General features: G+C 29.5%; 51 protein-coding genes (2 of these 51 only partly in view). 21 read left to right on the top strand and 30 right to left on the bottom strand.

The window, feature by feature from the left end; all coding sequences use genetic code 11:
- A protein-coding gene (gene pyk / locus SHK09_RS01450) for a pyruvate kinase (protein WP_319808989.1) crosses the window boundary here: on the top strand, positions 1-327 show its final stretch. 1,101 nt of this gene lie to the left of the window's left edge; 327 of the gene's 1,428 nt are visible here — the last part of the coding sequence; its start codon lies beyond the left edge, outside the window; its stop codon occupies positions 325-327.
- A gap of 218 nt (positions 328-545) precedes the next feature.
- On the opposite strand, the gene SHK09_RS01445 is transcribed toward pyk, so the two are convergent.
- On the bottom strand, positions 546-2,846 hold the full coding sequence (locus SHK09_RS01445) for a M28 family peptidase (RefSeq protein WP_319808988.1): 2,301 nt from the start codon (positions 2,844-2,846) through the stop codon (positions 546-548).
- Between the two features lie 106 nt (positions 2,847-2,952).
- Here SHK09_RS01445 and SHK09_RS01440 point away from each other — a divergent pair, with 106 nt between their 5' ends.
- Positions 2,953-3,420 carry a CBS domain-containing protein gene (locus tag SHK09_RS01440; RefSeq protein WP_319808987.1) on the top strand — a complete coding sequence of 156 codons (468 nt, stop codon included), beginning with the start codon at positions 2,953-2,955 and terminating at the stop codon, positions 3,418-3,420.
- Here the strand turns inward: SHK09_RS01440 and SHK09_RS01435 are convergent, their stop codons facing one another.
- Positions 3,421-3,774, bottom strand: coding sequence for a hypothetical protein (locus SHK09_RS01435; protein WP_319809335.1), 354 nt, complete (start codon positions 3,772-3,774; stop codon positions 3,421-3,423).
- Positions 3,775-3,950: 176 nt separating this feature from the next.
- Between SHK09_RS01435 and SHK09_RS01430 the strand changes: the two genes are divergently transcribed.
- The 6 genes from SHK09_RS01430 to SHK09_RS01405 all read left to right on the top strand — a co-directional run bounded on the left by SHK09_RS01430 (position 3,951) and on the right by SHK09_RS01405 (position 8,848).
- Positions 3,951-4,286, top strand: a complete 336-nt coding sequence (locus tag SHK09_RS01430) for a single-stranded DNA-binding protein (protein ID WP_319808986.1) — start codon at positions 3,951-3,953, stop codon at positions 4,284-4,286.
- A 108-nt stretch (positions 4,287-4,394) separates the two neighbouring features.
- Positions 4,395-4,874 (top strand): hypothetical protein, encoded by a 480-nt coding sequence (locus SHK09_RS01425; RefSeq protein ID WP_319808985.1) that lies wholly within the window; start codon positions 4,395-4,397, stop codon positions 4,872-4,874.
- Between the two features lie 103 nt (positions 4,875-4,977).
- Complete coding sequence (locus tag SHK09_RS01420; RefSeq protein WP_319808984.1) at positions 4,978-5,910, top strand: hypothetical protein; 933 nt, start codon at positions 4,978-4,980, stop codon at positions 5,908-5,910.
- Between the two features lie 173 nt (positions 5,911-6,083).
- On the top strand, positions 6,084-6,836 hold the full coding sequence (locus SHK09_RS01415) for an SDR family NAD(P)-dependent oxidoreductase (protein ID WP_319808983.1): 753 nt from the start codon (positions 6,084-6,086) through the stop codon (positions 6,834-6,836).
- A gap of 1 nt (position 6,837) precedes the next feature.
- The gene (locus SHK09_RS01410) at positions 6,838-7,704 is read left to right on the top strand and encodes an aldo/keto reductase (protein WP_319808982.1); all 867 of its coding nucleotides are present in this window, start codon (positions 6,838-6,840) and stop codon (positions 7,702-7,704) included.
- A 1-nt stretch (position 7,705) separates the two neighbouring features.
- Positions 7,706-8,848 (top strand): ATP-binding protein, encoded by a 1,143-nt coding sequence (locus tag SHK09_RS01405; RefSeq protein WP_319808981.1) that lies wholly within the window; start codon positions 7,706-7,708, stop codon positions 8,846-8,848.
- A gap of 6 nt (positions 8,849-8,854) precedes the next feature.
- Here SHK09_RS01405 and SHK09_RS01400 read toward each other — a convergent pair whose 3' ends face one another.
- From SHK09_RS01400 to SHK09_RS01390, 3 genes are all read right to left on the bottom strand, one after another.
- A complete protein-coding gene (locus SHK09_RS01400; RefSeq protein WP_319808980.1) occupies positions 8,855-9,079 on the bottom strand; it encodes a hypothetical protein in 225 nt (74 codons plus the stop codon).
- Between the two features lie 84 nt (positions 9,080-9,163).
- The gene (locus SHK09_RS01395) at positions 9,164-10,354 is read right to left on the bottom strand and encodes a DUF1501 domain-containing protein (protein ID WP_319808979.1); all 1,191 of its coding nucleotides are present in this window, start codon (positions 10,352-10,354) and stop codon (positions 9,164-9,166) included.
- A 45-nt stretch (positions 10,355-10,399) separates the two neighbouring features.
- Positions 10,400-11,773: a DUF1800 domain-containing protein gene (locus SHK09_RS01390; RefSeq protein ID WP_319808978.1), complete on the bottom strand. Its 1,374-nt coding sequence runs from the start codon at positions 11,771-11,773 to the stop codon at positions 10,400-10,402.
- A gap of 118 nt (positions 11,774-11,891) precedes the next feature.
- Here SHK09_RS01390 and SHK09_RS01385 point away from each other — a divergent pair, with 118 nt between their 5' ends.
- Together SHK09_RS01385 and SHK09_RS01380 are read left to right on the top strand one after the other, a co-directional pair.
- Positions 11,892-12,353 carry a (2Fe-2S)-binding protein gene (locus SHK09_RS01385; protein ID WP_319808977.1) on the top strand — a complete coding sequence of 154 codons (462 nt, stop codon included), beginning with the start codon at positions 11,892-11,894 and terminating at the stop codon, positions 12,351-12,353.
- Positions 12,354-12,371: 18 nt separating this feature from the next.
- On the top strand, positions 12,372-14,588 hold the full coding sequence (locus SHK09_RS01380) for a xanthine dehydrogenase family protein molybdopterin-binding subunit (protein WP_319808976.1): 2,217 nt from the start codon (positions 12,372-12,374) through the stop codon (positions 14,586-14,588).
- Positions 14,589-14,658: 70 nt separating this feature from the next.
- On the opposite strand, the gene SHK09_RS01375 is transcribed toward SHK09_RS01380, so the two are convergent.
- The 4 genes from SHK09_RS01375 to metG all read right to left on the bottom strand — a co-directional run bounded on the left by SHK09_RS01375 (position 14,659) and on the right by metG (position 19,903).
- Positions 14,659-15,363 (bottom strand): OmpA family protein, encoded by a 705-nt coding sequence (locus SHK09_RS01375; RefSeq protein WP_319808975.1) that lies wholly within the window; start codon positions 15,361-15,363, stop codon positions 14,659-14,661.
- A gap of 5 nt (positions 15,364-15,368) precedes the next feature.
- Positions 15,369-15,827: a lipocalin family protein gene (locus SHK09_RS01370; RefSeq protein ID WP_319808974.1), complete on the bottom strand. Its 459-nt coding sequence runs from the start codon at positions 15,825-15,827 to the stop codon at positions 15,369-15,371.
- Between the two features lie 91 nt (positions 15,828-15,918).
- Positions 15,919-16,821, bottom strand: a complete 903-nt coding sequence (locus tag SHK09_RS01365) for a histone deacetylase (RefSeq protein ID WP_319808973.1) — start codon at positions 16,819-16,821, stop codon at positions 15,919-15,921.
- Positions 16,822-17,848: 1,027 nt separating this feature from the next.
- Positions 17,849-19,903 carry a methionine--tRNA ligase gene (gene metG, locus SHK09_RS01360; RefSeq protein WP_319808972.1) on the bottom strand — a complete coding sequence of 685 codons (2,055 nt, stop codon included), beginning with the start codon at positions 19,901-19,903 and terminating at the stop codon, positions 17,849-17,851.
- Positions 19,904-20,074: 171 nt separating this feature from the next.
- Here metG and SHK09_RS01355 point away from each other — a divergent pair, with 171 nt between their 5' ends.
- Both SHK09_RS01355 and SHK09_RS01350 read left to right on the top strand, forming a co-directional pair.
- Complete coding sequence (locus tag SHK09_RS01355; protein ID WP_319808971.1) at positions 20,075-21,028, top strand: LD-carboxypeptidase; 954 nt, start codon at positions 20,075-20,077, stop codon at positions 21,026-21,028.
- 161 nt (positions 21,029-21,189) lie between these two features.
- Positions 21,190-21,549, top strand: coding sequence for a YraN family protein (locus SHK09_RS01350; RefSeq protein ID WP_319808970.1), 360 nt, complete (start codon positions 21,190-21,192; stop codon positions 21,547-21,549).
- Here the strand turns inward: SHK09_RS01350 and SHK09_RS01345 are convergent.
- Together SHK09_RS01345 and SHK09_RS01340 are read right to left on the bottom strand one after the other, a co-directional pair.
- Positions 21,538-22,029, bottom strand: a complete 492-nt coding sequence (locus SHK09_RS01345) for a TlpA disulfide reductase family protein (RefSeq protein ID WP_319808969.1) — start codon at positions 22,027-22,029, stop codon at positions 21,538-21,540. The two genes, SHK09_RS01350 and SHK09_RS01345, sit on opposite strands and share 12 nt — an antisense overlap.
- The gene (locus SHK09_RS01340) at positions 22,029-23,393 is read right to left on the bottom strand and encodes a TlpA disulfide reductase family protein (RefSeq protein ID WP_319808968.1); all 1,365 of its coding nucleotides are present in this window, start codon (positions 23,391-23,393) and stop codon (positions 22,029-22,031) included. The genes SHK09_RS01345 and SHK09_RS01340 overlap by 1 nt, the downstream gene beginning before the upstream one ends.
- A 105-nt stretch (positions 23,394-23,498) precedes the next feature.
- Here SHK09_RS01340 and SHK09_RS01335 point away from each other — a divergent pair, with 105 nt between their 5' ends.
- Complete coding sequence (locus tag SHK09_RS01335; protein ID WP_319808967.1) at positions 23,499-24,293, top strand: SDR family oxidoreductase; 795 nt, start codon at positions 23,499-23,501, stop codon at positions 24,291-24,293.
- Here SHK09_RS01335 and SHK09_RS01330 read toward each other — a convergent pair.
- The gene (locus tag SHK09_RS01330) at positions 24,290-24,649 is read right to left on the bottom strand and encodes a hypothetical protein (RefSeq protein ID WP_319808966.1); all 360 of its coding nucleotides are present in this window, start codon (positions 24,647-24,649) and stop codon (positions 24,290-24,292) included. The two genes, SHK09_RS01335 and SHK09_RS01330, sit on opposite strands and share 4 nt — an antisense overlap.
- 84 nt (positions 24,650-24,733) lie before the next feature.
- Here SHK09_RS01330 and SHK09_RS01325 point away from each other — a divergent pair, with 84 nt between their 5' ends.
- Both SHK09_RS01325 and SHK09_RS01320 read left to right on the top strand, forming a co-directional pair.
- On the top strand, positions 24,734-25,234 hold the full coding sequence (locus tag SHK09_RS01325; RefSeq protein ID WP_319808965.1) for a CvpA family protein: 501 nt from the start codon (positions 24,734-24,736) through the stop codon (positions 25,232-25,234).
- 58 nt (positions 25,235-25,292) lie between these two features.
- Positions 25,293-25,676 carry a hypothetical protein gene (locus SHK09_RS01320; RefSeq protein ID WP_319808964.1) on the top strand — a complete coding sequence of 128 codons (384 nt, stop codon included), beginning with the start codon at positions 25,293-25,295 and terminating at the stop codon, positions 25,674-25,676.
- A 33-nt stretch (positions 25,677-25,709) separates the two neighbouring features.
- On the opposite strand, the gene SHK09_RS01315 is transcribed toward SHK09_RS01320, so the two are convergent.
- From SHK09_RS01315 to SHK09_RS01245, 15 genes are all read right to left on the bottom strand, one after another.
- Positions 25,710-26,336: a carbonic anhydrase gene (locus SHK09_RS01315; protein ID WP_319808963.1), complete on the bottom strand. Its 627-nt coding sequence runs from the start codon at positions 26,334-26,336 to the stop codon at positions 25,710-25,712.
- 8 nt (positions 26,337-26,344) lie between these two features.
- Entirely contained in the window at positions 26,345-28,207 is a 1,863-nt protein-coding gene (locus SHK09_RS01310; protein WP_319808962.1) for a SulP family inorganic anion transporter, read from the bottom strand.
- A gap of 106 nt (positions 28,208-28,313) precedes the next feature.
- Entirely contained in the window at positions 28,314-28,940 is a 627-nt protein-coding gene (locus SHK09_RS01305; RefSeq protein WP_319808961.1) for a carbonic anhydrase family protein, read from the bottom strand.
- 10 nt (positions 28,941-28,950) lie between these two features.
- Positions 28,951-29,742 carry a universal stress protein gene (locus SHK09_RS01300; protein WP_319808960.1) on the bottom strand — a complete coding sequence of 264 codons (792 nt, stop codon included), beginning with the start codon at positions 29,740-29,742 and terminating at the stop codon, positions 28,951-28,953.
- A 4-nt stretch (positions 29,743-29,746) separates the two neighbouring features.
- On the bottom strand, positions 29,747-31,339 hold the full coding sequence (locus SHK09_RS01295; protein ID WP_319808959.1) for a SulP family inorganic anion transporter: 1,593 nt from the start codon (positions 31,337-31,339) through the stop codon (positions 29,747-29,749).
- Between the two features lie 85 nt (positions 31,340-31,424).
- A complete protein-coding gene (locus tag SHK09_RS01290; protein WP_319808958.1) occupies positions 31,425-31,724 on the bottom strand; it encodes a hypothetical protein in 300 nt (99 codons plus the stop codon).
- 58 nt (positions 31,725-31,782) lie between these two features.
- Positions 31,783-32,541 carry an SH3 domain-containing protein gene (locus SHK09_RS01285; protein WP_319808957.1) on the bottom strand — a complete coding sequence of 253 codons (759 nt, stop codon included), beginning with the start codon at positions 32,539-32,541 and terminating at the stop codon, positions 31,783-31,785.
- 1 nt (position 32,542) lies between these two features.
- Positions 32,543-34,303 carry a BatD family protein gene (locus SHK09_RS01280; protein WP_319808956.1) on the bottom strand — a complete coding sequence of 587 codons (1,761 nt, stop codon included), beginning with the start codon at positions 34,301-34,303 and terminating at the stop codon, positions 32,543-32,545.
- Positions 34,304-34,326: 23 nt separating this feature from the next.
- Complete coding sequence (locus SHK09_RS01275; RefSeq protein WP_319808955.1) at positions 34,327-35,160, bottom strand: tetratricopeptide repeat protein; 834 nt, start codon at positions 35,158-35,160, stop codon at positions 34,327-34,329.
- Between the two features lie 283 nt (positions 35,161-35,443).
- On the bottom strand, positions 35,444-36,835 hold the full coding sequence (locus tag SHK09_RS01270) for a glycosyltransferase family 2 protein (protein ID WP_319808954.1): 1,392 nt from the start codon (positions 36,833-36,835) through the stop codon (positions 35,444-35,446).
- 375 nt (positions 36,836-37,210) lie between these two features.
- Positions 37,211-38,254 carry a VWA domain-containing protein gene (locus SHK09_RS01265; RefSeq protein ID WP_319808953.1) on the bottom strand — a complete coding sequence of 348 codons (1,044 nt, stop codon included), beginning with the start codon at positions 38,252-38,254 and terminating at the stop codon, positions 37,211-37,213.
- Positions 38,255-38,340: 86 nt separating this feature from the next.
- A complete protein-coding gene (locus SHK09_RS01260) occupies positions 38,341-39,348 on the bottom strand; it encodes a VWA domain-containing protein (RefSeq protein WP_319808952.1) in 1,008 nt (335 codons plus the stop codon).
- Complete coding sequence (locus tag SHK09_RS01255; RefSeq protein WP_319808951.1) at positions 39,335-40,252, bottom strand: BatD family protein; 918 nt, start codon at positions 40,250-40,252, stop codon at positions 39,335-39,337. The genes SHK09_RS01260 and SHK09_RS01255 overlap by 14 nt, the downstream gene beginning before the upstream one ends.
- Positions 40,253-40,272: 20 nt before the next feature.
- The gene (locus tag SHK09_RS01250) at positions 40,273-41,142 is read right to left on the bottom strand and encodes a DUF58 domain-containing protein (RefSeq protein ID WP_319808950.1); all 870 of its coding nucleotides are present in this window, start codon (positions 41,140-41,142) and stop codon (positions 40,273-40,275) included.
- A 54-nt stretch (positions 41,143-41,196) separates the two neighbouring features.
- Entirely contained in the window at positions 41,197-42,186 is a 990-nt protein-coding gene (locus SHK09_RS01245; RefSeq protein ID WP_319808949.1) for an AAA family ATPase, read from the bottom strand.
- Between the two features lie 139 nt (positions 42,187-42,325).
- Between SHK09_RS01245 and SHK09_RS01240 the strand changes: the two genes are divergently transcribed.
- The 5 genes from SHK09_RS01240 to SHK09_RS01220 all read left to right on the top strand — a co-directional run bounded on the left by SHK09_RS01240 (position 42,326) and on the right by SHK09_RS01220 (position 53,163).
- Positions 42,326-42,889, top strand: coding sequence for a sigma-70 family RNA polymerase sigma factor (locus SHK09_RS01240; protein ID WP_319808948.1), 564 nt, complete (start codon positions 42,326-42,328; stop codon positions 42,887-42,889).
- Positions 42,890-42,959: 70 nt separating this feature from the next.
- Positions 42,960-43,949 carry a FecR family protein gene (locus SHK09_RS01235; protein WP_319808947.1) on the top strand — a complete coding sequence of 330 codons (990 nt, stop codon included), beginning with the start codon at positions 42,960-42,962 and terminating at the stop codon, positions 43,947-43,949.
- A gap of 20 nt (positions 43,950-43,969) precedes the next feature.
- Positions 43,970-46,906 carry a TonB-dependent receptor gene (locus SHK09_RS01230; protein WP_319808946.1) on the top strand — a complete coding sequence of 979 codons (2,937 nt, stop codon included), beginning with the start codon at positions 43,970-43,972 and terminating at the stop codon, positions 46,904-46,906.
- A 160-nt stretch (positions 46,907-47,066) separates the two neighbouring features.
- Positions 47,067-49,931 carry a TonB-dependent receptor gene (locus SHK09_RS01225; protein WP_319808945.1) on the top strand — a complete coding sequence of 955 codons (2,865 nt, stop codon included), beginning with the start codon at positions 47,067-47,069 and terminating at the stop codon, positions 49,929-49,931.
- Between the two features lie 292 nt (positions 49,932-50,223).
- Entirely contained in the window at positions 50,224-53,163 is a 2,940-nt protein-coding gene (locus SHK09_RS01220; RefSeq protein ID WP_319808944.1) for a TonB-dependent receptor, read from the top strand.
- 79 nt (positions 53,164-53,242) lie between these two features.
- On the opposite strand, the gene SHK09_RS01215 is transcribed toward SHK09_RS01220, so the two are convergent.
- Genes SHK09_RS01215 through SHK09_RS01205 form a run of 3 tightly spaced genes read right to left on the bottom strand, consistent with a single transcriptional unit; the run spans position 53,243 to position 56,009 of the window.
- Positions 53,243-54,004 carry a UDP-2,3-diacylglucosamine diphosphatase gene (locus SHK09_RS01215; RefSeq protein ID WP_319808943.1) on the bottom strand — a complete coding sequence of 254 codons (762 nt, stop codon included), beginning with the start codon at positions 54,002-54,004 and terminating at the stop codon, positions 53,243-53,245.
- Between the two features lie 15 nt (positions 54,005-54,019).
- Positions 54,020-55,591, bottom strand: coding sequence for a S41 family peptidase (locus SHK09_RS01210; RefSeq protein WP_319808942.1), 1,572 nt, complete (start codon positions 55,589-55,591; stop codon positions 54,020-54,022).
- Positions 55,584-56,009, bottom strand: coding sequence for a dCMP deaminase family protein (locus tag SHK09_RS01205; RefSeq protein ID WP_319808941.1), 426 nt, complete (start codon positions 56,007-56,009; stop codon positions 55,584-55,586). Before SHK09_RS01205 ends, SHK09_RS01210 begins: the two co-directional genes overlap by 8 nt.
- 303 nt (positions 56,010-56,312) lie before the next feature.
- Between SHK09_RS01205 and nirB the strand changes: the two genes are divergently transcribed.
- Positions 56,313-57,671, top strand: the 5' portion of a protein-coding gene (nirB, locus tag SHK09_RS01200; RefSeq protein WP_319808940.1) for a nitrite reductase large subunit NirB. Its footprint extends 1,155 nt past the window's final position; 1,359 of the gene's 2,514 nt are visible here — the first part of the coding sequence; the start codon lies at positions 56,313-56,315; the stop codon falls past the right edge of the window.

Here is a 57,671-nt window from a genome sequence, read left to right as displayed (position 1 = left end):
ATGGCAAATGATATCGAGGCAACTGCAATTTCTACTTTAACAAATAGTGGTTATACAGCCTTTCAAATATCTGCTTGGAGACCACAATCTGCAATATTAGCATTCTCATCTGAAAGAAGAATTTTAGGAAAACTAAACTTACTTTGGGGTGTTAAAGCTTTTTATTACGACAAAAACTTAAGTACAGATGACACTGTTGTAGATATTAACAAACTATCTAAAGAAAAAGGATATGTTAAAGCAGGAGATTTAATGATTAACCTTACCTCTATGCCAGTTGAAGCAAAAGGTATGGTAAATACACTAAGAGTTTCAGAAATAGACTAAAACATTACTTAATATAAGTTAAAAAAGCATTCTAATTTTTAGAATGCTTTTTTTATGCCTTAAATTGAAGGGTGTTTTTTTATTATTATTAGAAGCTATTTCCAGCTTTTCACTATATCTTTTTACCAAAAAAGGTAAAAAGGATGCCGTTTCAATCTGGGCTAAACAAATCTATTCACTTTTCTAACTACTAGAAATTAAGTTTACTATTTATTATTTTAAAGTTTTAATTTTTTAGAAATAATAATAGCATCATTTGATACAAAAGGCATTGGCATCATTTCTTCTGTTCTTGGTTTTAAGTTAAAGTTTTTATTAGACAGTAAATCGTAAGAAATTTCATTAATAATAATGTTTAACTTTTGCAGCGCATCTACGGTAAAAGAAAGGGTAACTTCTTTATCTTTATTACCTAAATGATACACCAAAAAAGTACCATTTCTTACACCATATTTTTTCCCCTCATTTACTAAAACATCGTTTACTTTAAACTGGCGTAACAATAACTCATTTCTAGTAATAAATTCTAATTTATTAATTTTTCTTTTTGGAACTATTGTTAACTCTAAAAAACGTTTTTTACCAATTACAGTATCTAATTCTGTAATTATAGCAGCATTTTCTATATTTCTAAATGCTGTTTTTTTAGAAGCTTTAAAACGTGTATTGTATTTACTTTTTGTTTCTGCATTTTCAATTCCTCCTTTGGTAAAATCACCATTAAAAATTTGTTTAGTATAACTATCTAATGTATTGTTGTAAGTTCCAAAATGGGCTGTTTTTGTATCAGAATTTTCAATATATACAATACTGTTTGGTTTTTTATTGTCTACCGAAAACCCGCTATTATAAGATGCAATTCCAAAAAATAAAATTGTTAATAATCCTGCTAATTTCTGTGTCCAAAAAGATTTTTTTTGATGAAAAGATAAAATCATCAATCCGAAGATTAAAACTATAAAAATAGCGCTAACAAATAGAATTTTTAAACCCAACCCAACAGGAAACAATTTTACTAAAGGCGCAAAAATATAAATGGTTGGTATCGATAAAATAGTAAATAATATACGTTTAGATTTTTCTTCTAGATTTAAGAAAATAGCAATTGCTAAAATTAAAAGAGCACAAATTACAGGAATTATAAAAAAACCAGCGCCTTTTAAAAAACTACTAATCATAAAATTGATAACCAACCAAAAGAAGATGGGTGCAATTAATAAATTAGTTGTTTTAATTTCTTTAGAAGTTGGTTTATAAACAGTAAAAAGCAACCATAGGTTTAAGAATACAAAAGCTAAAATATATTGATAGCCATTGTAGGTAAAGCCATGTAACATATCATTATAATGCGGATGAATAATTAATAATAATTGCCACAAACCAAAAGAAATACCACCGCATAAAAGTAAAGAACTTAAAAACGGTACAAAACCTTTTAAGACACCTTTTACATCTATCTTATTTAAAGAAAAACCAAAAAATAACAAGATAATAAAAACAACTCCGCAGATAATTACCATTGTTAAAACCCAAGAAAAAGGGTAAGTTGCTAATTTTATAAACGGGAAATTTACGTACACAAAATCTTCATCAGATTTTAAATCTGTTAAGTCAGAATTTGAAAAGTAATTTACAGAAGTCGTAAAATAATCTGCTTGTTGCAAAAGAGTTTCTCTATCTAAACGTTCATAAGAATCTTGTGCTGTATGGTAATCGAAATGATCGCCAATAAAAGCAAAGTTAAAGCCATTAATATCTGCACTTTCTCTAAAAACAGTTAAATCGGTGTCGTTAGGTAATTTTTTATAGATGGAATACATTAAAGAGTTTGTTGCAGGAAAATTTGGCTTTGTTGCTAAAAACTCAGACAATAATTTACTATTTTTTCCATTGGTTTCCATTAACATATAACTTGGGCCGCCACTTCCTCGAGCTTCAAAATTTAAAACTAAACCAATATCTTTTGTCCAAGGATGTGTATCTACAAAAGCTTGCGCACCCAATAAACCTAATTCTTCGGCATCTGAGATTAGAATAATAATATCATTTTTTTGTGTTTCATTTTTAGCTATAAAAGCTCTTAAACCTTCTAAAATTGTAACTACGCCAGAACCAGCGTCACTTGCTCCTAGAGAAGAATGTGGGTTCGAATCATAATGTGTTAATAGCATTAGCGCTTTTTCTGAACCAACACCTTTTAATTTTGCTATTATATTTTCTGTAGTAGTAGCAGCATACCATTTTTTATTAATAGCTGTTTGTGTTTGAATTTCCGTTTCAAAACCCATTTTTTGCAATTCTGTTACAATGTAATTCTGAACTTTTTTATGTTCGGTAGAACCTACAAAATGTGCTTCTTTACTAATATTTTTTAAATGATGTAGTGCATTGTCTAGAGAAAACGCTGTTTCTGTCTTTGTAGTTGTATCTTTAGGTAAAGACGGTTTTAAATCTGCAAAACTCCAATAAATTACTCCTAAAATTATAAGGGTAGAAACAATAGTAGAAAATCTTTTCATGTGAAAAATATATTTTTATAAATGTATGAAATAAAAAAAACTTCAATGAAAAGTGTAATGTTTCAGAAAATTTACTAACTTCCTTGCGAACTAAACTACTAATAATATGGGCATTAAGAGCTTTCAAGGAAAAAGAGAAACCAATCAAACAAAAGAAGATGCACAAATTTTAGTAGCAGATTATATGACTACAAACTTAATAACTTTTAAAGCAGAGGATTCTTTAGACCATGTAATAGAACAATTAATAACGTATAAAATTTCTGGAGGACCTGTTATTAATGATAAAAATGAATTAATTGGTATTATTTCTGAAACCGACTGTATTAAGCATATTTCTGAAAGTAAATATTATAATATGCCCGCAGACACCAATAATACTGTGGGGAAGTATATGGTTAAAGATGTAGATACAATAGACAAGAATATGAATATTTTTGATGCTGCTTTTAAATTTATTTCATCTCACAGAAGAAGATTTCCTGTAATAGAAAACGGAAAATTAATAGGGCAATTAAGTCAGAAAGATGTTTTAAAAGCTGCTATTAAAGTAGAAGGAAATACTTGGAAGTAGTTATTTCTCTTTTCTAATTAATAAAAAAGTATCATTTTCTAAACCTAAATAACCTTCATTATAAATGTAAAAATAGGTGTTGCCTGTTTTTGTTTTATAGATAGAGGTAAAGAACTGAAAATCGAAACCTTTATCATATAATTTAGTTCTTGTTACTTTTGTTTTACCAGAAACGTTTAACTCAGATAAAATTTTGTAATTTTTTCTAAGACGGTTATTTATATTTCTAATAAGATTTTTACTGTCTTTATTTACACTATTATTGTGTGCGTTTCTACAATAATCTGAACAGAATTTCTTATCTACTCTACCTTTTACAGGTTCTTTACACTCTAAACATTCCCTTGTTTCCATCATGTAAATATAGGTAAAATTATCCGTTTACAAACGACTACAAATAATTACAACCGAAAGTAATTGTTTTCTAACCGAATAAAACTCTTTTTGTGTCGCAACTTTGCAGCGTCAAACGAATTGACAAAACAAATTATAAACTACACTTAAAATAAAAGTGTTAAAAAACTTATCTTATGAATACGTTAAGAAACAAAGTACAGTTAATTGGTAGATTAGGTCAAGAGCCAGAAATAGTAACATTTAAAGACGGTAATAAAATGGCTAAATTTTCTATGGCAACAGATGATAGTTATAAGGACAAGGAAGGTAACAAAGTAGAGCGTGCTTATTGGCATAACATTGTTATCACTGGCGGATTGGTAAATGTTGTAGAAAACTATGTAAATAAAGGGCAAGAAATTGCTGTAGAAGGTAAACTTACTAACAGATCTTATGATACTAAAGAAGGTGAAAAAAGATATGTTACAGAGATTTTAGTGAACGAGTTGTTGCTTTTAGGAAGTAAATAAAAAGAATGTTGTTTTGAAAAGGAATAAAATCTGCTTAATTAAGTAGATTTTATTTTACCTTGGCACATCATTTGAATTAACTTACAGAAACATTAGAAAATGAAAAGCATGAAAATTTTATCAATCTTAACAATTTTATTTGGTTTTTCTCAATGTGGAAGTAATTCATTAGTTAAAAACCCACCATTTAAAGTAGAAAAAGCTTTCTACAATAATTGGGTTGGTGGCCAACCAGGAGTTACCGGTACCAAGTTAGAAATTCATTTATTAGCTGCAGATGCTATTGCTTTCGATTCTTTATATTTTCAAAATAAAATAACAAAAGTAGAGGTTAGTAAATTAGAGAATGTAGTGCAATTAATAGGTCACTTTTCAACATCTAAAAGAAAGAACAGAGATTTGGTTTTAGATGTAGATGCTACTAAAGAGTTACAAAATACACTTCCTAATATAAAGAAGTTTCCTTTCGAATTAAAAGATAACGAAGCAATTGTTAGTTATAAAAAAGGAGATAAAACGCTTTTTTATAAGTTAGAAAATATAAATAAGGTACAATCTATAGCCTTTCCTTCTGCAAATAGAAAGTAAGTAAACATCTAAATATTAGTACATAAACCGTTAATTTATTAACGGTTTTATTTTTGGCACGTAATTTGAATATTAGATAAGTGTAACATTAAAACTACAGCTTATGAAATCTTTAAAACTACTTTTTACATTTATTATCACAGGAGCATTATTAAGCTCATGTACTACAGTTTATGAAGATGATTTTAGAAATAATGAAATTTCTTTAGAAGAAGTTGTAGCTAGTTATGATTTGTGGTACGTAGATTACCATAGAACAATTGGTAACGGTGAAATCCCTTTTGTAACCAAAGCATTTACAATGTCTTTTTTAAATGGCGTTTTGTATGCAAACAATAATATTGCAGATATTGGTTTTACAGGAAATGGATTAGGAATTGATGTTGGAACATATGACACCTTTTCAGGTGTTTTAGAAACCAATCATGATTTAGATGGAAGAAACGACTTTGAAGTAACTGTTACCTCTAATAACGAAATTAGATTGTATAATTACAGACAAAATACAACCTATTTTTTAATAGGATACCAAACAAATACATTCGATTATGACAAGTTGTTCTATGAGAATATAGAATACTTTTTACAAGAATACGCAGCTTGGGAAAAAACGAGTACAACAGGCGGTGTACCTAATGCTTTTGATGTTGAAAATTATTTACAATTTACACCAGAAAATATAACAACATTTTACAGTTCTCAAGATAACTTTGGCACGCAAATTGCAAATATAAATTGGAGTTACGTTGGTGGTTATGAAGTGTTCGATGTAACAGGTTTTGAAGACCTAAAAATATTAACACTTAATTATGATGGTGGAGATATTGAAGAGTTTGAATTAAGCGTTATTAATGATGGAAATATTCGTTTATATAACGTTAACTCAGAAACAACGTATGATTTTGAAGGAAGAGGTTTTATTCAATATTTAAAAAGTGAAACATCTAAGAAAAGTGCAAAATCTACTGTAAGGAATTCAGACAGAAAACGTACTAAAGTAGTAAGAAAGACAAAAATTAGAAGAAATTTAAAATAAAGTTTGGTTAGTTGATTTTTGGTTGGTTATTTCTTAATAACCAATTAAAAGAGGAACCGTCCTGAGGAGGACGGTTTTTTCTTGTTCATAATTTATGAAAACTATATAAGTAAACTACGGTTTCCATAATTACATTTATTTACTTTTAAGAATAATTTATTAGAAAGTAAAAAATGAAACCTACAGCATTTATAACTGGCGCAACGTCTGGAATTGGAAAAGCAACTGCAGAAATTTTTGCAAAAAATAATATCCGTTTAATTCTCTGCGGAAGAAGAGCAGATCGTTTAGAAAGTATAAAAAAAGAATTAAGTAAACTTACAGAAGTTACTACTTTACAATTTGATGTTTCTAAAAGAAAGGAAGTTGAAAGCGCTATAAAGTCGCTTCCAGAAAATTTTAAAAAAATAGATATTTTAATTAATAATGCAGGTAATGCACATGGTTTGTCTACCATACAAGATGGTGATATTGATGATTGGGATGCAATGCTAGATATTAATGTAAAAGGATTGTTGTATGTTTCTAAAGCAATTTTTCCGCAGATGATAGAAAGAAACAATGGTTTTATTTTAAATATTGGTTCTATAGCAGCAAAAGAAGTATACCCAAATGGGAATGTTTATTGCGCATCTAAACATGCAGTAGATGCAATAAATAAAGGGATGAGAATCGATTTGAATAAACATAATATTCGTGTTTCAGCAATTCATCCTGGAGCTGTAGAAACAGCGTTTTCTGAAGTTCGTTTTAAAGGTGATTCTAAAAAAGCGAAAAGTGTATATGCTGGTTATAAAGCATTACAAGCAGAAGACATTGCAGATATTATTCATTTTGTAGTTACAAGACCTTATCATGTAAATATCGAAGATTTAGTTGTGTACCCAACAGCACAAGCAAGTGCAACTATTATAAATAAACAGTAATATGAAAATAGCTTCAAAAATAATTATTGGTTGTATGTCTTGGGGAAATTGGGGCAAACAATTTTCTACTAAAGAACAGGTAGATATGATTCAGTTTTGCACAGAAAATGGCAATACTACATTTGATCACGCAGATATTTATGGAGATTATACAACAGAAACAAGTTTTGGAAAAGCATTTTTAGAAAGCGGAATTCAAAGAGAAGATATTCACATTATTTCTAAATGCGGAATACAATTAATTAATGAGAAAAGAAACAATACAATTAAACACTATAATTACTCTAAAGAATATATTCTTAATAGTGTAACAGCGTCTTTAAAGAATTTAAAGACAGATTATTTAGACACTTTTCTTTTACATAGGCCAAGTCCGTTAATGCAATCTGAAGAAATTGCAGAAGCTGTTTTAGAACTTAAAGCTAGTGGTAAGATTATTAATTTTGGGGTTTCTAATTTTACGTCATCACAAATAGATTTAATTACAGATAAAATTCCGGTTTCAGTAAATCAGATAGAGTTTTCATTAACAGCACATAAAGCAATGTCAAATGGTACTTTAGATAAAATGCAACAAAAAGGAATACAACCAATGAGTTGGAGTCCTTTAGGAAGTGTTTTTAGAGAAAATAGCGAGCAGTCTAAAAGAATAAAATTGGTTTTAAAAGAATTAACTAAAAAGTACGAAGTTTCTGAAGACGTACTTTTACTTGCTTTTATTTTAAAACACCCAGCAAAAGTATCGCCAGTAATTGGTACAACAAATAAACAACGAATTTTAAACGCAAATAAGGCTTTAAAAATTAATATAGAACTGCAAGATTGGTTTGAGTTGTTAGTTGCAAGTCAAGGACACGAAATGGCATAAAATGATAAACAAACGCCTTTTAATTAAAAACCTACTTTCTCATAACGATGAGAATAGTTTTTATGACAAAAAGCAAAAGTTATCTTTATCTTCTAAAGAAGGAAAAGCGAAGTTTTTAAAACATATTTGTGCACTTTCTAATTCTAACCCATTAAATAACTCTTACATTGTTATTGGTGTAGAAGACGAAGAAAATAAGATTATTGGAGTCGATTTTTTTGATGACAGTAAAATACAAAACCTAGTAAATGCGTATTTAACTAATCCGCCAAAAATTGAATACGAAAATGTTCGTTTTCCTAGTTTACCACGGCATAAAGTAATTGGTTTGGTAACTATTTATTCGAATAATAAAACTACTGCACTTTTTAAAAATGCGTGGAAGTATAGAAAAGACACTGTTTTTTATAGAAGAGGTAGTAACTCTATTCCTTTTTATGGAGACAATTTCGAGATTAGAAATACCAATAAGCAAATTGTTGCTGCCATAGAAAAAAATGCCAGTAATAATATTGAATTAACTTTAGATGGTGTTTTCGATTTTATAAAGAATCACAAAGAAGCCTATAACCCACAATACAAAGTTTTTAATGAACAATTTGTATTGTGTTGGGCAGGAAAACAAAAGAATGTTAATAATGAAATTTACTTTTCTAGAGTAGATATAGAATTGATAAATGAGCAAGTTCAACTCTTTTTTTCTGCTTTAGATGATGTACAAATTACGTATAATAGTACCTCTTTTATTGTAACAGAATTTATTTATCTAGGTTTTGAAAAGCAAGAAAAATACTATCCTTTAGAAAAGACCATTATTCATTTTAAAGAGAATGGAAAGCACGATATTTTAAAAGAATTTCTTTTTCAGCCACCTATTTTTAATGATGAAATAATGATTCATATTTACAATAGTTGCAATTTAATTGTTAGAAAAATTGAACAAAAACAGCAACTTTCTGTAACAGATTATAAAGATGTTTTGCGCTTACCTACCAATTATTTAATTTGTTATTTACACGGTTTTTTAGATGCTGAAGAATTTCTTAAAAAAGCAAAAGATTATATAAAAAACTTAGAAGATAAATCTACATACCTAAAATATAAAGAAACATTACGTATTATTCGAAAAGTAAAGTATGGTTAAAATGGGTTATTCTATAATTTCATAATCGATACTTAGCTTTCGCAAAGCTCTTAAAGCAGAACCAGTATTTTTATCCTCTATCTCAATATCTACAGCATCTCCTTCTAAAAGAATACTTGTAAGCTCGTTTGCTAAAGAATCGTTAATACCTAAAGAAACTTCTACAATACATTTGGCTATTGCTCTTTTATCTGGTCTTTGAGCATCACAAGACAATAAATTTAATTTCATAATTAAAATATTTATACATGCAATATACCATAGTTAAATCTAGATATAGCTTAAATTAATATTCATTTTAAGGATATAAATATTTTACACAAATTTTAATTTAGAAAAAGATTTATTAAGAATTGCTTTATCATCTACCTCTAGCCATTTATCTAAAATTGTTGCATACACTTCTCTAAAGTCAATTTCATATTTTAGATTTCCATTAGCATCTAAATCGGCTAAGTTTGGTAAATTATTATACAAACCTTGTTTCTTTAAATTTTTACCAATTAGAAAAACATTGTTTGCAGCACCATGATCTGTACCTTGAGATTCGTTTTGTTTTACACGTCTTCCAAATTCAGAAAAAGTAAGAATTAGTACATCATCAAAATTATTGTTCTTTTGTAAATCTTCAACAAAAACAGCCATACTTTCTGCGTATGTTTTTAATAATCTTGCTTGTGTATTTGGTTGGTTTGCATGCGTATCAAAACCTGTTAAACCAGCATAAAATACTTGGGTGTCTAAACCAGAATTTATAAACTGAGAAATGGTTTTTAGTTGTTTGCCAAATAAGTTCTTTGGGTAATTATTAGAAGCAGCTTTTACCTTCGTTTTTTCAAAAATATATTTTGCCGAAGATTCTGCATCAATCATTGTATTGTATAAATAACCTAAATTATGTTCGCTTAAATGTGCATCTGTGTTTGCATTTATTACATTTTTATAAAAAGGTTCTTTTAAAGAATTGTACAACGTTTTAGCATCTGTAACTGCCAAACCATTTTGCGTTTTTCCTTTTAATAATAAAGATAAAGATTCATCTACTTCAATTGCTTTTGTTGGTTTTCCTTTAGTAATATCTAAATATCTACCAACCCACCCATTTTGTAAAAACTGATTGCTATCACTTGCTGTTTGCCAAATATCGGTAGCTCTAAAATGTGATAAATTAGGGTTTGGATAACCAACGTTATTTATAATACTTACAAAACCTTTTTCGTATAAATTATGCAAAGGTTCTAGGCTTTTGTGTAAACCAACTTCATCAGAAATTTTTAAGATTTCGTTTTCTTTTAAAGCAATGTTTTTTCTTTGTTGATAATAGATATCATTTCTAAAAGGAACTACCGTATTTAAACCATCATTACCGCCTTTTAATTGAATAATTACAATCTTTTTGTTGCCAAAATTTTTTTTAGGAATTTGTTCAAAAACTTTTAAAAACTGCGGAACAAAAAACATACTAGAAGCAAAAGTGGTCTGTTTTAAAAAATCTCTACGTTTCATAGGTTTAATTTTAGGTTGTTATTAAGAAACTTTATTTTCTTTAGTTTAACAAAGTTGATATTCTGGTAGAGACATTAACTGTACACAAAAATCTTTTTTTGGTATGCTTAAATTTTCTAGTAATAATTTTTCTGTTCCAGGGTTTATTTGTGAAGTTAAAACAAATAAAATGAGTTCTTTATTTGAGTATTCTTTAAATTTCTCATCAAAAGAAACCCAATCTACAGTTGTTTTTATAAAAGCTTTCCTTTTTAACCTTTTAGATTTTAAATCTGTAACTATGGTTTCTTCGTCTCCGGTATCTGAATAGGTAATTTCTGCATTATTCAATAAAATAGAAGACAATCTTAAACGTCTAACTAATGTGTTGCTATCAATCCAATTTCTACCTGTTTTCCAACCGGCAACATTTGGCGGACGCATGAGTGTTTGCCCCAATAAATGTTGTACTAATAATACTTGTTTTGGTTTGTTAAAACGATAAGGAATAAGAGTGTGTATACCTGCTAGAAATTCTATGGGCGACTTTATTTTTGTTCCAATATTTTCAGTAGCATAAAACCAATCTGAAAGTAATACAAAGCGCATTAATTTCTCAATATTATACTCCTCAAAGAAAACAGTTGTCATTTCTTCTACATGATTTTTATTGATGTTTTCATTTACAAAATAACCATATATTTTTTCTGATAGATGTCTTGCACATTGTTTTTGTTCTAGAATTATATCTACAATATCGTCTCCATTAAAATTACCTTTTTTACCTAAAAAAGTTTTTTCATCTTCGTCATGATGTTTGGTACGCAGTACAAAATCTCCTTTAAAATTATGATTATAACCAGTAAAAGCTCTTGCAGATTCTTTAACGTCTGTTTCTGTATAATTTCCTTGTCCTAAAGTAAAAAGCTCCATTAATTCTCTTGCAAAGTTCTCATTAGGGCTTTTCTTTTTATTCTGTTTGTTGTTTAAATATGCTAACATTGCAGCTTCTCTAGATACTTTTTTTGTAAAATTAGCAAAGTTGCCAAAAGCATTAGCTCTTAACATGTTATTGTAGTTTTGAATGTAAAGAATATTTCTACTTTCGCAAACAAAATGATTTGCCCAAAAAAGAGTCATTTTTTCTCTAAAAACCTCTTTAGGATTTAGAACTCTATCTACCCAAGCAATAGAAAAATCATTTATTTTTTTTATGCTTTTCTTCTGTATTTCTTTTCGCTTTTCTTTGTTTTTTAAATCAGCAGGTTTTAGATCTTTAAAAAAAGAAATATCTACTTTTAAAGGAGTTATTTTTGTAGATGAATTAAATATTTCATTTACAATTGTACGTTTACTTTCTTTAGATAAGCGCTTTAGTTCTTTGGGAGAAACCCCAAAACCAATTCTATTAAATAGGTGTTGTATGTGTGCTGATTTCATATTGTTTAGACTTCAAAGTTTAAAAAGGGTTTAATTTGCACTCATTTGGGATAAAATTAGCATCTAAAACACTTACTTTTTTTGTAACTTACCTCAATAATCTAAAACCACTTTTTTTATGCCAAATTACACTTTAAACGTTAATGGAAAACAGGTTTCTGTTTCTGCAGATGAAGATACGCCTTTACTATGGGTTTTGCGAGATGAACTAGACCTAGTAGGCACAAAATTTGGTTGTGGTATTGCACAATGTGGAGCTTGTACTGTGCATATAGATGGTGTTGCTACCAGAAGTTGCCAAATGCAAGTTTCTATTTTAGATGCTGTAAAAATAACAACAATAGAAGGTCTTTCTAAAGACGGTAAACACCCAGTACAAGAGGCTTGGAAAGAAATAGATGTGCCGCAATGTGGGTATTGCCAAGCAGGACAAATTATGACTGCAACTGCTTTTCTGAATGAGAATAAAAACCCATCTGAAGAAGAAATTAGAGAAGCAATGCATGGTAATATTTGTAGATGTGCTTCTTATAATAGAATAGAAAAGGCTGTAAAACTTGCTTCAAAAAAAATGTTATAATCACTAAAATTAAGAAAAATGAAACTACACAAAAAAGATAATTTTAGTCGAAGAAACTTTTTAAAAACATCTGTTTTAGCAGGTGGAGGAATGTTAATTGGTTTTAATTTATTGACGGCCTGTAAGCCGGAAGCAAAAATGCCAGTAGATATTGCAAGTTTAAATTTTAATGATTTTAATGCCTTTATAAAAATTTCTGATGAAGGGTATGTAACCATTTTTTCACCAAACCCAGAAATAGGGCAAGGTGTAAAAACGTCTATGCCAATGATTATTGCAGAGGAATTAGATGTTGAATGGAAAAATGTAACTGTAGCGCAAGGAGTTTTAGATACTAAAAATTATAAAAGACAAGTTGCTGGTGGAAGTCAGTCTATACGTTTTGGTTGGGATGCTTTAAGGCAAACTGGGGCAACAGCAAAACAAATATTGGTTAATGCCGCTGCTGTAAAATGGAACGTAGATGCATCAACTTTAAAAGCATCAAAAGGAATTATTACAAATTCTAATGGAGAAAAATTAGGTTATGGAGATGTTGTAAAAGAAGCTGCTTTATTAGAAATTCCTGAAGATGTAATTTTAAAAGAAACAAAAGATTTTACAATTATTGGTCAAGAAATAGTAAATGTAGATATAGATAATATTATTACAGGTAAACCATTGTTTGGTCTAGATTATAAAGCAGAAGGAATGGTATTTGCATCTGTTTTAAGACCTCCTGTTTTTGGTCAAATTTTAGAAAGCTTCGATGCTTCTGCAGCTAAAAAGGTAAAGGGAGTAATAGATGTTGTTACTATTGGAGATAAAGTAAGAAAGTATGTTGAAGCTGGTAAGAATAACTGGACAGTTAAGTTATCTAAGACAGATAAAGTAGTTGTTATCGCAGAAAATACTTGGGCTGCAATTAAAGGTAAAAAAGCTTTATCTGCAAAATGGAAAACAGTTTCTAAAGCAGAAAGTACAGAAATGCATGATACTCTTTTAACTGGTGTTTTAGATAGTAAGAAGCAAAACGTTAGGCGAGAAGATGGTGATATAGATAAGGCTTTTGCTACTGCAGATAAAGTGATTGAAAAAACATATCACTCGCCATTTTTACCACATAATTGTATGGAACCTATGAACTTTTACGCAAATGTAACTGCAGAAAAAGTACATTTGGTTGGTCCTGTGCAAACACCAGAGTTTGCAGCTGTTGTTGTTGCAGATATGCTAGGATATGACTTAGATAAGGTTCATGTAGAAATGACAAGAATGGGCGGTGGCTTTGGTAGAAGATTGTATGGAGATTTTGTTTATGAAGCAGCAGAAATATCTGCCGTAATTAAGAAACCAGTAAAAGTTGTTTCTACAAGAGAAGATGATATGACAACGGGTGTTTATAGACCGTCAATAAAATATAGAATAAAAGCAGCTTTAAAAGACGGAAAAGTAACTGGGTATCTTTTAAAGGAAGCTACTGTTAATGGAAATATGTATGGTTTAATTCCTCATTTTTTCCCTGCAGGTTGTATTCCTAATTATAAAGTTGAAACAGGTAACTATAGCAGTAATATTACAACAGGTGCATGGAGAGCGCCTTATACTAATTTCTTAGCATTTGCAGAACAAAGTTTCTTTGACGAGTTGGCTTCAGAATTAAATGTAGATCCAATTCAATTACGTATAGATCTACTTCAGAATGTAAAAGGAACCACAGATAAAAGAATAGAATATTCTGGACAAAGAATGGAAGACACTATTTTATTGGTGAAAGAAAAAGCAAATTGGGGAAAAACAAAAGAAGGAGTTTACCAAGGTTTTTCTGCTTATTACAGTCATAATACACATGTTGCAGAGGTTGCAGAAATTGAGTTAAAAGATGGTTTTCCGGTAATTAAAAAAGTAATTGTTGCTGTAGACTGTGGTGTTGTTGTAAACCCAACAGGTGCAAGAAACCAAGTAGAAGGTGGTGTTTTAGATGGAATTGGGCACGCAATGTATTCAGATTTATCATTTAAAGACGGAAAGCCTTCTGACCAAAATTTCGATACATATAGATTAATTAGAATGAATGAAACACCAAAAGTGGAAGTTCATTTTCTAGAAAATAATAATTCGCCAACAGGTCTAGGAGAACCAGGTTTACCACCTGCAGGAGGCGCGGTTGCGAATGCTATTAAAGCTGCATTAGGTAAAAGAATGTATCGTCAGCCATTTGTAAAAGAATTAAAAAAGAGAATCATTCTTGGCTAATTTTGTAAAGTATATATAATAAAAAAAGCCGCTTTAAAGCGGCTTTTTTTATTATAAGTAACTGTAAAGCTTATTGCCCAACTTCTTGTTTTGCTTGTTCTACCATTTTTTCATTAGGTACAATTGCAACATTTACTCTTCTGTTTTTTGCTCTTCCTTCTGCAGTTGCATTGTCGTATTTTGGCTGTGTTTCTCCAAACCATTGTGTTGTAAACCTAGAGTTTTGTAACCCTTTGTTTACTAAATAATCTGTAACAGACAATGCTCTTTTTTGAGACAAAGTCATGTTATAGTCATCTCTACCAGAACTATCTGTATGCCCAACAACTAAAATATTTGTATCTGGAAACTCTGCAAAAACGCTAGCTAACTTATTTAAAGTAGCTTGAGATTTAGAATTTACGTTAGACTTACTGGTATCGAAATAAACACCACTATTTTCATCAAAAGTAACAACAATACCGTTGTCTAATCTTTCTACTTTTGCTCCAGGAATTTCTGTTTCAATTTTCTTAGCTTGGTCGTCCATCTTTTTACCGATTAAAACACCAGCTCCACCACCAACTACACCACCAATTAAAGCACCTAGTTTACTATTTTTACCACTACCAACATTGTTACCAATAATAGCACCTAGTAAAGCACCAGCAGTTGTACCAATTACAGCACCTTTTTGTTTGTTATTAGCGTTTTTTGTAGCTTCACAACTTGTAAAACTTACCATTAATGTTAATGCGATTGCAAAAACAGTTATTTTATTTAATACTCTTTTCATAATTATTATTGTTTTATAAAGTCCATATTAATAATAAACGGCGTTCCGTTTACCATTAAGTTTTGTTTCCATTTCATAGTAGATTCCGTTAGGTTAGACAATTCTACTCTAAAACCAATATTACTTTCGTTATTTTTTGGTTTTAATAAAAAGTCATAGTAACCAGAAGTTTCATCTATTTCTTGAATAACAAAAATAAAATCTCTTTCTCCTGTAATACAATTTGCTCCATCTACTGTATACACGCCAGAATTATTGTTAGGTACAAATTTCCAAGAGCTACCTTCTAAACATTCTTTTGTGGCGTCATTAAACATAGTTACATTATAATCTCCTGTTTTACTATATGTAATTTTATTTAAAACCCAATTTCCTTTAATTGTTTTCTCTTTAGTTCTTACACTCTTTGAAGCAGCACAAGAAAATATGGTTGCAACAAACATTAAAAGCATTATTTTTTTCATAAATTATCTATTTTATTCTACTGCAAAATAACAACTAAACTTACTAATAAGTTAACTCAAAAGGAAAATATTTGGATTCATTCAGAAAAAATTAACAATAAATATCTTGCGCTAATCTAAACGTATTTGCGTGTGCATTTACAATTATATTAATATCTGGTGAATAACCTCCACCCATAGAACACATCACAGGAATTTTTAAGTCGAAACACGTTTGTAAAACAAACCTATCTCTTTCTTTACAGCCTTCTACAGTAAGACCCAGTTTTCCTAACTTGTCACTCTTAAGAACATCTACGCCACATAAATAATAGATAAAATCTGGTTTCTCTAGATTAATTAGTTTTGGTAATGTTTCTTTTAAGATAGATAAATATTCCGCATCACCTGTATCGTTTTCTAAAGGAATATCTAAATCGCTTTTTTCTTTTATAAACGGATAATTACTTTTTCCGTGCATAGAGAATGTAAAAACAGTTTTGTCATTTTTAAAAATTTCTGCGGTTCCATTTCCTTGATGTACATCTAAATCTACAATTAGTATTTTTTCTACTAAACCTTTTTGTTGTAGATACTTCGCTGCAATTGCTTGGTCATTTAACATACAAAAAGCTTCGCCACGGTTAGAGAAAGCATGGTGTGTTCCGCCAGCAATATTCATTGCAATTCCATTTTTTATGGCAAATTCAGAAGCTTTCATTGTTCCGTCTGCAATAATCATTTCTCTTTCTATTAGAATTTCAGAAATAGGAAAACCAATTTTTCTTACAGCTTTTTGTGAAAGTGTAATGTTTAATAGATCGAAAAAATATTCAATATCATGAACAGTAAAAAAATGTTTACTATTAGGTATTGTTGATTTAAAGAAGTTTTCTGGCGTGCAAGTTCCTTCATGAATTAATTGTTGTGGTAAAAGGTCATATTTATCCATAGGAAATCGATGCCCTTTTGGTAATTCATATTTGTAAATAGGATGATATGCTATTTTTAACATGCACTTGATTTGTGATTTTTTAAAGGTAAAACTTATAAAAAATGGTTTGTATGCAAATTTAATTTTTTAAATATTAAATTTTTTGTTTGTGAAAAAAAACAATTAAATATTACTCAAAGTCATTAAAAAAAAAGTCGTTAAAATCAAATGAATGATTTTAACGACTTTAATAATGTGATTATAACAAGGTGTGTTAAGATTATAGGGGATTTCTTAACAAGTTGTGTTTCCAGTTAGCCAATTAAGTTAGGGGACGCTAACATATGGCTAATTTACAGTGTTTTAGAAACCTGTTATTTCTTTTTAGGTAATTAACAAAAAAGTGTCGATTAATGGAAAATTACTTTCGATTAACGGATATGTTTAAATTTTTTATGCTAAAAGATATCATTATTTTTAAATATTGCTTATTAATTTTTGATCAAAAAAAAAGTCGTTAAAATCAAATGAATGATTTTAACGACTTTTAATAATGTGATTATAACAAGGTGTGTTAAGATTATAGGGGATTTCTTAACAAGTTGTGTTTCCAGTTAGCCAATTAAGTTAGGGGAAGCTAACATATGGCTAATTTACAGTGTTTTAGAAACCTGTTATTTCTTTTTAGGTAATTAACAAAAAAGTGTCGATTAATGGAAAATTACTTTCGATTAACGGATATGTTTAATTTTTCATGCTAAAAGATATCATTATTTTTTAAATGTTGCTTATTAATTTTTGATCAAAAAAAAAGTCATTAAAATCAAATGAATGATTTTAACGACTTTTAATAATGTGATTATAACAAGGTGTGTTAAGATTATAGGGGATTTCTTAACAAGTTGTGTTTCCAGTTAGCCAATTAAGTTAGGGAACGCTATCATATGGCTAATTTACAGTGTTTTAGAAACCTGATGCTTCTTTTTAGGTAATTAACAAAAAAGTGTCGGTTAATGGAAAATTACTTTCGATTAACCGATATGTTTTAATTTTTTATGCAAAAAAAAGCCGCTACATAGCGGCTTTTAAATAATAAATATAAATTTTTCTAACTAACTGCTTGTCCGTTTTTAACTGCTTTTGTAGGTTCTACAAATGCTAATTTTCCATCAGTAGTATCTGTCATTAAAATCATTCCTTGGCTTTCTACACCTCTAATTTTTCTTGGAGCTAGGTTTATTAGAACAGAAACTTGTTGCCCTATAATATCTTCTGGCGAAAAGCTTTCTGCAATACCAGAAACAATAGTTCTTGTATCAATACCAACATCAACCTTTAATTTTAAAAGTTTTTTAGTTTTTGCTACTTTTTCTGCCTCTAAAATAGTACCAATTCTAATATCTAACTTGGTGAAGTCTTCAAACTCAATTGTTTCTTTTTGAGGCTCTAAAACTTTATTTTCTTGCTCATTCGCAAGTTTAGTTGCTTCTAATTTTTCAACCTGAGCTTCAATAGTATTATCTTCTATTTTAGAAAATAGTAATTCAGCTTTGTTTATTTGATGAGCAGCTGGTAGTAAAACATCCATTTCAGTAACATTATCCCATGATAGCGCATCATCAATATTTAAAATTCCTTTTAATTTGGTTGAAGTAAAAGGTAAAAATGGTTCAGAAACTACTGCCAAGGCTGCAGAAATTTGTAAAGCAACATACATAATTGTTTGCACACGTTCTGCATCTACTTTTATTACTTTCCAAGGTTCTTCGTCTGCTAAGTACTTGTTACCAAGTCTTGCTAAGTTCATTAATTCTTGGCTAGCTTCTCTAAAACGGTATCTTTCAACAGATTTACCAATAGTATTAGGAAACTCTTTTATTGCGGCTAAAACATCTTCATCTACTTCTGTAAAATCATTTGCAGCAGGCACAACACCTTCATAATATTTGTTAGTTAAAACAACAACTCTATTAATAAAGTTACCAAAAATAGCAACCAATTCGTTGTTGTTTTTTGCTTGAAAATCTTTCCAAGTAAAATCGTTGTCTTTACTTTCTGGCGCATTTGCAGTTAAAGTATAACGTAAAACATCTTGCTGATTTGGGAACTCTTCTAAATACTCATGCAACCAAACTGCCCAGTTTTTAGAAGTAGATAATTTATTTCCTTCTAAATTTAAAAATTCATTTGCAGGTACATTATCTGGTAAAATATAATCTCCGTGTGCTTTTAACATACTCGGAAAAATAATACAGTGAAAAACAATATTGTCTTTTCCTATAAAATGTACCAATTTGGTATCCTCTTTTTTCCAATAATCTTCCCAGTTTTTTCCTTCTCTTGCAGCCCATTCTTTTGTCGATGAAATGTACCCAATTGGCGCATCAAACCAAACATACAATACTTTTCCTTCTGCATCTTTTAAAGGAACCGGAATTCCCCAATCTAAATCTCTTGTTACTGCTCTTGGTCTTAAACCGTCTTCTACCCAACTTTTTACTTGTCCGTAAACATTAGGTTTCCAATCTTTTTTATGCCCTTCTAAAACCCATTCACGTAAAAAAGCTTCGTGTTTGTCTAAAGGTAAAAACCAGTGTTTTGTTTCTTTTACAGTTGGTACATTACCTGTAATTGCAGATTTAGGGTTAATTAAATCTGTTGCGTTATGCGATGTTCCACAGTTTTCACACTGATCTCCATAACTTTCTTCGAAACCACATTTAGGGCAAGTTCCTACTACAAACCTGTCTGCTAAAAACTGATTTGCTTCTTCATCGTACAATTGTGCTGAAACTTCTTCAATAAATTCGCCATCATTATACATTTTTGTAAAAAACTCAGATGCCGTTTCATGATGAATTTTAGACGATGTTCTCGAATAATTATCAAAAGAAATACCAAAATCTTCAAAAGATTTTTTAATAATTGTATGATATTTATCTATAATAACTTGTGGAGAAACACCTTCTTTTTTTGCTCTCATTGGTATAGCTGCACCATGTTCATCAGAACCAGAAATATAGGCAACGTCATTACCAGTTAAACGTAAATAACGCGCGTAAATATCTGCAGGAACGTAAACACCTGCCAAATGCCCAATATGAATTGGACCATTTGTATAAGGTAAAGCTGCTGTAATTGTATATCTTTTTGGAGCACTCATGTGTTCTATATATTATTTTGGACTAATTTTTGAAGTGCAAAAGTACAAAAAACCGAGTTTTAAAAGTCATTGAAAATAGATACATTTACCATATTAAGATTATTAGACAATTTGAAACAAGAAACCAACGCTATTTTGAAGAAAAAAACAATTTTTACATTTTTATTTTTGATGATTTTATCATTAACCAATGCGCAAGAAAAACGAATAACACCACCTTATTTACAAAAAGGAGATACAATAGCTATTGTTGCGCCTGCAGGAATTTTAAGAGGAAGAAAAGCAACTATTTTAAAAGCAAAAAAGTTTGCAGAAAATTGGGGGTTAAAAGTAGTTTTAGGAAAAAATATTTACAAGCAAAACAATCATTTTGCAGGAACAGATGCAGAACGTTGTCAAGATTTTCAAGATGCATTAGACAACCCTAATATTAAAGCTATTTGGTCTGCAAGAGGCGGTTATGGATCTGTAAGAATTTTAGATTTATTAAATTTTGATGTATTTAAAAAACATCCAAAATGGGTTATTGGATATTCTGATATTACTGCGTTTCACAACCATATTCATAATTTAGGTATAGAAACTATTCATGGTATGATGGCAACAAGTTTAGAAGAAAAGCCAGAAAAAATTATTGAAACAGTTGCTAGCTTTAAAAAAGCTTTGTTTGGGGAAGAATTAAGTTATAAAGTTACATCTTCAAAATACAATAGAACTAATTCTTTAAATATAATAGAAGGTGAAATAATAGGAGGTAACTTAGCTATTTTAAGTTCTATGTTAGGTTCTAGTAGCCAACTTTCTACAAATGGAAAAATTTTATTTATTGAAGAAATTGGTGAATACAAATATTCTATTGATAGAATGTTACAAAGTCTAAAAAGAGCTGGTTATTTTACAAAAGTAAATGCTGTAATTATTGGTAATATGTCTTCTGTAAAAAAGAATTCTACCAAATGGGGAAGTTCTATAGAGCAATTAATTTTAGATGTTGTACCAGAAGAAATTCCTGTTTTATTCGATTTTCCTGCAGGTCATGAAGCAGATAATAGAGCGTTGATTTTTGGTCGTAATGTGAGTTTGAATATTGGCGAAGCAGAATATTCTTTAAAATTTAAAGAATAATTAATGGTTTTACTACAAAGAAAGACTTCACAGGTTTTTAAAATCAGTGAAGTTTGAATAACTAATATTTTGTAAAATAACACATTGGTAGTTTTATTTAAAAAATAAGACTTCGTAAATAATTGAAAAATTACCAACTGAATACTGTAAACTAAAAAAAAATGGCAGAACATAATGAACTTGGTAAAAAAGGAGAGAAAATAGCTATTGAATATTTACTAAAAAACGATTATAAAATTCTAGAAACAAACTACCGTTATTTAAAAGCAGAGGTAGACATTATTGCTCAAAAAGAATCTGTTTTAGCAGTTGTAGAAGTAAAAACAAGAAGCACAGATTATTTTGGCAATCCGCAAGACTTTGTAAATCCGAAGAAAATAAAACTGTTACTTTCTGCAATCGATTATTATGTGGTTGATAAAGATTTAGATGTAGAAGTCCGTTTTGATATTATTGCTATTATTCATCAAAATAAAGAAACAAAAATAGAACACTTAGAAGATGCTTTTTTACATTTTTAAGGCATCTAGAACAGCTGTTCTTAAATCTTTAAATTCAGATTTTTTTGAACCACTATCTATGTAAGTAAAGTTTCCTTTTTTGTTAATTACAAAGTAAGAAGGGTAAACTTGTAATTTGTTAAAGTTTCTACTAACATCCATTGCAGAATATGCGATTTTAAAATTAAAAGGGTGTACTTCTAATAATTTATCTATAATTAGTTTTCTATCTAAAGCAGGTGCAATAAATAAAATATCCTTATTTTTTTCGAACTCTTTAACAAGCTTATTTAATTTAGGGATGTCTGTTAAACAAGGCATACAAGAAGTAAACCAAAACTTAAAAACAACAATTTTTCCTTTAGTTTCTTCATTTGTTAATTTACTACCATCTAACAGCCATAATTTAAAATTAGGTGCAGTTTCACCTATTTTAATTTCTTGCTGGCCAACAGAAGGAAGACTACTTAATAGAGTAAGTAATAAGAGTATTCTAAACATTATAATTTACTTAAAAAAGATTCTAAACCTTCTAATGTTAATGGTTTTGCAATAATTTTTTTATTAGAATCTAATACAAAATAAGTTGGTGTAGAACTAATATTATAAGTTCTTGAAACTTTATTCTCCCATTTATTTAAACCTAAAACATGATGCCAGTTAGGTAAAGTAATTTTCATGTTTTCCCAACCAAGAGCATCTCTCTCTAAAGAAAAAGCAACTGCTTTAATATCTTCTTTATCTTGTAAAAATTTATGCAATTTTGGTATTTCTTTTAAACAGTGAGAACAAGTTGTACTCCAGAAAATTAACACATAATTTTTAGCGTCTTTTAAAGTAGAAAGTTTTAAGGTTTTATCATTTTCTTTCCATGAAAAATCTGGTGCAATTCTACCAACTTCAGCAGCAAGTAGTGTTAGTTTTTCACTCTTAAAGCTATTACTTTGTAAAGATTTTGGTAACTTATCATAATAGTTTTTAAAAAGAAAATCTATTAATTCTAAATTCTTGCTTGCCTCAAACTGTTCAATTAAAAACGCTATTGCATCTTTCTTAAAAACAGGACTTTTAACTTTAGAAAACACAGTTTCTATAGATTTTTTATAAAGATCTTGTTGCTTCTCTGTATTTTCTGAGTAATTGATGTAGAAGACATAATCTGTAATTCTATCAATTAAAAACGAAGAGCTTAGTAATGTTTCGTTAGAGAAATCTAAATTATCGAAAAAAGTACTTGTCATGTTAGACATATACTCGTTCGCATTTGTTTTTATTTCTGATGGATTTACCCTTAAACTAGCCTTAATAAATGGCAGAACATACATGTCTTTTGCATTCTCTAAATATTTTTGTTGAATACTGTTTATCTTATTTAATGTAGTTTTATAGTTCTTCTTTAAATCTAATTGTGGGTTTCTAATAGCTGTAATCTGTAAAGAATCTAATTTTTGTTGTTGCTTAGATACTTCACTTAAATAATTTCTATATACGATGTTTTCTTTAGATTCAGAAAAAACTACTGTTTGTTCTGGGTAATCTGGGTGAAAAGCAAAACTTATATTTTCTTTATTGAATATAAAATCTACAAAACTAGCACCACTTGTTCTATAACTAACTCTATAAGAGCCAACTTTTGCGTTTGCTGGTAATTGAAAATTAAACGAACCAATTATTTGTTTATTACCATCAATTAAAAGAGTGTCTTTTTTAATAGTTGTATTTTTAATAAACTTCTGTTTTGGCCCTTCAATCTTATATAATATAACCCAATCTGTATCTAAATTATTGGTTAAAGTACCATTTAGATTAAATTGAGCTTGTGCAAAAGAAGTTATTAAAAATATAAGTGCGACTATTTTTTTCATTTTTTGTGTAAATTTTGTTCTTGCTTAACTATTTTCAAGAAGTGTACCAAAAATACTATTTCTACATCAAATTTGGTATATTGTAACTCATAAAAAAAATCTAATATGTATTTTTCTAATAAGGTTGTTTGGGTTACTGGTGCTTCTTCTGGTATAGGAAAAGCTTTGGCTATTGAGCTTTCTAAGCAGAATGCAAAAATTATTTTATCCTCTAGAAATAAAGAATCTTTAGAGTTGGTGAAAAATGAATGTAATAATTCGCAGAATATAAAAATTGTTCCGTTAGATTTAGAAAATTATTCTAATTTACAAGAGAAGGCAGATGTAGCTATTTTAGCTTTTGGTAAAATAGATGTTCTTATTAATAACGGCGGTATTAGCCAGCGTTCTTTAGTAGAGAAAACTCAAATTTCTGTAGACAAGCGTATTATGGATATTAATTATTTAGGAACCGTTGCGTTAACCAAAGCAATTTTACCTCACTTTATAGAAAATAAGAAAGGTCAGTTTGCGGTAACTACCAGTATTGTTGGTAAAATTGGCACTCCTTTGCGCTCTAGTTATGCAGCTAGTAAGCATGCGTTACATGGTTTTTTTGATAGCTTACGAGCAGAAAATTATCATAACAATATAGCGGTAACATTAATTTGTCCTGGTTTTATAAATACAAATGTTTCTAAAAATGCATTAACAGGTAATGGAACTCCACAAGGAAAAATGGATTTGGCTACTGGTAACGGAATGTCTTCAAAAGATTGCGCTAAACAAATGCTAAAAGCAATTGAAAAGAAAAAAGAAGAGGTTTATATTGCTGGTGCAAAAGAAAAATTAGGCGTGTATGTTAAACGATTCTTTCCTAAGTTATTTTCTATTTTAGTTAGAAAGATGCGTGTTACTTAATCTTCAAAATATTTTAAAGCATCAAAATAATTAATAATTGCTTCTTTCATTAATACAGTCTGTTCACCAGGTTTTAAATTTGGTAACTCTGTTATTACTTTATAATGTGGCCAGCTATCATCGTCATAAAAATCGAATTCATAATAACCATAAGGTTCTAACAATTTGCAAATAGCAATATGCATTAAATTTACTTTTTCATCTTTTTTAAAAGCGATGTTTCCTTTACCTAATTCCTGCACACCAATTAAATAGATAATTCCATCCATATTTAATTCATCTCCATCTGCAAATTGATTTGTTAGTTTTGTAACTAACAAATTCCATTTCTCCTTTAAATTAATAACTTTTTGCATAGAATTAGATTTTAAGATTGCAAAGATACAATGCACATTTTTAAATATTAAAAAAAAAGATGTAGGTTTGAAAAATTTATTTTTATGAATATTTTTGATATAATTATTGCAGCACTCTTAATATTTGGTTTTGTAAGAGGTGTAATGAAAGGTCTTTTTGTAGAGGTTGCCTCGTTGGTAGCATTAATAGGTGGTGTGTATGGAGCAATACATTTTTCTCATTTTATAGGCGACTTTTTAAAAGAATCCGTATCTTGGAAAGAAGAATATATTTCTTTGGCAGCATTTGCAGGTACTTTTATTGTAATTATAATTATAATTGCATTATTAGGTAAGATGCTAACCAAATTAGCAGATTTCGCATCATTAGGTATTATAAATAAAATATTAGGTGGTGTCTTTGGTGCTTTAAAAATAGGATTAATCTTAAGTGTAGTTTTTATCTTCTTCGGAAAAATGAACGACACAATTCCTTTTATTAAAAAGGAAACATTAGATGAGTCTATCTTATACGTGCCTGTGAAGAAAATTGCTCCAACAATTTTTCCTTCGATAATAAAAGATGAGAAACAGGAAAAACCCTAATATAAATTAACGATAGATAAACGTTAGTTTTGTAAATTGCAAATAAAAAAGCCCTCCAATGAAGAAAATTCATAAAATTATAGCACTATTTAGTATCGTATTATTAATGTCTTTTAACTCTAAAGATTGTACTATTCTAAAGAACAATACTTTTAAATACAAAGTTGGTACTAAAGATGTTTTAATAGTCTTTGGGTATGAAGAGTATATCGAGTATCATGAGAATAAGAAGTATTATATAAAATCTGACATTGAGTGGATTACAGATTGTGAATATGATCTAGTTATACAAGAGTCTACTTTACCAAACTTCCCATTTAAACCAGGTACTAGAATGCATATAAAAGTAGATCGAATAAAAGGTAAGAAAGTTTACTATACTGCTAGTTTAGGCGGAAGGTCTTGGGAATGGAAAATGACAAAAGTAATAATTAAAGTATAAAAAAAACCGAGACTAAAATCTCGGTTTTTTGTTTTAATCTAAATGGTAGATTTTCATTATATCTTCTAAATATTTTTCGAAATCTATTTTTAAATCTATTAGTTTTCCGCTATGAATATCAAAAACCCAACCATGTACTTTTAGACCACGATCTCTAAATGCTTTTTGAACAGCTGCTGTTTTAATTAAGTTTACACATTGTTCTTTTACATTTAATTCCACCAATCTCTCATATTTCTTTTCATCATCTTCGATTGCATTTAGCTCTTCGGAATGAATTCTGTAGACATCTCTTATGTTTCTTAACCAAGGGTTTAAAATACCAAGATCTGCAGATTGCATTGCTGCTTTTACACCACCACAACCATAATGACCACAAACTACAACATGATTCACTTTTAAATGTACAACGGCATATTCTAAAACAGACATTGCATTTAAATCTGTACCAGAAACCATGTTTGCAATGTTTCTATGTACAAAGACCTCGCCAGGTCCTAAACCCATTAAATCTTCTGCGGTTACTCTACTGTCTGAACAGCCAATGTATAATAACTCTGGGTTTTGACCTTTTCCTAACTCTTCGAAATAATTTTTATTAAAAGTTAGTTTTTCTTTTATCCAGTTTTCATTGTTCTCAAAGACGCTATTTATATCCATTATATGTGTTAGTTAATGTCTTTTATATTTTCTTTTATCCATTTTACACAAGTTTCAAAGTTTTTAAAGATGTGTGTTTCTGGTATGAATTCTGGAATGATATCAATTCTTTCCATCATATATTTTGGTTGTTTTAGTAGATTGATAAATAGAACTTCAATATTCTTTTTCTTTAAATCTTGTAACATGTCTTCCATAGCATACAACCCAGTTTGATCCATATATTGCATTCTACCTAAACGCATAATAACGGTTTTTGCAGAATCTGGAATTTGTTGTGAAAGAGCCTGAAACTCACTTGTAGAACCAAAAAATAATGGTCCTTTAATATGTTTAATAAATACTTCTTCTTTTAAATTCTCTGGAAAATTAAATTCATCTGCCCAAGATTCTTCTTTTAATGACTTTACATCTGATCTTTCTGCTGTTAAATCTCCAATTTTTTTCATGAACATTAAAGAGGCTATTACTAAGCCAATACCAACTGCATATACCAAGTTCCAAAAAGTAGATAGTAATAAAACTACAATCATAATTAAAACTTCAGAACTTAATTTAACAGGTCCTATTTTAATGTCTTTTGGTAAATGTGGTATTGCTTTTAATCCTTTATAATCCATTACACCAATACCAACTGTAATTAAAATACCAGCTAAAACACCAGCAGGAATTTTTGATGCAATAGGTCCTAAACCTATCATTATTACCAATAACATAATTCCGGCAATCATTCCAGATAGTTTTGTTTTTCCACCGGCATTTATATTAACAACGGTTCTAATAGTTGCACCAGCACCAGGAATACCACCAAATATTGCAGCAATACTATTTCCTATTCCTTGGCCAACCAATTCTTTATTTGGTTTGTGTTTTGTTTTGGTCATGTTGTCTGCTACAACACTTGTTAAAAGAGAATCTATTGCACCTAAAAGAGATAATGTTAATGCAGTAAAAATATACGGTGTAATACTAGAAAGACTAAAGCTTGTAAATATTTCCCATTTTGGTATTGGAATTCCTGAGGGAATTTCTTGTATTGTTCTATAATCTAAACCAAAACCAACAGCAACTCCAGACATTACAACTAATGCAACGAGTGTGCTAGGTATTTTGGTTGTAATTCGCTTAAAACCGTAGATTATAAGTATTGTTCCTAATGCTAATAATAGTTCTAACCAATTAATATGCTGTATAGCTCTAGGAAAAGCTTTTATAGCGCCTAATGCACCAGAAGTTTCTTTGGCAGCTAAAGTTTGAGATTCTTTATTTATATCTGCAATAGTAATTAATTTACCCCTTCTATTTGTTTCTGCAAAATTTTCTAAAACCAAAATTCCTTCTCCAGCTTCTTCTTTTAGAATATTCTCTAAGATAACTTCCTGTGCTTGTGCTTTAAATGTTGAAACGTATGCTATGTCTTCTTTTGGATAATAACCAACAGATGGTAATACTTGAGTTAGTAAAATAATTAACCCAATTGCAGTCATAAAACCAGAAACTACGGGATAAGGAATGTACCTAATATATTTTCCCAAACCAATAATACCTAAAATAATTTGAAACAATCCTGCTAAAAGAAAAACAGACAATATTGCTGGTAAAGCTTTTGTAATATCACCATCATTTGCAGCAACAATACCAGCAATAACCACCATACTTACAGCAGTCATTGGTGCTGTTGGACCAGATATTTGTGTGCTTGTACCACCAAAAAGAGCCGCAAAGAAACTAATAAAAATGGCACCGTATAAACCTGCACTTGGCCCTAAGCCAGAAGAAACCCCAAACGCTAACGCTAAAGGTAATGCAACTATACCAGCAGTAATACCGCCAAAAGCATCACCTTTTATATTTGAAAATAATTTTTTCATAAACGTTTATAAGAGTTTTATTAAGAGTATACAATTTAATGTTTATAAATTAAAAAAAGCCAATCCTTTTAAAGGATTGGCTTTTTTATTTACTTTATACTTTTTATTAATAGAAAGTTACAAAACCGTCATTAATATCATACATAGCACCAACAATTGTAATTTCTCCTGCGTCTTCCATTTCTTTTAAAACAGGACTATTATCACGGATATTATCAATTGTCATATGAACATTTTTATCTGAAACTTCATTTACAAAATCCATATTACTAGAGTTTCTTAAGCTCGCGTCTTTTGGTTCTATAACAGCATTAACAGCTGGTTTTATTTTACTAATTAAAGCAGTTAAGTTTCCTAACTTTGCATCATCACAAGCACCTTTTATAGCACCACAAGATGTGTGTCCTAACACAACAATTACTTTAGTTCCTGCTAATTTACAAGCAAACTCCATACTACCTAAAATATCTTCGTTTACAAAGTTACCAGCAATTCTAACGCTAAAAATGTCTCCAAGACCTTGATCGAAAACCAACTCTGCAGATACTCTAGAGTCGATACAGCTTAAAACAGTTGCAAAAGGGAACTGTCCTGTACTAGTATCGTTTACTTGTTCTAAAAGGTTTCTATTTGCTTTTAAATTATTTTGAAACCTTACATTTCCTTCTTTTAAAAAATCCAACGCTTTTTCAGGCGTCATTGTTGCTTGTGTTTCTTTTGTATGTGCTTTCATAATATTTTGTTTATGTTGTTAAAATAATTGAGCAATTAATATTATTAATTACATCATTAATATTTGTTTTAACTGAATTTGCATTGTTTTCTTTTCTATTAATAAATAGTAAATTAACATTGCTTTTTAATAAATAATTAGAAATATTTTTTATTGCGTCATCTCCTTTTTCAAAAATATATTCTATTGTTTTTTTATCTTTTGAAAGTAACTCATCTTTTAATTTGTTTTTACTTTCAGAAATTTGAAAAGATAATAAAGGCTTAGGAGTAGAGCTAATAATACTTTCTACAAACTTATTATCTGTATTATAATGATTAAATATACCTAAAGATAATTCTATATCTGGTTCAAAAGAATTTTTATCATCAGCAATTACAATTGGTCCTTTATGTTTTTTTAGGATAAATTGAGTGATATTATCACCAATAAAACGGAATCCCTTAGATTTTCTTTTTTCTATAACAATTATATCTGGTTGGTTTTTATCAATATAACTTTCTATTTCATTTTTTACATTTCCAATTGTAAAAGTGTGACTAATATTTACATTATAATCACTAGAAATAGGACTTATTAAATCTTTAATTTTTTTATCTGCAGTAAAATATTCTTTATTAATAGTTCGCATTGCAGATAACTGACTTTCTTTTTCGACTACATCTGTAGGCTTTTTTACATAAAGAAAGTGAATGTCTGCATTTACTATTTTAGCTAAACTAACACTGCTTTTTAATGTTTTAACTGTAGATTCATTTAAATCTGAAAGGACTAAAATTTTACTTTTCTTTTTTGTGTCCATCTCTTTAACTTAAACTTATGTTCGATTTTGGTCTATCATTAAAAAAGTGAATAAAACTAGACGGATTTTCTACGACACCACGTTTAGAAATTAGCTTAATATCTATATTTCTTTCTTTTGCCTTAAATAAGAAGTCTTCTAGAATTTCTATAATATCATTATCTAAATATCTAGTATTAATAAGGTTTAATTCTAAGAAAGTATCTCTAGGTAAGCTTTCTAATTCTTTTAAAATAGCACCTTTGTTAAAGAAAGTTACTTCTTCTGCCAATGTCATTTTAATTTTGTGTTTACCATTGCTTTTGTCTTCAATATGAAGAAAATGAGAGTTTTGGTAACTTTTTAATAAAATAACAACTATTCCTACAGCAAGTCCTAAAGCTATACCTACTAATAAATCTGTAAAAACAATACCAACAACTGTAACAATAAACGGTACAAATTGTTTCCATCCTAGTTTATACATCTGCTTAAATAATGCAGGTTTTGCTAATTTAAAACCAACAATTAATAATATTGCAGCTAATACAGATAATGGAATTTTATTTAAGAAAGTAGGAATTAGAATTACTGAAATTAATAAGAAGAAACCATGTAAAATTGCTGATAGTTTTGTTTTTCCCCCAGATTGTATATTTGCAGAACTTCTTACAATTACTTGTGTAATTGGCAAACCACCAATTAAACCAGAAATAATATTACCAGTTCCTTGTGCTAATAATTCTCTATTTGTTGGTGTAACATTCTTTCCTGGATCTATTTTATCTGAAGCTTCTACACATAAAAGGGTTTCTAAACTTGCAACTAATGCTATTGTAAATGCAGTTACCCAAACATCTGGGTTGCTTATGGCAGAAAAGTTAGGAAACTTAAATTGATTGAAAAAAGAGGTTGCATCTTCTGGTACAGGTACACTTACTAAGTGAGATTGAGAAATGGCTAATGCTTCATTAGATTTTGTTATTAGATAGAAAATAATTCCTAAAACAACAGCTACTAAAGGTCCTTGTATTACTGTAAAGAATTTAGCTTTTTTTGCTAATATAGTATCCCAAAGTAAAATAATAACCAATGCAATAACACCAATAAGCATAGAACCCATTGTAATATTATCTATAATATTAAATATTGCAGAAAATGTGTTTTCACCAGAAGTTTCTATAAAACTATCTGCTCCTTCTGGTTCTGAATCATAACCAAAAAAGTGTGGAATTTGTTTTAAAATAATAATTATTCCAATACCTGTTAACATTCCTTTAATTACAGATGAAGGAAAATAATACCCTATAATTCCTGCCTTTAGAATACCAAAAACTAATTGAATTATTCCACCCAATACTACAGCAACAAGAAAGTTTTCATAACCACCTAGTGCACTAATTGCTGTTAATACAATTGCTGCTAAACCTGCTGCAGGTCCACTAACACCAATTTTAGAACCGCTTAATCCTCCAACTACAATTCCTCCAATAATTCCGGAAATTACACCAGAAAATAATGGTGCTCCACTTGCTAATGCAATACCTAGACATAATGGTAATGCGACGAAAAATACTACAATACTTGCAGGTAAATCATTTTTAATGTGTTTAAACATACGTATATATTCTTACCCTATTCTTTTAGAGAATAGTGTTTGTTTTATTAAATTTTTTAAATTGATTTTTTTGTACTTCTAAAAACTATAGCACGAACTCTGGTGGCGGAGTTAAAATTTTGGGATGAAATGAAATGTAGTTTTTAGAAGTAAAACGTACATTTTCTCTTTTTTGAATTTTTGTAAAAAAGATAGTTAAATCTGAAGAAGTTGGTGGTATTTTTAGTTCTTTAAAACCTTCTTTTACACTACTTTCTTCTTCCTCTTCACTTAAATTTAAAAACAAAGAAATGTCTTGATTCTCATCTATTAACGCAATAATTGTAGGCGCAGAAATAAGCCCAACAAACAATATTGTAAAAAAAAGAGCAATTTTAACTTTCAAGTAAATTTTAGTTTTTGTAAAAATAGTAAAGCAAAACTTAATATTTGCTATATATAATTTAAATCTCGTTTAAGAGTTTTATTTCATCAGCAATAATCCAACCTAGTTTACCATCTATTAGTTTTATTTTTTTCCAATTATCTATGGCATCTAAAACAATTACTTTCGTGCCTTCGTGTATTGTAAAAACTTCATCAGAATTTAAAGTAGGTGCATTTCTTACAGCTGTTTTCTCTGCAAAAACAATTGCTTCTTTCTTGTTTTTTGTTTGATTGTATTGACTGTAAGTTATAAAAAGTGTGAAAATTAAAACGATAAAACTAATACTACTTGTTGTAAAATAAAACCTCTTTTTAATAGGAGTATGCGCAAAGTAGAAGAGTAAAAATAAAACGGAAGCTAAAAACGAAAATACTACAACAATTACTGCCCAAGTATCATAAGACAGTTTCTGAAAATAATTTTCATTAAACTGTGTGAAAAAAGTTTTAGGTATTTCTTCTATATTATCTAAAGCCAATCGTTTTGCGAAGACCAAGTTGTTTTTTACATCTGTATTTAAAGGATCTATTTTTAAAGCTTTTTCATAATAGTAAATAGTAGGTCCAACTTTATTTATCTTGTAATAAGCGTTTCCTAAATTTAAATATAGTTCTGGTGAAATAGCCTTTTCAGATTCAATTTTTTTATATTTTTCAATAGCTGCTTCAAAAGAACCATTTTTGTAAAGTTCGTTAGCAGTTGTAAACAGACTATCTACACTTTGTGCAGTTATGCTATTTGCAATCATTAAGAATAAAAATAAAACTTTCTTCATCTTATAACTGTTTATCTAATTGAACAATAACTTCTTTTGCACGCTCAAATTCTTCTTTCATTTGAGTTGCGGTATAAGGCGTGTAACGAGCAAAATCAGAACTTTTTAAAACTTCAATAAATTGATTGATTGTTGCTGTTTCAATCTTTTTATTTTCTAAAAGTTCAGTAATTTTTTCTTTACTAATGTCTGCTGTTTCTATACCTAATTTTGCTTTTAAATAATTGTGTAAAGCACGTTCTAAAGCTTCGTAAAAAGCTTCTTTTTTACCCAATTGTTTTTGTGCTTTAGAAAGATATTTTTTAGCTAATCGTTCTGCTTTTCTAGTTTTATTACCAGCAATATCATTACTTCTTTCTTCATTTCTTCTTGCTATAAAAATACCTATTGGAATAGCAATTAATGGTAATAAAAGTAAGATATAAAAAAGTGTAGACTTAAAGAAATCAACTTTTTTTGTAGTGATAAAATTTGTTTTTGTAGCAATATATCTAAAGTTTTTCCCGGTAGCAACAATCGGTTGTTTTCTAATAGTAGTTGTATCTACCACAACCAATTCTTTACCTTCTTGTACATCTACATATAAATCTTCTGTAGTAATGGTTTTGTACTTTTTTTCATTTGGGTTAAAGTATGAAAACGAAGTATTTGGTATTTTATATTTCCCTTTATACTGGGGTACAACAGTATAAGAATCTATTATAGAACCAGAAATACCACTCGCATTTGTACGAATATTTTCTTTTCTTTCTGGTTGGTACATTTCTAATTCTGCAGGAGTTTCTACAGTAGGCAATTCAAATAGATTTAAATTTCCGTTTCCAGAAACGTTTACATTTACTTGGCTTGTTTCATTTGCTTTTAAAATGTCTTTACTTAGAGAAACATTAAAATTAAAATCTCCAACAGCGCCTGTAAAGTTTGCCGGTTTACCTTCTAAAGGAAGACTTCTAGGATTAATTATTTTTTTTGTTGAGACAAATTCTCTTTTAATGTTTTTTGTAATTGCGTTTCCAAAAAAGTCTGATCTACCAGAAGGAACACCAATAACAATATCCATTTTCATAGAACCAATTGGTAGTTTTCCTGTTTTTGTAGGAACTAATAAAGCTTTTTGTAAAACAATATATCTATAATTTTCACCGTTGTATTTCCCTATTTTAACAGGAAACCCAGTTATTTTAATATTCTGATTCCAAAAGCCACTGTACTTTGGTGCTTCTGTAACACTCGTGTCGTAAACACTTACATTCTCACTAACATACAATCTATATTCTACATAAACACCTTCACCTACATAAGGTCTAGATTTAGAAATTTCTGCAACTAAATGAATGTTTTGTTGTGCAATATAATTTGGGTCATTTGGGTTTTTAGGTATTGCTACAGCATCTATAACAATTATTTTTACAGGATTAGATTTTATTGTTTTTCCACCAATTGTTACAGAGGCACTTCCAATAGAAAGTTCTCCTTTTCTTTTTGGTTGAATAATGTAAGTATAAGATTGTGTAAAACTTACTTTTCCGTTTATCCAAGATTGACTAACAGATTGACTTGGTCCACCAACAACTTTAAAGTTATTAAAATTTGGAGGCGTAAAATTATCTCCTCCTTGTTTATCAATAGAGAATTCTATTCTTAAACGTTGGTTTACACCCAATTTGTTTTTACTAACTTTTGTCTTTAAAGTAGCCTCTTGTGCCACGAAAGAAATGCTTAGTAAACAAATAAATATAGATATGTAAAATTTCAACTTCATCAACTTTTTCTAAAATGGTAAATCTACCAATCTTTTTCTTGTTTTACTTTTTTACCTTTTGCTTTTTTAGCATTCATTTTCTTTTGGGTTTTTTTCTCCTCATTATTTAAGTTTTCTAATAACTGTTTTATTTGTTGAGGTGTCATTTTTCCCTGTTGAGGTTTTGGCTTTTGTTGGTCTTTTTTATCATCTTTCTTAGGATCTTGTTTTTTATCTTTATCCTTGTCCTTATCGCCTTTACCGTCTTTGTCTTCGTCTTTTTTATCTTTGTCTTTTTGGTCTTTATTATCTTTATCCTTGTCTTTGTTTTTATCGTCTTTATCTTTATCCTTCTGGTCCTTATCTTTTTTGTCTTTATCCTTGTCTTTATTTTTGTCGTCTTTTTTATCTTGCTTTTCTTTGTCTAATAATTTTTGCGCTACGGCTAAATTATAACGAGTTTCATCGTCTGAAGGATTGTTTCTTAAAGAATTTTTATAGCCATCTACCGCACCTTGATAGTTTTTAGAATCCATCATAGCGTTTCCTAAATTATGAAATGCTTCTGCTTTTGTAGCTTTGTCTGTAGCCGTTTTTGCAGTTAACTCGTATTGCGGAATAGCTTCTTTAAAATTATTATTTTGATAGAAAGCGTTTCCTAAATTATAAGTTGCCTTGTCGTAATTAGAATTGTTTCCAAGTGCTTTTTGATATGCTACTGAAGCATCTGTAAATTGTTTGTTTTGATACAATTCATTTCCCTGACGTAACATTTTTCTAGCAGTTCTTTGTTGTGCTATGGTGTCTTTCTGTGCTGCTATTTCTTTAGAAGAAAAGAACACTAAGAAAATGATTAGTATGTTTTGTAAAATCTTCATGTTATCTCGAATTTCTTTAATAATTCTGTATCATTTTTCATAAAAAACAATGATTACAAAAGTAAGGCATTCAAAAAAGTATTTTGTTAAGAACTTGTTATTTTTATTAAATTAAGAATAGACAAGTCTATAGATTTGGCTATTTAAGCAATGTGTTGTGTATTTAAATACAATGAATCTGTTTGTTAAGAAGAAGTTGAAGCTTAAAACAAGAAATAGCTAGACTGTTTTTAGCCTAACTATTTCTTGTTTTAAGTGATGTCTAAGATATTTACTAACTTATTTATGCCGCTATTTCACGCGTTAACCATCCGCTTTTACCTGCAGTAGCAATTGAATATGGTGTAATCCAGAATAAGCCAAAAGTATATAAAATACTGTAAGAATATGCCCATAGTGCTTCCTTTAAATCATATCTTTTACTGTAAAATAATACAGGAAATGTGGACATTATTAGAATACTTAACAATGTTGAGCTAATAAATAAAACAGGATGAGTTATAACGAAATACATCATAAATAATAAAAACGGATATGACATTATCATTTTCATTGACTGTGTAACAAACAATAATCTCGATCCAAATTTACTACCTTCTTTAAAATTAGTAAATACATATTTGTACATCGCAATATTTTCACGAACATTACTTCGACCCCATCTAATAAACATTTTGTACAAGCCTGTATAATCTTCCGGTACATTTGTATATGCATAAGCATTTCTTTGAAATAGAACACTGTAACCTTGTTTTAAAATCATGTTTGTTAACGCTCTATCTTCTCCAATATCCGATGCTTTACCCATAAATTTTTGATCAATCCATTCTGGTAAGCAAGCAAAAACCGCTGTTGCTTTGTAAGCCGCTAATGCACCAGGAGTGCATAAAACAGAGTTTAAACTACTTTCTGCAGAGCGTTTAAATTCGAAACTCATTACAAAACTTACATTTAGCATTTTTGGTAATAAAGCTTTTTTGTTATTTAATACCTGAATATTACCTGCTACAGCGCCACATTTTTTATCTGTAATTAAAGGGCTTACCAAATTACGAAGTGTGTCTTTTTTAACAATAGAATCGCTATCTACAGTTACAAAAACAGCTCCAGTACCAATATTAAAACCACGGTATAACGCATGTCTTTTTCCCATGTTTTTGGGTTGTTGAATTATTGTTACTTGGTCTCCTAAAATTCTTTTAGCTTCTTGCATCCAGTACCAAGTATCATCTTTACTACCGTCATCTATAGATAGTATTTGTATTTTTTCTTTCGGATAATCGCTTTTAGCTAAACTTTCTAAAGTAGCCCAAACTTGTTTACCTTCATTATAAGCAGGTACTATAACGGTAACTGTAGGTAGTTCTTTATTACTTACAGATGCTATTGGTTTGTACTTAAAGTACAAGTATACATCATAAATAAAAGTCATCGAACCAAACACAAATAATGTAGCAGCTATTGTAAAAAAAAGAAAGCCAAAAGTTGTGTTTAACCTTTCGAAATTAAATTTAGAAAAATCGTCTTGTAATTTATAAACAGCATAAGCAGCACCAATCATTATAATAAATGAACTTATAAGAATTACAAGAGCTTTAAAGTTAATTGGGGTTTTCTTGTTTTCGCTACCATATTTATTATTCAATAATTTTAAATTAATAGTTGCTGTTTTCATCTTAAGTTTTATTTAGATTCTTTAGACAAACATTTATCAATTTATGTACCATTGAGGCCACTACCTGGTTTACTGGTTTTTATGATTTTTCACTTTAATTTTAGTGTATATTTTTTACACATAAAGTGGGTAATTATACACTTTATTATAAGTAAAATGAAGAAGGGAATTTTTATAAATAATAGTAATTAATTTTAAAAGTAATTCAGTTTTAGTAAAAAGTAAGAGTAGAGAGTTTTTAAGTCTAATTTTTAGACTTTTTTTTAAATACATAAGCCGATTAAAAAAATTAATCGGCTTATGTAGCATAATGTATTTCTTAATAAAATAATAGTTTTTGTTTATAAGAGCGATTTTTTTTTGAAATAAAGAATACTATTTTTTCTTTTCTTCGTTAAATAAATCTGCCTTTCTTAACCATTTTGTTTTCTTATCAAACAAGAAAATATCTATTACTAAAAACAATAAACCTAATGCCAAAAACCATTGAAATTGATCTTTATAATCTGCAAATTGTTTCGTTTCAAATTCGTTTTTTTCTGCGTTTGCAATAATTTCTGCCATAGCTTTTACAGGATCATCTGTAAAGTTACCATCAATATATTTTCCGTCTGCAGCATCTGCAATTCCTTGTAAAACTTCTGGTTTACGTTTGGTAATAACCGTTTCGCCTTTGTTGTCTTTCTTATAACCATTTAAAGCGCCATTTAACCTTAAGGGAATTGGACCACCTTTTTCTGTACCAACACCAACTGTGTATATTTTTACACCTTCGTTAGCAAGGTTTTGTGCAACTTGTTTTGTTTCTTCTTGATGATCTTCACCATCTGAAATAATAATTAAAAAACGGTTTGTTTGTTCATCATTATTATAATATGTTTTTGCTAGTTCTAAAGCGCCGTTTATATCTGTACCTTGACTAGAAACCATATCTGGGTTTGCGTTTTGCAAGAACATATTTGCGGCAGCATGATCTGTTGTTATAGGTAATAAAGGGTATGAATTACCTGCATAAATAATAATACCAACTCTATCTGAACCTAATTTATCTATAATTTTAGATATTATTTGTTTTGCTTTTTCTAATCTATTAGGTGCAATATCTTCTGCCAACATACTTTTAGAAACGTCTAAAGCAAAAACCACATCTACACCTTCTCTTTTTACAGTTTTTAACTTAGTTCCCATTTTAGGATTCGTTAAAGAAATTACTAGAAAAGAAATACTTAAAAGTAGAAATATTAATTTTAAAATTGTTTTAAAGGTAGATGAGTTTGGTGCTAATTTTTTTAATAATAAAGCATCAGAAAACTTACGTTGCGTTCTTTTTTTCCACCATAAGACCAACAAGAAAACAACAACCATTACTGGAATGATTATTAATAGGGAAAAATAAATTGGTTCTTCTATCTTATACATTCTTTTGAAATTAAATGATTCAAAAATTAAAAAATTAAAGGAAATACTTGTCTTTAATCTTTTAATTCTTCAATTTTTTAATATTATTAAATAAAACTTTTAAAAATTGTATTTCTTAATATGAATTCTAACACTAAAAAACCAAGTCCTAAAAAGACAAAAAACCTAAATTTCTCTTGATAATTATAATACTTAAATTCTTCTATTTTTGTTTTTTCAAGCTTGTCAATTTCGTCATAAATCTCTTTTAAAGATTCATTATCTGTAGCTCTAAAATATTTTCCTTCAGTTTCAAAAGCAATCTCCTCTAAAAGCTTTTCGTCTATTTCTACTTGTTGTTTTCTAAAGTTTAGTTTACCTGTTCTAGGATCTCTACTCCAAGGAAAGTCTGCCATTCCATTGGTTCCAATTCCTATGGTATATACTTTAATATTTAATTCTTTAGCCAACTCTGTTGCTGTTCTTGGGTCTATGTTACCAGAGTTATTTACACCATCTGTTAATAGAATAATAACTTTGCTTTTTGCTTTGCTTTCTTTAAGTCGGTTTACACTAGAACCTAAGCCCATTCCAATAGCTGTTCCACCTTCTAATTGGCCCCATTTTAATTCAGAAATAGTACGTTTTACAATTCCTTTATCGCTAGTAATTGGTGTTTGTGTAAAACTTTCACCAGCATAAACAACAATACCAATTCTATCATTTGGTCTTCTGTCTACAAAGTCTACAGCTACTTTTTTAAGTGCTTCTAATCTGTTTGGTTTTAAATCTCTAGCTAGCATACTTGCAGAAACATCTATAGCCATAACGATATCTATACCTTTATTTGTTTTTGTTTTTTTACTTACAGAAACATTTCTAGGTCTTGCCAAAGCAATTATAATTGCTGCCAATGCCAATAATCTTAAAAGATATAATATTGGTTTTAGTTTAGATAAAATTGAAGCTTCAACTTTAAAGCCTTTAATACTTGGCATAGTTAATACTGCAGCATCTTTTTTGCGCATAAAAAAATGCCATATTGCTAATAATGGTATTAAAAGTAGCAACCAGAAAAACTCAGGATTTAAAAATTCGAAATTACTCCAGTTCATCTTCTTTTTCTATTATTGGTTTAGGCTTTAAATTGCCTATAATAAATTCTGCATCTTTTCTATCGTCTTCTATTTCTATAGCCAATGGTTTCGATTTTGCAAACTTAACTAAATCTGCTTCTTGTAATAAATCTTTTAATTTATTAATAGTTTCTTTAGAGGTTTCTATAGTGTCTGTTTTTTTGAAGTTGTTAATCATTTCTAAAACTTCATCTGTAGTGTTTTCTAAAGCAGGTACTTTTAATTCGCGCTCTATGTAGCCACGAACAATTTCTGTTAATTCAGAATAATATTCTTTTACTTTATTGTTTTGCCACAATAATTTATCATCTAATTCATTAAGCCTTAGAATTGCTTCTTCATAAGGAGGTAAAGTTCTGTATGTTGGTGCTTCTTCCTCTTCTTTTCTTTTTCTGATAACAAACCAATAAATCCAAAAACCAATAATTGCTAAAACAGCTAAAGCAATGTAGATGTAAAGTTTAAAATCATCGAAAGTAAAAGGTTCTTTTTTAATTGATTTTATAGGAAATTTCTTCACTTTAGTAGTGTCTATAGCAACTGTAGCTATATTTACTAAAAGAGAATCTGTTAAGTAAGCTTGGTTTTTTACAAAAATCTGTTGTTGCGGAATGTAAAATGCACCACTATCAAAACCTGTTAGAATATACCTTCTAATTAAACTGTTTTTAATGGTATCTATTTTTGTAGAATCTATAATTTCTAATCCCTTTAACCTTATTTTAGGTATAATTACATTCTTAGTTTCATCAACAGAAATTTTTAATTGAAATTGTTCACCAATTCGAATATTTGTGGTGTCTATTTCTGCTTTTACCATTGGTTTTTGTGCAAAACTTATGGTAGAAATAAATAGTAGTATGTAAAATAGTTGTTTTTTCATCTTTAAAAGTAACTGCGTTACTATCTTCCTTTGTGTTTAAAATAACCTAATAATTTCTTTACGTAGTTTTCATCAACTCTTGTGTTAATGGCTCCTGCGCCACTTCTTTTAAACATGTTTGTATAATAATCTGTTAAGCGTAATGCATTTGCTTTGTAACTTGTTCTTACAGATTTAGATGCCGTGTTTATTAATTGAATATTGCCGGTTTCTGAATCTAACATAGGTACCATTCCTAAATTAGGAATTTCTTCATCGTGTTTATCATAGATTCTAATACCTGTTAAATCGTGTTTTTTAGCAGCAATTTTTAATGTCTTTTCATAATCATCATCCATAAAATCTGACAACATAAAAACAATTGCTCTTTTTTTCATCACACTAGACAAAAACTTTAAAGCCGCAGCAATATCTGTTTTTTTACTTTTTGGTTTAAATTCGATTAATTCTCTAATAATTCTTAGAACATGGCTTTTTCCTTTCTTAGGAGGAATAAAAAGTTCTATATCATCAGAAAATAAAATTAAACCAACCTTATCATTGTTCTGTGTTGCAGAAAATGCCAATGTAGCAGCAATTTCTGTAACGGTATCTTTTTTAAATTGTGTGGATGTACCAAATAATTCAGAACCAGAAACGTCAACTAAAAGCATCATTGTTAACTCACGTTCTTCTTCAAAAACTTTTATGTAAGGTTCGTTATAACGTGCAGTAACATTCCAGTCTATTGCCCTAACATCGTCGCCAAATTGGTATTGTCTTACTTCAGAAAAAGTCATACCACGTCCTTTAAAAGATGAATGGTATTCACCTCCAAAAATATCATTAGACAAACGCTTTGTCTTAATTTCTATTTTACGAACCTTTTTTAGTATTTCCTTTGTTTCCATTCTTTCAATTGTCAGTTAACATTTATCAATTTTCAGTTTAAAACCGATAATTGTCTATGGTACTTCAATTTCATTAATAATTGAGTTAATAATGTCTACAGACGTTACATTTTCTGCTTCTGCTTCATAGGTAATTCCTATTCTGTGACGTAAAACATCAAAAACAACAGCTCTAACATCTTCTGGTATTACGTAACCTCTTCGTTTTATAAAAGCATAACATTTTGCAGCTCTTGCAAGGTTAATACTTCCCCTTGGAGAGGCCCCAAAACTAATTAAATCTTTTAATTTTGTTAAGTTGTATTTTTCTGGATAACGAGTTGCAAAGATAATATCAAGAATGTATTTCTCAATTTTCTCATCCATATAAACTTCATTGGCAACTTGTCTTGCTCTAATTATTTGGTCTACAGAAACAACAGGGTTTACTTTTGCAAAGCCACCAGATAAATTCTGACGCATAATAGTTTGTTCGTCTTGTAATTTTGGATAATCGATTACAACCTTTAACATAAATCTATCTACCTGTGCTTCTGGTAAAGGATACGTTCCTTCTTGTTCAACAGGGTTTTGTGTAGCCATTACTAAGAAAGGTTCATCTAACTTAAAAGTAGTGTCTCCAATAGTAATTTGACGTTCCTGCATTGCTTCTAACAAAGCAGATTGCACTTTTGCAGGTGCTCTGTTAATCTCATCTGCTAACACAAAGTTTGCGAAAATTGGCCCTTTTTTAATCTCGAAATTGTTTTCCTTCATGTTATAAATCATGGTTCCAACAACATCTGCAGGTAATAAATCTGGTGTAAACTGTACTCTACTAAAACTAGCTTGTACTGCTTTAGACAATGTGTTAATTGCTAATGTTTTTGCCAAACCAGGAACACCTTCTAACAAGATATGTCCGTCTCCTATTAATCCTATTAACAAACTTTCTATCATTTGTTTTTGGCCAACAATTACTTTATTCATTTCTAAAGTAAGAATATCTATAAAGGCACTTTCTCTTTCGATTTTCTCGTTAATAGCTCTTACATCTACATCCATTATATATTGTATTAGGTGTTATTTTTTTTTATTGAAACAAAACTACAATTTTAACATATTTATTTTTGTTAAAAGTAGGTTAAAGATGATTTGTTATTTTTTACTACTTTTATAGAAATTATACACTATTAAATTTTACATGAATAAGTTGACAGATAAGTTTTTATGGAAGTCATTAAAAGAAGGAGACCTAAACGCATTCTCTGTTCTTTTTGAAACTTATTACCCAGAATTACATAGTTATGGTTTAAAAATATCTAAAGATACAGCGCTTACAGAAGATACTTTGCAAGATTTTTTTATGTATGTTTATGAACATCGAGAAAATTTAAGCGATTTAGACACAATTGCACCTTATCTTTTTACTTCTTATAAACGCTTTCTTTTTAAAGTGATGAAAAAGAATGAGAAAACAATTTATACAGATTTTTCTAATGAAAACTTTGCAGACATTCAGTTTACAGCAGAAGAGGTAATTACAAACCAAGAAACAGAAAGCTTTAAAAATAAAAATTTATCTAGTTTATTAAATAAATTACCAAATAGGCAAAAAGAAGCTGTTTATTTAAAATATTATAGTGGTTTAAAAGCTACAGAAATATCAGAAATAATGGGTATTAATTACCAAAGTGTCGTTAATACACTGCATAAAGCAATTAAGAGTTTAAAAGAAGAAATTTCTATTATAAAACTATTTAATTAGGCTTTAACATAATATTAAGAGTATAAAAAAGAAAAATAGCCTTATCTAAATAGATAGCAGATAATTAATAATGATTAAAAAACAATACAATACCATAAATGATTTTTTAGATGATGTTTCATTTAAAAATTGGGTACACCAAAATAACGGAACAGATGTTGGTTTTTGGGATTTTTGGATTGCAAATAATCCTGATAAACAAGAGCTGATACATAAAGCAAAAGACCTTGTTTTAGGGGTTTCTTTCGATAAGAAATTTGTTAGTAAACAAAAAGTTGCTTTCGAATGGGATAAATTAGAAGCTAAAATTAAGGCTAAAAAACCAGCACCAAAAAGAAAATTAAAATTTTTAAAACAATTTAGTGCGGCAGCATCTATACTTTTATTAATTTCTACAGGGTTTTATTTTATAAACTCTAACTCTAAAGTTACCCATAAAACAAATTATGGCGAAATTTTAAATATTAAACTACAAGATGGTAGTGATGTTACTTTAAACTCTAACTCGAGTTTGTCTTATTATAAAAATGAAAGCAGAAAAGTTTGGTTATCTGGTGAAGCATTTTTTCAAGTTGATAAAAAAGTAGCTACTAACGCAAAATTTTGGGTTTTAACAGATGATTTATCTGTAGAGGTTTATGGTACTTCTTTTAATGTAAATACTAAAAAGAAAAAAACAGATGTCTTTTTAGAAGAAGGAAATATTTGGTTGAAGCTTAAAAATGGTGCCGACAAAAAAATGATACCAGGTAATTATATTTCTTATTCTGCTGATAAAAACGAAATATTAGAAGATAAAAATATTTTTAATGCAACAATAAAAACTTCTTGGAAAAATGGTTCTTTACTATTTGAAAACCTATCTTTGGAAAAGGCGATGGAAAAAATAGAAGAATCTTATGGTTTTTCTATAGTTTTTGAAGATGATATAAGTAAAAACACTTTAATAACAGGTGCTGTTCCTATTACAAACATAGATATTTGTATAAAAGCCATTGAAAAATCTGTTGATGTAACTATTGTTAAAAAAGATAATAGTTTAATTATCAGTAAAAAATAAGTGTAACCTTAAAATAGTAAATGGTTAAAAAACTAGTATCCATAAAGTTTATATTACTTGTTTTTGTATCTTTTATTTTACAACCAACAACTGCACAAGAACAAAAAAAAGAGAGAATACCATTAGCTACTTTACTAGATAAAATTAGTAATGAGCATAAAATATTCTTTACTTATAATGCCAATTTACTTTCAGATAAAACAATACAAGAAGAAGGTTTTGTAAACTTATCTTTAGAGGAATCTATTTCTTTATTAGAAAAAATAACCCCTTTTCTTTTTGATGATTTAGGAAATAGCTACTATGTTATTTACGCTAAAAAAAAATACGACAAGAGGAAAATTCATTCTAAAGGAAACACAATTTTCTCAAGAAATAGTGTTGTTGACAGTGCGTTAAAAAAAGACAAAGTAATTATTAGAGGAATTGTTTTAAGCTCAGATAATACACCTCTAAGTGGTGCAACATTGCAAGAAGAATCTTCTTTAGGCGGTACAACTACAAATTTAGATGGTACTTTTCAGTTTGAAGTTAAAAATGAAAATAAGATTACCATTAGTTTTCTAGGACACAATTCTAAGACACTTCAACTCACATCAAATATATTTCATACAATTGTTTTATTATCTGGTCAGGAATTAGATGAAGTACAAGTTGTTGGTTCTAGAAATAAAAATAGAGTTGCAACCGATACGCCTGTTGCTATAGATTTTATAGATATCGAAAAAACAGCATCAAAAAGTAGTCAAGTAGAGGTAAATCAATTTTTACAATATGCAATACCTTCATTTAATGCTACAAAACAATCTGGTGCAGATGGTGCAGATCATATAGACCCTGCAACTATAAGAGGTTTAGGACCCGACCAAACATTAGTTTTAATAAACGGAAAAAGAAGACACCAAGCATCATTAATTAACTTATACGGCACAAGAGGAAGAGGTAATTCTGGTACAGATTTAAATGCGATTCCTATTTCTGCAATAAAAAGAATAGAACTATTAAGAGATGGCGCTTCTGCACAATATGGGTCAGATGCAATTGCGGGCGTTTTAAATATTGTTTTAAAAGATAGCGATAACGAATTAAATGTTACCTCTACTTTAGGTTTTTATAATGCAGATAGCGACCGTGTTTTTTCTAATAAAGCAGATGGTTTTACTTATAAATTAGGTTTAAATTACGGTACAAAAATAAATAAAGGAGGTTTTGTTAATTTTTCTGCGGAAGCTTTATCAACAGATAATACAATAAGACCAGCAACAATTGCACGAGAAAAATATGGGCAAGCGGCAGTAAAAAATGTAAGTCTTTTTTTAAATTCTGAAATTCCGCTTTATGGAAACACAAAATTGTACGCAAACGGTGGTTTTAATTTTAAAAATACAGAAGCATATGCGTTTACAAGAACGTTTAATAGCGAGAGAAATGTTTTAGATATTTATCCAACAGGTTTTAATCCTTTAATAACATCTAACATTATAGATAATTCGTTTTCAATAGGAATGTTAACACGTTTTAAAGAATGGAATATTGATATTAATAATACTATTGGACGAAATAATTTTCAATACTTTATTAAGAATACATTAAATGCTACGCTCGAAGAAAATTCGCCAATAGAGTTTGATGCAGGTGGGCATGAATTAATACAAAACACAACAGGTATCGATTTTTCTAAATATTTTTTAGCAAAGTCATATGGTTTTAATATTGCTTTAGGTTTAGAATATCGTTTAGATAAATATAAAATATTTGCTGGTGAAGAAGCTTCTTATGCTTCTTATGATGTTAACGGAAACTTGGTAGATTCTAGAACACCAATATCAGATTATAAAACATATAATGGAGAGATAAGACCAGGTGGCTCTCAAGGATTCCCTGGGTATTCTCCAGAAAATGAAGTAGATAGAAATAGATCTAATTTTAGTATTTATTTAGACACAGAAATAGATTTTTCTAAGAAATTTATGATTGGTTCTGCTTTACGTTTTGAGTATTATAGCGATTTTGGAAGCACATTAAATTATAAACTTGCCTCTAGGTATAAAGTTAACAAAAAAATTAATTTAAGAGGTTCTTTAAGTACAGGGTTTAGAGCGCCTTCTTTGGCTCAAATTTATTACAATTTAACATTCACAAATTTTATAGGAAACCAGCCAACAGAGTCACTTCTAATAGCTAATAATAGTCCTATTGCAAGACGGTTTAATATAGATAAGTTAAAAGAAGAAAAAGCAAGAAATTATAGTTTGGGGTTTACGGCAAAGTTAAGTCCTACTTTTAACGCAACAGTAGATGCTTATTATGTTTATATAAAAGATAGAATTATTTTAAGTGGTAATTTTGATGCTTCTAGTTTAGGAATAGGTTTAGATAATGTTCAGTTTTTTGCAAACGGAGTTAATACAAAAACTTCTGGTGTAGATTTAGTTTTAAACTGGAAAAAGAAATTAGGTAATAATAATTTATCTATTGATTTTTCTGGGAATATTAACAGTATGAGTATTACTAATATTAAAAATAAAACTTTAGATAAAGAAACATTTTTTGGAAAAAGAGAGCAGCAGTACTTGTTAGCTTCTGCCCCAAAAAGTAAATTTAATTTAGGTGTAAATTATGAGTTTAAGAAACTTAAAACATCATTAAATTTTACTAGATTTAGTAGCGTTAAGTTAATAGATTGGCAAATTAGTCAAGATATTTCAAATTATAATAATTCTGAAATAGAAAGGTTAGAAGCTGCTACAGATATTTATCAACCAAAAATAACTACAGATTTACATTTTAGTTATCAATTAAATAATATAGTTAACCTGCAGTTAGGCGCTAATAATTTGTTTAACATTTACCCAACTAAACAAGAAAGTTTTACAGATAGTGGTGGTTTATGGGATGCTACACAAATGGGAACAAATGGTTCTTTTTACTACACAAAATTGAATATAAAGCTATAGTTCTTAGTTACATTCTTACTTTTTTTTACTTTTTATTAAAAATAAATGATTTTTATAGGGTATGCTTTTTCTTTTTCTGCCTTATATAAGAAATCGGTTACTTCACTTTCGAAAGAAAGCAGTAACTAATTAGACACATTTATTAACTAATAACTTATTTATGAAACAAAAGTATTTATCAAAATTATTTACAATTGCTTTTATGTTTATGCTACCTCTAGGGTTAATGGCACAAACTATTAAAGGAAAAGTAACGGACAAGTCTGGAAGTGCGTTACCATATATGAATGTTCTAGTAAAAGGAACTTCTATAGGAACTACAACCAATGATTCTGGTGAGTTTAGCTTAAACGTTAAAAGTTTACCGGTAACTATAATGGTATCTTCTATAGGTTACAAGTCGAAACAAGTAAAAGTAACAAGTGCTTCTTTCTTAAATATTTCAATTGAAGAAGGAGATGAATCTTTAGGAGAAATTGTAATTACAGGATCAAGAACTCCTGCAAGAAGTAATACAAAAAGTCCTTTACCAATAGATATTGTATCTGCAAAAGATTTAGTTTCTACAGGTCAAACTACTTTTGATAAAGCTTTACAATACAAGATTCCATCTTTTAGTACGGTACAAACACCGGTTAATGATGCAACTTCTTTATTAGATCCGTATGAAATTAGAAACATGGGACCAAGTAGAACGTTAATTCTTATTAATGGTAAACGTAAAAATTTAAGTGCATTATTATACACACAAACTTCTCCAGGTAGAGGTGAGACTGGTTCAGATATTTCTGGAATTCCAATTGATGCAATTAAAGATATACAAGTATTAAGAGACGGTGCATCTGCACAATATGGTTCTGATGCAATTGCAGGTGTAATTAATATTATTTTAAAAGATAGCCCAGATGCTGGTTCTGCAACATTAAGAACAGGAATTACTGCAGAAGGAGATGGAGAAATGTTTGGTGTTTCTGTAAACAATGGTTCTTCTATTGGAGACGATAACGGTTTTATAAATTATACAGTAGATTTTTCTAAAACATTGGTATCTAACAGACCAGGAACAGTTGATGCTGCTGGTGAAGCTGCAGATTTTGGAGCAAATATTGCAGATGTTCAAGAATTTTTATCTAGAAACCCAGATGCTAATAACATAAATGGAGCACCTGAAACTGCTGCTGCAAAATTTTTAATTAACGGTGAATACAAATTAAGCGAAGAGTCTAAGATGTATTTTAACGGTGCTTTTATTAATAAAAAAGTAAATTCTTTTGCAAATTATAGAACTCCTTATTGGAGAACTCTTGGAGATAACCCATATTTAGCAGATTTTTTCCCTGGAGATCACCCAACAAATGCTGGTGGTTATGATGGTTATGTACCAACATTCGAAGGAGACTTAAATGATTATAATGCTACTATTGGTTTTAAATCTGTAATTAACGATTGGAATGTAGATGCTAGTTTTACAACTGGTGGAAACTCTCAAACTTATAAAGTAAGTGATTCTCATAATAGAAACGTTGTATATTCTCCATCTACTTGGGTAGATGCAAATAATAACGGAACTATAGATCAAGGTGAAGTTACAGAAGGTTCTCAATTATACAGAGAAAATTCTAAGAGATCTTTCGATCCAGGAGGAACAGGGTTTTATCATAATGTTGGAAATTTAGATATTTCTAAAATTCTTACAGATAACTTAAGTGTTGCTTTTGGTACAGAATTTAGATATGAAACTTTTGAAATTATTGAAGGAGAATTAGGTTCTTATGATGGTGGTGGTGCAGATTCATTTGCAGGAAATAGCCCAGAAAATTCAGGGAAATTTACACGTTACAATTTTGGTGGTTATGCATCTTTAAATTGGAACCCAACAGAAAACTTAACTTTAGACGGTACAATTAGAAGTGAGAATTATTCAGATTTTGGTAATGCTTTTGTTTGGAAAGCAAGTGGAGCTTATACATTTAATGACAAGTATACTTTAAGAAGTTCTGTTTCTACAGGATTTAGAGCACCAACATTACACCAAATTTATACACAAAAAGCACAATATAGTTTTGTTCCTGGTCAAGGAATTCAAGTAGGTGGTTTGGTAAATAATGTTTCTTCGCAAGCAGGTCTTTTAGGAATTGATAAATTAGATGCAGAAACTTCTACAAACTTTACATTAGGTTTAGGAGGTAAAGTAAATAGAAACTTAAGTTTTACTGTAGATTACTATAGTATTAATGTTGAAGATAGAGTTGTTTTAAGTACAGAGATTGGAGCTACAGCTGCAGGAAACACTGCTTTAGATCAAGTTTTAACAAACAACAATTTAAGTGATTTAAGTTTCTTTACAAATGCCATAGATACAAAAACTTCTGGTATTGATGTTGTTGTAGGTTATAATAGAATTGAAGTAGGAGAAGGTAAATTAGGTTTTAACTTATCTGGAAACTATGTAATAGAAAATGCAAGAGATGGAGACGTTAAGAATCCTCAAATTGTTGCAGATGCAGGACAATCTGTAGTTAACGAAACTCAAGAAGCTTTGTTTTTTACTTCTAGACCAAAAACTAAATGGATCTTAGGAACTACTTATGATATTGGTAAATTCGGATTTTCTTTGAATAATACTTACTTTGGTAAAACTAAATTTGCACAACAAGGATTACAAAATTTAGAAAGCCTTTTTGTAAATGCAGCAGATATTCCAGCAGGAGCAGTACAAGATGGTGGTTCAGATTTAAGAACAGAATTTACACCAAAAGTTGTTACAGATTTAGGTATTAACTTTAATGCTACTGAAAAGTTAACATTATCATTAAACGTTAACAACTTGTTTAATGTATTACCAGAGTGGAGTTTTACAAATGCAACTGCAACAGGTCAAGCAATTCTTGATGGTGCTGCTGTTACAAACTCTCCATCTAACTTAATTACTTTTAACCAACGTTATTCTCAAATGACTTATGATGGTTATCACTTTAGTCAATTAGGTACAATGTTTAATTTATCTTTAAATTACCAATTTTAAAGAATAATTATATTTGATTAATTAATTAAATATGCTACTCATTAGAGTAGCATATTTTTTTGTATTATTATACTATTTGTTCTTAAAAGATGTGCTTAGAAATATTAAGAAAAGGTTTAATTATCTGATTGTCTTATTATTGTGAGTTAGTCCTGTTTAAGCGATGCATAAAGGTATTTCTCATTTTTTTTTAATGAATATTAAAATAAAAAAAAACGATTTGTGTTAATATTCATTGCTCTTGTAAATTAAAACGTTAATTTTAGTTAAATAAAATTCAAAATAAATAATTATGAAACAAAAAAACACCCACAAACTTTTAATGTTTACTTTTTTGTTTTTGCTGCCCCTAGCTATGGTTGCTCAAACTATTAAAGGTAAGGTTACAGACACTTCAGGTGAAGTATTACCTTATATGAATATTTTAGTAAAAGGAACATCAAACGGAACCACAACAGATGATAATGGAGAGTTTAGCATTACAGTAAATAGTTTGCCAACTACTATTATTGTTTCTTCTATTGGTTTTGAAACAAAGACTGTAAATGTAACTTCTAAATCTTCATTAACAATTGTTGTTAATGAAGACAATGTATCTTTAGGAGAAATTGTTATTATTGGTTCTAGAAACCCAAATAGATCTGCTATAGATTCTCCTGTACCTATTGATATTGTAGATATAAAAGAATTAGTATCATCATCACCACAGGTTAATTTAAATCAAATTTTAAATTTTGTTGCACCTTCTTTTACATCGAATACACAAACAATTTCAGATGGTACAGATCATGTAGATCCTGCTTCATTAAGAGGTTTAGGTCCAGATCAAGTATTAGTTTTAATCAACGGAAAAAGAAGACATACTTCTTCTTTAATAAACGTTAACGGTACTTTTGGTAGAGGTTCTGTTGGTACAGATTTAAATGCAATACCAGCAGCAGCAATTAAAAGATTAGAAGTATTAAGAGACGGTGCAGCTGCACAATATGGTTCAGATGCTATTGCAGGTGTTATTAATATTGTTTTAAATGAAACCGTAAACGAGTTATCTTTAGCAGTAACTACCGGAGCTAATTTTAGTAAAAATGCAAATGCACAAACAGGTGGTGTTGATGGAGAGACTACAAATATTAGTGCAAGCTACGGATTGCCTTTAGGTGAAAATGGTGGTTTTATTACTTTTTCTGGAGATTTTGATGTTCGTGAAGCTTACAACAGAATGAAAGAATGGGAAGGAAATATTTTTAATGGATATAATGTTGTAGAGAGATTAGCAAACGCATCTAATTATGATACTACAAGGTTTTTGTCTTTAGCAAACGGATTAGATCCTGCATCTAACGAATACAGTACTATTTTAAATGACTTAAAAGGTTTTGCAAATACGGCAGGTTATACCACAACTGCTGGAGATAATTTATCTGATTTACAAACGCTTTTAGGAGTTGATGCAACTACATCTGAGTTAGCTGCAAGAAATTTAAATAGAACCGATTTTAATATGAGAGTTGGTCAATCTAAAGTTCGTGGAGGTAGATTTTTTGCCAACTTTAAATTACCTTTAGATGATAACGGTACAGAAATCTACTCTTTTGCGGGTTTAAGTTCTAGAGATGGTAATTCTGCAGGTTTTTATAGATTGCCTAACCAAAGTAGAACATATACACCAGCTTATAACAATGGTTTTTTACCAGAAATTAATTCAACAATTTCAGATAAATCGATAGCTGTTGGTATTAAAGGTAAAATTGGTGAATGGAGCGTAGATTTTTCAAACACATATGGTAGAAACGCATTCGATTATAGAATTGGTAATACATACAATGCTTCTCAAGGGCAAGCATCTCCAACAACTTTTGATGCTGGTGGATTTGCATTTTCACAGAATACTACGAATTTAGATTTATCTAAATTTTATGAAGATACATTTGAAGGATTTGGTGTTGCCTTTGGTGGGGAACATAGAATAGAAAACTATGAAATTATTTCTGGTGAAGAATCTTCTTACACACAATACCAAGCAGATGGACAAGCATTTAGTGGTGTAGCTGGTACTACTCCTTTAAAAGATTTTTTCGGAAATTCTAGACCAGGTGGTTCTCAAGTATTTCCTGGTTTTGGTCCTAAAAATGAGTTGGCAAGAGCACGTAGTAGTGTCGCAGCATACTTAGATTTAGATGCAAAGTTTTCAGAGGTATTCTCAACAACTTTTGCAACACGTTATGAAAATTATTCAGACTTTGGTTCTACTGTAAACTTTAAGTTAGCGTCAATTTATAAAGCATCTGATAATTTTAGAATTAGAGCTTCTTTTAATACTGGTTTTAGAGCACCTTCTTTACATCAATTAAACTATAACTCTACATCTACTATTTTTCAAGATGGTCTTCCTGTAGAGGTAGGTACGTTTGCAAATGATAGTAAAGCAGCACAATTATTAGGAATTCCTCAGTTAAAAGAAGAAACGTCTAATAGTTTTAGTGCTGGTTTTACAGCAAAGTTACCAGAATCTAATATTACTTTTACTGTAGATGGTTATAGCGTAAATATAAAAGATAGAGTAGTTTATACAGGTCAGTTTAAGCCAACTTTAGATACAAATGGTGTACCAATTGATGCAGCAAATTTAGAGCTTTCTAACTTATTGGTTCAAGCAAATGCTACAGCAGCTTCTTTCTTTGCAAATGCCATAGACACTAGATCTACAGGTGTAGATGTTGTAATTTCACACAAAGCAAATTTTGGAAAGAATACAAGATTAAAAACAGATTTATCAGGAACTTTTTCTCAAACAAGACAAGTAGGAGGAATTAATTCTTCGCAAATTTTGAAAGATGCAGGGCAAGAAAGTACTTATTTTCCAGAAGATAGTAGAATCTATTTAGAAGAGGCAGTACCAACTACTAAAGTGAACTTAACAAATAGCTTAACTTCAGGAAAGTTTAATGTTTTCTTTAGAAATGTTTACTTTGGTAAAGTGTCTGAGGCAACAAACTCGATTGCTAATCAACAAAATTTTAACTCTAAAGTGGTTACAGATTTGTCTCTTGGTTACAAAGCTACAGAAGATTTAACATTAACTATAGGTGCTAATAATTTATTAGATGTGTATCCAGACAGAGCTATTGAAGCAAACCGTAGTAGTGGTCGTTTCGACTGGTCTAGAAGATCTCAACAATTTGGTGTTAGTGGTCGTTTCTTATTTGCAAGAGTAAGTTTCAATTTAAAATAACCTAATTAACTAGAATAGAAAAAAGCGGCAAATTGCCGCTTTTTTTTTGTTATTATAATATCTAAAAATAAATCTATTTTTATTTATTTTCTAATAATTTAAATTTTTCTGCATAAACACCATAAGTGTAATATTGTATCCAATCGCCAAGATTAATATACAAGCTATTTTCTTGTAATTTTATTTCTAAAGGCAGGTGTCTATGTCCAAATACAAAATAATCATAATGTTTTTCTGTTAGTTTCTTTTTACAATATTGAACCAACCATTCATTTTCTTCCCCTAAAAATTTAGCATCTTCATCGCCAGAAATCATTTTATTTTTTACAGACATATATTGGCCTAATTTAACACCAATATCTGGGTGAAGCCATCTAAACATCCATTTAAATAAAGGAAAAGTAAACACTTTTTTCATGCGTTTATATCCTTTATCTCCTGGTCCTAAACCATCTCCATGACCAATTAAAAACTTTTTATTATTGATTAAAAACTCTTGTGGAGTATGATATACAGGAATATTTAATTCTTTTTCAAAATAATCATTCATCCATAAATCATGATTACCAACAAAGAAGTAAATAGGAGTTCCAGCATCTTTAATTTCTGCTAATTTTCCTAAAACTCTAACAAAACCTTTAGGAACAACTGTTTTATATTCAAACCAAAAATCAAATAAATCGCCCAAGATAAAAATAGCTTCAGCATCTTTTTTTATAGTATCTAACCATGCAACAAACTTTTGTTCTCTGGGAAAACTAGCTTCTGCAGTTGGTGCACCTAGGTGTTGATCTGAAGCAAAATATACTTTTTTATTTTCTGAAGTAGTTATTGTTATCATTGCTACAAAGAAAAGCTATTCGTTTGTACTTTCCAACTCCAAAACCTTTTGCAACATTTTATCATCTTTGTGCAGAATTCTATAAAAGCCAACATCACCAAAAAGTACATTTGAAATAGCGGCTTTTAAATATTTTTTAATGCTTTGTTTAGCTTTAAAAGAAGGTTTAATTCTATCTTTAATATCAGATAAATAAGTGTCAAAAATAAGGTCATCTTTGTCAAAATCTTCAATATAAGTGTCGATATTCCATTTTTCTAACTCTTTTCTGTTAGAATCTACATAATCAAAAGCAAAATTATTAATTGTATTAAAATAAAAATTAGACATGTAAGAAGTAGTATCTATAGCAACAAAAACATCTGGTATTATACCGCCACCACCATATACTATTTTTCCTTTAGGAGTTGTAAATTTTAAAGAATCTACAACTTTTATACTATCTCTACTTAACAATTCTCCGCTAGAAATTCTTTGTTGATAGTCTTTATAATAGTTTGTGTTTCCGTTACCAGAATAAGGTTTTTGAATAGATCTACCTGTTGGCGTATAATAGCGCGCAGTAGTTAAACGAACTGCAGAACCATCTCCTAAATCCATTTCTATTTGCACCAAACCTTTACCAAAAGAACGTCTTCCAATAATAGTTCCTTTGTCGTTATCTTGTAATGCACCTGCAACAATTTCTGAAGCAGAGGCAGAGTTTTCGTCAATTAAAACATACAAACCACCTTTTTCAAAATCTCCTTTAGAGGTTGCAAAAGACTCTTCTACTTTATCTTTATTGTTTTTTGTAAATACAATTAGTTTGTCGTCTTCTAAGAATTCATCAACAATACTATTCGCAATATCTATAAAACCACCTCCATTTCCACGAAGATCTAAAACCAAATCTGTCATGCCATCATCCATTAAATTATTTAATGAAGATTTAAACTCTGTATATGTATTTCTAGCAAAACGATCTAGTTTAATATAACCAATAGAATCATTAATCATATATGCTAAATCTACACTTTTAATATTCACTTTACCACGAGTAACTTCTACGTTAAAAAGAGAATCTGTACTTTTTCTATAAATTTGAAGGTCTATTTCTGTATTAGGTTTTCCTTTTAAAAATTTAGGAACATCTCCACTTATCATTTTTTTTCCAAAAAGTGTATCTTTATCAGCCATTAAAATGCGGTCTCCTGCTTTTATACCTGCCATTATACTTGGGCCACCTTTTATAGGTTGAATTACAGTAATTGTATCTAAAATTACTCTAAATTGAACGCCAATTCCTACAAAATTACCTTGCATATTTTCCTTTACAGCTTGTAAGTTTTCTTTAGGAATATATACAGAGTGAGGATCTAATTCACCTAACATTTGGGTAATTGCACCGTCTAATAAACTATCTGTACTAACTTTATCTACGTAGTCGTTTTCAATAAAATTAATTAGTTTTTTTATTTTATTTTCTTGGGATGAACTTTTAGAGAAAGACAATAAATTGCTTGAATTTCCGCCAAAAAACATTCCTATTAAAATTCCGAAAATTACTGCAATTGCTAGAAAAAGTGGAAGGTTATTCTTATTCATATGGTAAATGTATTGTTTTTACACCTGCTTTTTTTAAAAAATCGATTCCAGAAGTATCTCTATAAGAATTTGCATAGACAACTCTCTTTATTCCTGCTTGGTGAATTAATTTACTGCATTGTGTACAAGGTGATAATGTAATATATAAAGTTGCGTTTTTTGCAGATTGGGTAGAACTTGCTACTTTTAAAATAGCGTTTGCTTCGGCGTGTAAAACTTCCCATTTTGTAATACCTTCTTCATCTTCGCAACAATTCTCAAAACCAGTTGGTGTTCCGTTAAAACCATCTGAAATAATCATTCTGTCTTTTACAATTAAAGCACCTACTTGTTTACGCTTACAATGAGAAAGTTTCCCCCATTCTAAAGCCATTTTTAAATAAGCTTTGTCATATTTTAACTGTTTCTTTTCTGTCATAACTACGAAAGTAAAAAGTTTATTAGAATAAAGACGTTAATAATTAGTCAAAATTTAAATTTCTATCCATAACTAGGTAATTTTTATTTAAAAAGTATAATTACTTACGTATTCTTAAACTATAATTTTTTAAAAATAGGAATACACTATTACTAATTCTGATACCTATATTTTAAATTATAACAAAAATATAAGTATACATTTTTTTAAATTGATAATAATTGAATGATTAAGTAAATGATGTGATTACAAATACTTAAAAATAAGTAATAATACTTAGTTTTGTAATTTAAATACGTAATTATGCAAACAGTTATTGTAGTAGGAAATGGAATGGTTGGTTATAAATTTTGTGAAAAATTTGCAGCAACTTCAGAAAGTAAAAATTTTAAAGTCATTGTTTTTGGTGAAGAACCAAGACCTGCTTACGATAGAGTTCATTTGAGTGAGTTTTTCGAAAACCAAGATGCAAAAGCTTTAGAAATGGCACCTGCAGAATGGTATAAAGAAAACAATATCGACTTAATTGTAGATGAAAGAGTATCTGACATACAGAGAGAAACAAAAACAATTATTACAGCAAAAAATAGAGTTCTTAATTACGATTACTTAGTTTTAGCTACAGGTTCCTCTGCTTTTGTGCCTCCAATTAAAGGAGTAGAAAAAGAAGGCGTTTTTGTATACAGAACTATAGAAGACCTAGAAGGAATGTTGGCGTATGCTGCAAAACTTAAAAAGAAAAACCCAAATGCAAGAGCTGCCGTTTTAGGTGGAGGATTGTTAGGTTTAGAAGCAGGTAAAGCAGTTATGGATATGGGTCTAGAGCCTCATATTGTAGAGTTTGCGCCTAAATTAATGCCAAGACAATTAGATGCAAGGAGTAGTAAAGTGCTGCAATTAAAATTAGAATCTATAGGATTAAATATACATTTAAGTAAAGCAACCAATCAGATTTTAGGAGACGATTCTATTACAGGAATGGAGTTTGGCGAAGATGATGTTTTAGATGTAGAAATGTTAGTGGTTTCTGCCGGAATTAGACCAAGAGACGAACTTGGTAAAACTTCTGGTTTAGAAATGGGTGTTCGTGGCGGAATTGTAGTCAACAACAAAATGCAAACTTCCGACGAAAATATTTTTGCAATTGGAGAGGTTGCTTTGTACAACCAAATGATTTATGGTTTAGTTGCTCCTGGTTACGATATGGCTGGTGTAGCGGTAAATCAAATTATTGGAAATGTAGAAGAATTGATGCCTGCAGAAATTGATATGTCTACCAAATTAAAATTAATTGGTGTAGATGTAGCAAGTTTTGGAGAACCTTTTATGCCAGCATCTAAAGGACATTCTGTTATTTTCGAAAATAAAACTCAGCATTTATATAAAAGAATTAACGTAAGTCTTGATGGAAAATCTTTATTAGGAGGAATCTTAGTAGGGGATGCATCTGACTATAATATGTTGCATCAAGTATTTTTAAACGGAATGGCAATTCCAGAAGATGCTGCACAATTAATATTACCAGCAACAGAAGGCGGAGCTTTTGGTAGCGCATTAGATTTGCCAGACACAGCGCAAATTTGTTCTTGTGAAAATGTAACGAAAGGTCAGATTTGTGGCGCCATAAAAGATGGTTCTTGTGAGGATTTAGCCGGAGTTATA

Origin of the sequence: Polaribacter sp. PL03 (assembly GCF_033875165.1) — a bacterium.
Lineage (GTDB): Bacteria > Bacteroidota > Bacteroidia > Flavobacteriales > Flavobacteriaceae > Polaribacter.
The sequence above is the reverse complement of the archived record's forward strand: the minus strand, read 5'-3'. Positions and strand labels throughout refer to the sequence as shown.

What these genes read in the sequence shown, in the direction of transcription:
- SHK09_RS01305 (WP_319808961.1), bottom strand. Translation starts at nt 28,940, where the DNA reads ATGAAAGCACATACAAAAGAAACACAAGCAACAATGACGCCTGAAAAA.
- SHK09_RS01275 (WP_319808955.1), bottom strand. Translation starts at nt 35,160, where the DNA reads ATGAAGATTTTACAAAACATACTAATCATTTTCTTAGTGTTCTTTTCT.
- SHK09_RS01260 (WP_319808952.1), bottom strand. Translation starts at nt 39,348, where the DNA reads ATGAACTGGAGTAATTTCGAATTTTTAAATCCTGAGTTTTTCTGGTTG.
- SHK09_RS01365 (WP_319808973.1), bottom strand. Translation starts at nt 16,821, where the DNA reads ATGTTAAAAATAGCATATCATCCTATTTACAAATATGAATTACCAAAA.
- SHK09_RS01300 (WP_319808960.1), bottom strand. Translation starts at nt 29,742, where the DNA reads ATGGACACAAAAAAGAAAAGTAAAATTTTAGTCCTTTCAGATTTAAAT.
- SHK09_RS01440 (WP_319808987.1), top strand. Translation starts at nt 2,953, where the DNA reads ATGGGCATTAAGAGCTTTCAAGGAAAAAGAGAAACCAATCAAACAAAA.
- SHK09_RS01370 (WP_319808974.1), bottom strand. Translation starts at nt 15,827, where the DNA reads ATGAAAAAAATAATGCTTTTAATGTTTGTTGCAACCATATTTTCTTGT.
- SHK09_RS01380 (WP_319808976.1), top strand. Translation starts at nt 12,372, where the DNA reads ATGAAACTACACAAAAAAGATAATTTTAGTCGAAGAAACTTTTTAAAA.
- SHK09_RS01445 (WP_319808988.1), bottom strand. Translation starts at nt 2,846, where the DNA reads ATGAAAAGATTTTCTACTATTGTTTCTACCCTTATAATTTTAGGAGTA.
- SHK09_RS01345 (WP_319808969.1), bottom strand. Translation starts at nt 22,029, where the DNA reads ATGTTTAGAATACTCTTATTACTTACTCTATTAAGTAGTCTTCCTTCT.
- SHK09_RS01425 (WP_319808985.1), top strand. Translation starts at nt 4,395, where the DNA reads ATGAAAATTTTATCAATCTTAACAATTTTATTTGGTTTTTCTCAATGT.
- SHK09_RS01395 (WP_319808979.1), bottom strand. Translation starts at nt 10,354, where the DNA reads ATGAAACGTAGAGATTTTTTAAAACAGACCACTTTTGCTTCTAGTATG.
- SHK09_RS01295 (WP_319808959.1), bottom strand. Translation starts at nt 31,339, where the DNA reads ATGTTTAAACACATTAAAAATGATTTACCTGCAAGTATTGTAGTATTT.
- SHK09_RS01405 (WP_319808981.1), top strand. Translation starts at nt 7,706, where the DNA reads ATGATAAACAAACGCCTTTTAATTAAAAACCTACTTTCTCATAACGAT.
- SHK09_RS01430 (WP_319808986.1), top strand. Translation starts at nt 3,951, where the DNA reads ATGAATACGTTAAGAAACAAAGTACAGTTAATTGGTAGATTAGGTCAA.
- SHK09_RS01385 (WP_319808977.1), top strand. Translation starts at nt 11,892, where the DNA reads ATGCCAAATTACACTTTAAACGTTAATGGAAAACAGGTTTCTGTTTCT.
- SHK09_RS01230 (WP_319808946.1), top strand. Translation starts at nt 43,970, where the DNA reads ATGGTTAAAAAACTAGTATCCATAAAGTTTATATTACTTGTTTTTGTA.
- SHK09_RS01410 (WP_319808982.1), top strand. Translation starts at nt 6,838, where the DNA reads ATGAAAATAGCTTCAAAAATAATTATTGGTTGTATGTCTTGGGGAAAT.
- SHK09_RS01310 (WP_319808962.1), bottom strand. Translation starts at nt 28,207, where the DNA reads ATGAAAAAATTATTTTCAAATATAAAAGGTGATGCTTTTGGCGGTATT.
- SHK09_RS01320 (WP_319808964.1), top strand. Translation starts at nt 25,293, where the DNA reads ATGAAGAAAATTCATAAAATTATAGCACTATTTAGTATCGTATTATTA.
- SHK09_RS01235 (WP_319808947.1), top strand. Translation starts at nt 42,960, where the DNA reads ATGATTAAAAAACAATACAATACCATAAATGATTTTTTAGATGATGTT.
- SHK09_RS01220 (WP_319808944.1), top strand. Translation starts at nt 50,224, where the DNA reads ATGAAACAAAAAAACACCCACAAACTTTTAATGTTTACTTTTTTGTTT.
- SHK09_RS01435 (WP_319809335.1), bottom strand. Translation starts at nt 3,774, where the DNA reads ATGGAAACAAGGGAATGTTTAGAGTGTAAAGAACCTGTAAAAGGTAGA.
- SHK09_RS01415 (WP_319808983.1), top strand. Translation starts at nt 6,084, where the DNA reads ATGAAACCTACAGCATTTATAACTGGCGCAACGTCTGGAATTGGAAAA.
- SHK09_RS01210 (WP_319808942.1), bottom strand. Translation starts at nt 55,591, where the DNA reads ATGAATAAGAATAACCTTCCACTTTTTCTAGCAATTGCAGTAATTTTC.
- SHK09_RS01315 (WP_319808963.1), bottom strand. Translation starts at nt 26,336, where the DNA reads ATGGATATAAATAGCGTCTTTGAGAACAATGAAAACTGGATAAAAGAA.
- SHK09_RS01250 (WP_319808950.1), bottom strand. Translation starts at nt 41,142, where the DNA reads ATGGAAACAAAGGAAATACTAAAAAAGGTTCGTAAAATAGAAATTAAG.
- metG (WP_319808972.1), bottom strand. Translation starts at nt 19,903, where the DNA reads ATGAGTGCTCCAAAAAGATATACAATTACAGCAGCTTTACCTTATACA.
- SHK09_RS01375 (WP_319808975.1), bottom strand. Translation starts at nt 15,363, where the DNA reads ATGAAAAGAGTATTAAATAAAATAACTGTTTTTGCAATCGCATTAACA.
- SHK09_RS01325 (WP_319808965.1), top strand. Translation starts at nt 24,734, where the DNA reads ATGAATATTTTTGATATAATTATTGCAGCACTCTTAATATTTGGTTTT.
- SHK09_RS01215 (WP_319808943.1), bottom strand. Translation starts at nt 54,004, where the DNA reads ATGATAACAATAACTACTTCAGAAAATAAAAAAGTATATTTTGCTTCA.
- SHK09_RS01270 (WP_319808954.1), bottom strand. Translation starts at nt 36,835, where the DNA reads ATGAAAACAGCAACTATTAATTTAAAATTATTGAATAATAAATATGGT.
- SHK09_RS01330 (WP_319808966.1), bottom strand. Translation starts at nt 24,649, where the DNA reads ATGCAAAAAGTTATTAATTTAAAGGAGAAATGGAATTTGTTAGTTACA.
- SHK09_RS01205 (WP_319808941.1), bottom strand. Translation starts at nt 56,009, where the DNA reads ATGACAGAAAAGAAACAGTTAAAATATGACAAAGCTTATTTAAAAATG.
- SHK09_RS01400 (WP_319808980.1), bottom strand. Translation starts at nt 9,079, where the DNA reads ATGAAATTAAATTTATTGTCTTGTGATGCTCAAAGACCAGATAAAAGA.
- SHK09_RS01350 (WP_319808970.1), top strand. Translation starts at nt 21,190, where the DNA reads ATGGCAGAACATAATGAACTTGGTAAAAAAGGAGAGAAAATAGCTATT.
- SHK09_RS01245 (WP_319808949.1), bottom strand. Translation starts at nt 42,186, where the DNA reads ATGGATGTAGATGTAAGAGCTATTAACGAGAAAATCGAAAGAGAAAGT.
- SHK09_RS01265 (WP_319808953.1), bottom strand. Translation starts at nt 38,254, where the DNA reads ATGTATAAGATAGAAGAACCAATTTATTTTTCCCTATTAATAATCATT.
- SHK09_RS01390 (WP_319808978.1), bottom strand. Translation starts at nt 11,773, where the DNA reads ATGAAATCAGCACACATACAACACCTATTTAATAGAATTGGTTTTGGG.
- SHK09_RS01255 (WP_319808951.1), bottom strand. Translation starts at nt 40,252, where the DNA reads ATGAAAAAACAACTATTTTACATACTACTATTTATTTCTACCATAAGT.
- SHK09_RS01280 (WP_319808956.1), bottom strand. Translation starts at nt 34,303, where the DNA reads ATGAAGTTGAAATTTTACATATCTATATTTATTTGTTTACTAAGCATT.
- SHK09_RS01285 (WP_319808957.1), bottom strand. Translation starts at nt 32,541, where the DNA reads ATGAAGAAAGTTTTATTTTTATTCTTAATGATTGCAAATAGCATAACT.
- SHK09_RS01340 (WP_319808968.1), bottom strand. Translation starts at nt 23,393, where the DNA reads ATGAAAAAAATAGTCGCACTTATATTTTTAATAACTTCTTTTGCACAA.
- SHK09_RS01420 (WP_319808984.1), top strand. Translation starts at nt 4,978, where the DNA reads ATGAAATCTTTAAAACTACTTTTTACATTTATTATCACAGGAGCATTA.
- SHK09_RS01355 (WP_319808971.1), top strand. Translation starts at nt 20,075, where the DNA reads ATGATTTTATCATTAACCAATGCGCAAGAAAAACGAATAACACCACCT.
- SHK09_RS01240 (WP_319808948.1), top strand. Translation starts at nt 42,326, where the DNA reads ATGAATAAGTTGACAGATAAGTTTTTATGGAAGTCATTAAAAGAAGGA.
- SHK09_RS01335 (WP_319808967.1), top strand. Translation starts at nt 23,499, where the DNA reads ATGTATTTTTCTAATAAGGTTGTTTGGGTTACTGGTGCTTCTTCTGGT.
- SHK09_RS01225 (WP_319808945.1), top strand. Translation starts at nt 47,067, where the DNA reads ATGAAACAAAAGTATTTATCAAAATTATTTACAATTGCTTTTATGTTT.